Raw genomic sequence first — 57,671 nt, 5'->3', positions numbered from 1 at the left:
GGCGTATAACAGCTTACCTCGGCCCCATCGCGTCATGCTGGGGTCGCTTACCGTTGTGACATTGGCCGTTGCCGTTTGGCGGCCTTTTGTTTATCCCCACGTCGATGATGCCCCTGTCATCGTGAAAGATATCGATCTGGAAACCAGCCAGCTGCGTACGCTGACACCTGAAGCCAGTGAACCGATAGACCAACCCTCGCCGGATGATGAGATTCCACAAGATGAGCTGGATGATAAGGTTGCCGATGAAGGCGGCGTACATGAGTACGTGGTCTCTACGGGCGATACCTTAAGCAGCATTTTGACGCAGTACGGCATTGATATCGCGGATGTCACCCAGCTCGCCGAGCAGAATAAAGATTTGCGGAACCTGAAGATCGGTCAGCAAATTTCATGGGCTTTGGCAGAGAACGGCGACCTGCAAAGTTTGACCTGGCAGATGTCCCGCCGTGAAACACGCATTTATGAGCGTGTGGGTAACGATTTTAAAGAGCGTATTGAGACGCTGAAAGGCGAGTGGCGCAATAGCGTTCTGAATGGCCGTGTTAGTGGTAGCTTCGTTAGCAGTGCAAAAAATGCCGGTTTGACCAGCACCGAAGTGCGTGAAGTTATCAAAGCACTGCAATGGCAGCTGGATTTCCGTAAATTACGCAAAGACGATACCTTCTCTGTGCTGATGTCCCGCGAAATGCTCGATGGTAAAAGTGAGCAGAGCGAACTGGTCGGCGTCCGTCTGAATACCGGTGGCAAGGACTATTACGCGATTCGTGCAGAAGACGGTAAATTCTACGATCGTGAAGGTTCCGGTTTGACCCGTGGCTTTATGCGTTTCCCAACCATGAAACAATTTCGTATTTCCTCCAACTTTAACCCACGTCGTCTGAACCCGGTAACAGGGCGCGTCGCACCGCATAAAGGTGTCGATTTTGCCATGCCGGTCGGTTCGCCGGTTCTGGCCGTGGGGGATGGGGAAGTCGTGATTGCGAAACGCAGCGGTGCGGCAGGAAACTATGTTGCCATCCGTCATGGTCGTCAGTACACCACACGCTACATGCATATGCATCGCATCCTGGTTAAACCGGGACAGAAAGTGAAACGTGGCGATCGCATCGGATTGTCCGGTAACACGGGTCGTTCTACCGGCCCGCACCTGCACTACGAATTCTGGATCAACCAGCAGGCAGTCAACCCGTTAACGGCTAAACTGCCACGTTCTGAAGGGCTGGCGGGTAAAGAGCGTCGTGATTATCTGGCGCAGGTGAAAGAGGTCGTACCGCAGCTTAAGTTTGATTAATTCTACTGACTGCATGTTATGCCGGTGGCTTGCTGCCGGCATTTTCATTTATAGAACATTTGATAGAACACAGGTTCCTGATTTTTATTATCGAGCAAACGTGTTTTTGCGTAACTGTGGTCGGTGTTGCTAAACGCCGAGCGGCAATTATGATTATGTTTATTGATTGATCTGAAGAGTTTAGGCATGGAAAAAGAAAAAAAATCGAACGCTGAATTTGTTCCCCAGTTTCAACGCGCCTTTTTTCATCCGCGCTATTGGGGCGTTTGGTTAGGCGTTGGTGTGATGGCGCTCGCTGCCTATGTTCCCGCGCGATTAAGAAATCCGGTGCTGGGTGGGTTAGGGCGTTTTGTTGGGAGAATATCAAAAGGCGCACGCCGCCGTGCCCGCATTAATCTGCTGTATTGCATGCCGGAATTAACGGAAGCACAGCGCGAAGCTATCATCGATGACATGTTTGCGACGGCTCCTCAGTCGATGATCATGATGGTGGAAGTGGGAATTCGTAATCCGAAGAAAATCGAAAAATACGTTCGCTGGCATGGCGAAGACATTCTGGATCGTATTAAGGAACAAGATAAGAACGTGATTTTTCTGGTTCCGCACGGTTGGGGGGTTGATATCCCCGCGATGCTGCTGACCTCACGCGGCCAGCGTATGGCGGCCATGTTCCACAACCAGAAGAATGCGCTGGTGGACTACTGGTGGAATCGGTTACGTCGTCGTTTTGGTGGCCGCATCCATGCCCGTAATGATGGTATTAAACCGTTTATCAGCTCCGTGCGCTCTGGGTGTTGGGGCTATTATCTGCCCGATCAGGATCACGGCGCGGAGCACAGTGAATTCGTTGATTTCTTTGCGACCTATAAGGCAACGCTGCCTGCCGTTGGACGACTGATGAAAGTGTGTCGCGCTGACATCGTGCCGCTGTTCCCGGTGTATAACGCTAAAGACGGCTGCCTCGATGTGTTTATTCGCCCGCCGATGGACGACTTGGCGGACGCGGATGATGCATACATTGCACGGCGTATGAACGAAGAAGTTGAAATTCTGGTCAAACCGAATCCTGAGCAGTACACCTGGATTCTGAAACTGCTGAAAACCCGCAAGCCGGGTGAAATTGAACCGTACTGTCGGGATGATTTATACCGCGACTAGTCTATACGGTAGATAACAGTGGGCTGATAGGCCGCAGAGATAAAAAAGCCGGACGAGAAATCGTCCGGCTTTTTGCTATTACGTTTTTTTGGTCTCACGCTTCGCGCTATCACAACCGTCCGCTCACTCAGCCGCGGACGGTTGTGACAATGATTATTCCACGCGCAGGATGCGGATCGTGTTGGTGGTACCCACGGTACCCATGATGTCACCCTGTGTGACGATGACCAGATCCCCAGACATCAGGAACCCTTTATCGCGCAGCAGGATCACTGCATCATTGGCGGCAGCGACGCCGTCCGTGTAGCTGTCGAAATGCACGGGAGTAACGCCACGATACAGCGCGGTCAGGTTCAGCGTGTGCTCATGACGAGACATAGCGAAAATCGGCAGACCGGAACTGATACGGGACATCATCAGGGCGGTACGACCCGATTCCGTCATGGCGATCAGCGCCGTCACCCCTTTCAGGTGGTTGGCGGCGTACATGGAAGACATCGCGATGGATTCTTCGGTGTTATCAAACTGTACGTCAAGGCGGTGCTTGGAGACATTAATGCTTGGGATCTTCTCCGCGCCTAAACACACTTTCGCCATGGCGGCGACGGTTTCAGCCGGATATTGGCCCGCAGCGGTTTCCGCCGACAGCATCACGGCATCGGTGCCATCCAACACGGCGTTAGCGACGTCCATCACCTCTGCACGCGTTGGCATCGGGTTGGTGATCATCGATTCCATCATCTGCGTAGCGGTAATGACCGCACGGTTCAACTGACGGGCGCGACGGATCAATTTCTTCTGAATCCCCACCAGCTCTGGGTCGCCGATTTCAACGCCCAGATCGCCCCTCGCCACCATCACCACGTCGGAAGCCAGAATAATGTCATCCATTGCAGCATCTGAGCAGACGGCTTCAGCGCGTTCAACTTTTGATACGATCTTGGCGTGACAACCCGCATCACGCGCGAGGCGACGTGCGTAGTTGAGATCTTCACCGGTACGAGGGAAAGAGACGGCCAGATAGTCGACGCCAATTTTTGCGGCAGTAATAATGTCGGCTTTATCTTTTTCCGTCAGGGCTTCGGCAGACAGACCGCCGCCGAGTTTGTTGATGCCTTTATTGTTGGACAGCGGACCACCAACGGTGACTTCGGTATACACTTTCAGGCCTTCAACCTGAAGGACTTTCAACTGCACTCGGCCATCATCCAGTAACAGGATATCGCCAGGGACCACGTCGCTCGGCAAGCCTTTGTAATCGATTCCGACTTTTTCTTTATCGCCTTCGCCTTTCGCTAAGTTGGCATCCAGCAAGAATTTGTCGCCGATATTCAGGAAAATTTTACCTTCTTTGAAGGTAGAAACACGAATTTTTGGACCCTGTAGATCGCCAAGAATGGCAACATGGCGGCCTAATTTAGCCGCAATTTCACGAACTTTGTTGGCACGTAATAGATGATCTTCTGGCGTGCCGTGAGAAAAATTCATGCGTACTACGTTCGCGCCCGCACTGATAATCTTTTCGAGATTATTATCACGGTCGGTAGCGGGCCCCAGGGTGGTGACAATTTTGGTTCTTCTGAGCCGTCTGGACATGTATAACTCCGTTCACTTGTGAAGCTGTAGTGTTGCGATTAAGCGTCGAATAACGGTGCAAAATGTCACTTTACAACAAAACTATTTCACCTGCGTTATCCGAACATCGTGTTGAGTCTGATTATCATACTGTACAGGTAATCCCTGCCATCTTTCCATGCCTGTAGTCTGTGACCATATCAAGATGAAGGGGTAGATGATACCGCTCATTTTTCATAGGTATAACTCAAAAACAAAGCACAACATAAACTTATCTATCACCTGAAGGGATTAATCAATCGCTCGTCTTTATCAAAGCGAGATTCCCGCAGGGCCTCTTTGACCCGTTTCAGGTTATCACGAAATTTTTCCCCGCGGCGCAGCGTGAACCCGGTCGCCAGAACGTCGATCAACGTCAACTGAGCGATGCGGGACACCATCGGCATGTAGACATCGGTATCTTCAGGCACATCAAGTCGCAAGGCCAACGACGCCTCACGCGCCAGCGGTGTGCCGTCCGAGGTGATGGCGATAACGGTCGCGTCGTTCTCGCGTGCCAGCTGTGCCATTTCGACCAGACTTTTGGTTCTGCCCGTGTGGGAGATCAATACCACGACGTCGCCGTCGCTGGAATTCATACAGCTCATGCGCTGCATAACGATGTCATCGAAATAGACAACGGGGATATTGAAGCGGAAAAATTTGTTCATCGCATCATGTGCGACAGCGGCGGAAGCGCCCAGGCCAAAGAAAGAGATTTTCTTCGCCTGTGTCAGCAAATCCACGGCGCGGTTGACGGCGGTGACATCCAGACTGGACTTCACCTGCTCCAGGCCAGCCATGGCGGATTCAAAAATTTTACTGGTATAGGCATCAACGCTGTCATCTTCTTCAACGTTACGGTTCACATACGGTGTACCGTTTGCCAGACTTTGCGCCAGATGTAGTTTAAAATCGGGAAAACCTTTAGTTTCAAGGCGGCGACAGAAACGATTAACCGTTGGCTCGCTGACATCGGCCATTTTGGCTAAGGTCGCGATGCTGGAGTGAATGGCTGTTTGTGGCGTGCTCAGGATCACTTCAGCAACTTTTCTTTCTGATTTGCTCAGGAGTTCCAGGTGGCTCTGGATTTTTTCCAGCATATTCATACGACAAGGGCCATGTAAGTTTTTTCCAATTTCAACTAAAGGTACACTGGCATGCATTACGTGAAAAAATGTAAGTCGTGAAAATATACTACGACCCTGTAGTGGTTGGCAGAGGGCAACAGGCTAAGTTGGGTCCTTTTTTTGCCAGAACATGACATGTGTCTAACTTTCAGAAAAGTAATCGACTGTCAGAAACGACGAAAAATTTCGTTTTAGGGCGAATGCATAAGTGACTTCAGCCACTGCACAGACCGATTTATGCATGGTTTTCAGTCAATCCCGACCATTATTTGGCATTTTTATGATGGGTTTACTGGCTGTAGTCAAAAAGAGTACATTATCGCTGTAATAAAATTACAGCATCCTGCAACGAGGAGATGAACATGGCGGTAACTTCAACAGCCCAAGCGTGCGATCTGGTTATTTTCGGAGCTAAGGGCGATCTGGCACGCCGTAAATTGCTGCCTTCCCTTTACCAGTTGGAAAAAGCAGGTCACATCCATGCGGACACCCGAATTATCGGGGTGGGCCGTGCGGATTGGGATAAAGCGGAGTATACCCGCGTCGTGCGCGAAGCGCTTGACACCTTTATGAAAGAAGCCATCGACGATAAGTTGTGGGAAACGCTAAGCAGTCGGCTGGATTTCTGCAATCTTGATGTGGAAGACACCAAAGCCTTCAACAAGCTGGGCAAGATGCTTGACCAGAAAAATCGTACCACCATCAACTATTTTGCCATGCCGCCGAGTACATTCGGTGCGATCTGCAAAGGGTTGGGAACGGCAGGGCTGAATAAAGAGCCCGCGCGCGTGGTAATGGAAAAACCGCTGGGTACCGATCTGGCGTCTTCTCGCGTCATTAACGATCAGGTCGCGGAATTCTTTAACGAGTGTCAGGTTTACCGCATCGACCACTATTTGGGTAAAGAGACCGTTCTGAACCTGCTGGCGCTGCGTTTTGCCAACTCGCTGTTCTCCTCAAACTGGGACAACCGGACGATCGACCATGTGCAGATCACGGTAGCCGAGGAAGTCGGGATTGAAGGGCGCTGGGGCTATTTCGATAAAGCCGGCCAGATGCGCGATATGATCCAGAACCACCTGTTACAGATTCTGACGATGATTGCGATGTCGCCGCCGTCTGATTTGACGACCGACCGCATCCGTGATGAAAAAGTGAAAGTGCTGCGTTCACTGCGTCGTATCGATCGCTCCAACGTGCATGAAACCACCGTTCGCGGCCAATACACGTCTGGTTTTGTTCAGGGACATAAAGTACCGGGCTATCTGGAAGAAGAGGGTGCGAACAAAAGCAGCAGCACGGAAACCTTCGTCTCGATTCGCGTTGATATCGATGACTGGCGCTGGTCTGGTGTGCCGTTCTACCTGCGTACTGGTAAACGCCTGCCGACCAAATGTTCAGAAGTGGTGGTGTACTTTAAGAACCCTGCGCTGAACCTGTTCCATGATTCCTACCAACAACTGCCGCAGAACAAGCTGATCATTCGCTTGCAGCCGGATGAAGGTGTGGAAATCCAGATTCTGAACAAAATTCCGGGGCTAGAGCATAAGCACCGCCTGCAAACAGTGAAGCTGGATCTGAGCTTCTCGGAAACCTTTAATCAGCAGCATTTGGCCGATGCTTACGAGCGTCTGCTGCTGGAAACCATGCGTGGGATTCAGGCGCTGTTTGTCCGTCGTGATGAAGTTGAAGAAGCCTGGAAATGGGTGGACTCCATCATGGATGCGTGGGCGATGGACAACGATGCACCGAAACCGTATCAGGCAGGAAGCTGGGGGCCGGTGGCATCTGTGGCGATGATTACCCGCGATGGCCGTTCCTGGAATGAGTTTGAGTAATTTTTTGGTAATACGTCAGTAATGGGGGGCTGGCCGACAATGGTCGGCCTCCCACAGTTTTTAATGTATGGCTCACGGTGCGGTCGGACATCTGCGGCGACGCAGATCCCTGTGGCAGGGGCGCGCTATATAATTAATGATGCCCTCGGGCATGACTGGAGATAACTTTTGATGAAAAACTGGAAAACGAGCGCGGAACAGATTTTGACAACGGGTCCCGTTGTTCCTGTGATTGTGGTCAACAAACTGGAACACGCGGTGCCGATGGCAAAAGCGTTAGTCGCGGGCGGCGTTCGCGTTCTGGAACTGACATTGCGTACCGACTGTGCCATCGAAGCGATTCGCGCGATTGCCAAAGAAGTACCGGAAGCTATCGTGGGTGCGGGTACGGTAACAAACCCTGAGCAACTGGCTGCGGTGGTTGAGGCGGGTGCGCAGTTTGCCATCAGCCCAGGCCTGACCGAGCCGCTGCTGAAAGCCGCAACGGAAGGCAACATCCCGTTGATCCCGGGTATCAGCACCGTATCTGAACTGATGCTGGGTATGGATTACGGCCTGCGTGAGTTCAAATTCTTCCCCGCGGAAGCTAACGGCGGCGTGAAAGCGCTCCAGGCGATCGCAGGTCCGTTTGCTCAGATTCGTTTCTGCCCAACGGGTGGCATTACGCCGAATAACTACCGCGACTATCTGGCGCTGAAAAGCGTGCTGTGCGTGGGTGGTTCATGGCTGGTGCCGAACGACGCGCTGGAAAGCGGTGATTACGCACGTATTACTGAACTGGCGCGTGAAGCCGTTGCGGGTGCAAAAGCTTAAGTTTGCTCGTGACTGAATGACGAAGGCCACTCACTGCGAGTGGCCTTTTTTATGACGGACATCCTTGTCCGTCACCCTCCGGGCCGTCGCAAGCGACGTTGAAAAACGTTCCCTACGTTTTTTTATGGCGGACATCCCTGTCCGTCATCCTGCGATCAATGAATGTATCAGCCGCTGACTTTTACGCCCGCTGCAACGCGCTTGGCGATGGCGACAGCATCATCCGTGGTTTCCGCACTGGCTAACGCGACACCCATACGGCGTTTGCCGCTGATATCCGGTTTACCAAACAGGCGAATTTGCGTATGAGGCAACAGTGCGCCTTCCAGCCCCTGATAACGCACGTTGGTGCTATCCAGTTCCGGTAAAATCACGGCGGAAGCCGATGCGCCATACTGACGCACTGCGCCAATGGGCAGCCCCAGGAACGCGCGAACGTGCAGCGCAAACTCGGACAGATCCTGAGAAATCATCGTCACCATGCCGGTATCGTGCGGGCGAGGGGAGACTTCACTGAAAATAACCTCATCGCCGCAGACGAACAGCTCCACGCCGAACAGGCCATAGCCGCCGAGCGCTTTCACGACATCGCTGGCCATCTTCTGTGCGCGTTCCTGCGCCAGCGCGCTCATCTGCTGTGGTTGCCAGGATTCACGATAGTCGCCGTCTTCCTGTCGATGACCGATTGGCGCACAAAAATGAATGCCGTCAACCGCATGGATCGTCAGTAAGGTGATCTCAAAATCAAAATTAACCAGTCCTTCCACGATGACGCGTCCGCCGCCTGCTCGTCCACCCTGCTGGGCATAGTGCCACGCCTGATCTAACTGCTCAGCAGAGCGAATCAGGCTTTGCCCTTTACCAGAGGAACTCATGACCGGCTTAACAATACAAGGGTAGCCAATCGCCTCTACCGCCTGACGAAAGTTCTCTTCGCTGTCGGCAAAACGGTAGGTGGAAGTGGGAACGCCGAGTGTTTCAGCGGCCAGACGACGGATACCTTCGCGATTCATCGTCAGGCGCGTCGCTTCGGCACAAGGAACAACATGGTGACCCTGCTTTTCCAGCGTCACCAGCATGTCAGTTGCGATGGCTTCGATTTCCGGCACGATGTAATCAGGACGTTCGGCTTCAACCAACGCTTTTAATGCATCGCCATCCAACATATTGATGACGTGGCTGCGATGCGCAACCTGCATGGCGGGGGCATCGGCATAGCGATCGACCGCAATCACTTCGATTCCCAGACGCTGACACTCAATCGCCACTTCTTTGCCTAATTCACCGGAGCCAAGCAGCATCACTCGTGTGGCATCCGCACGCAGGGCGGTTCCAATTGTTAACATAACCTTATACCTGATCGGGTTGTGAAAAATGGCCGCAGTATAAACGAAAACGTTTGCGTGCGCATTAATGAGGGCGGGCGGTGGAATGCGATGCGCAAAAGCGCACCAAGAGATAAGGACGTGGCTTGGCATTGCCGGGCAATCGTGCCACTCTTCTTACAAAGCGAAAATTTTATGTCAAGACAACGAGATCCGACGCCATGAAGACACCGCAAGCTGAAAAAAGACCCCATGCACTAAGTACACATGGCGATACGCGTATCGACAATTATTACTGGCTGCGTGATGACCAGCGTACCGATCCACAGGTGTTGGACTATCTGAAGCAGGAAAACGCCTATAGCGAAGCCGTCATGGAACCTCATAACGCACGCAAGCGGGCACTGTATGACGAAATGGTTAAACGCATTCCGTCGACGGATATGTCTGTGCCGTATGTCAGAAAAGGCTATCGTTACCAAAGCCGCTATGAGCAGGGGAAAGAGTACGCCATCTATCTGCGTCAGCCTGAGCAGGCAACAGATGCGTGGGAAACGTTGCTGGATGGGAATCAACGTGCGGAAGGGCATGAATTTTACAGTCTCGGCACGCTTGAGGTTAGCCCTGACAACACGCTGCTGGCGCTCTCGGAGGACTTTTTATCCCGTCGGCAGTACACGCTTCGTTTTCGCGATCTAAACAGCGGCGAGTGGTTACCGGATGTGATCGAAAATGTGACCGCAGGGGCGGAATGGTCGGCGGATTCGACGGTTCTGTATTACGTGCGTAAACATGAGCAAACGCTGTTGCCATATCAGGTCTATCGCCACCGTCTGGGAAGCGATCCGGCGTTGGATGAGCTGATCTATGAAGAGAAAGACGACACCTATTACGTTAGCCTGAGTAAAACGACATCAGAGCACTACATCACCATTTATCTCAGTAGCACGACGACGAGCGAAGTGTTGTTGCTTGACGCGACGCGCCCGGATGCGTTGCCGCAGATAGGCATTCCACGTCGAAAAGATCATGAATATGGCATCGATCACTATCAGGATAAGTTTTATCTGCGCTCCAATCGGGAAGGGAAAAATTTTGGCCTCTACCGTTCGGATAGGCCCGATGAGCAAACGCTGGAAACGCTGATTGCACCACATGAACACCGTGTACTGGAAGGTTTTGAGCTGTTCCGTGACTGGCTGGTGGTTGAAGAACGTGAGCGCGGTTTGACCCGCTTGCGCCAGATTCACTGGCAGACGCAGGAAGAAAAAGCGATCACCTTTAATGATGCGAGCTATGTGACGTGGCTATCGTACAACCCTACGCCAGAAACGGCATTGATGCGGTATGGCTATTCATCAATGACAACGCCCAGCACGCTGTATGAATTGAATCTGGACACAGGCGAGCAGCAGTTACTTAAACAAGCCGAAGTGAAAGATTTCTCACCGGACAATTACCGGAGCGAGCGCTTGTGGATCACGGTTCGGGATGGCGTCGATGTTCCCGTTTCCCTCGTTTATCATCGCGATCATTTCAGCCCAGGCAAGAACCCGATACTGGTCTACGGCTATGGTGCTTATAGCCATAGCATGGATCCGGATTTTAGCGTTAGCCGTCTGAGTCTGCTGGACAGAGGGTTCGTCTTTGCCTTAACGCACATTCGCGGTGGCGGTGAGCTGGGTCAGCAGTGGTACGACGATGGCCGCCTGCTCAATAAAATGCATTCCTTCACTGACTTCATCGATGTGTCTCAGGCATTGATAGAAAAAGGTTATGGCGACAGGAACAACATGTTTGCTATGGGGGGCAGTGCGGGCGGGCTATTGATGGGCGCAGTAGTGAACATGGCTCCCGATCTATTCAAGGGCGTTGTTGCTCAGGTTCCCTTCGTTGATGTGCTGACGACAATGCTGGATGAGTCTATCCCATTAACGACCGGCGAGTATGACGAGTGGGGCGATCCGAATGAACAAATCTATTATGACTACATCAAGCAATATAGCCCCTATGACGGTATTACCGCGCAACGCTATCCGCATTTGCTGGTGACGACCGGGTTACACGACTCTCAGGTTCAGTATTGGGAACCTGCAAAGTGGGTGGCGAAATTACGTGAAGTTAAAACGGACGATCGTCTGGTGCTGCTATACACCGATATGGATGCCGGGCACGGCGGAAAATCCGGTCGTTTTAAACGTTACGATGATATTGCGTTGGAATATGCTTTTCTGCTGATGGTGCTTGAAATGGTTGAGGAAGCGCACGAATAACGCGTTGGTTATGAGGGTAAACCCGTTTTCGGGTTTACCCGATCGGCATGGCACATTACTTAGGTCATATCACGACTCAGGTAATATCAGCCTGCGGTTTCTTTGCCCTTTTATCGGCCCGTTTTTCAGCGGCCGTTTTCAGGGGCTTCTTCTTACTGTTCTTTTTGCTATCCAGACCTTTACTCATATCTTGCCTCGCGTGATAAAAGGGTAGGTTGCCACTCCATTAACCTCTTGTGCGGGCCGATATGCAAGCAGAAAATCGTTTTTGCTGTGTAAGAATGTAACCCGTGGAAAGGGATGTTTTCCACGGCAAGGTCGTCGTAGGTTGGAATGAAAGGATAAGCCTACTTAGACTTCGGTTCGTAGGGTAAGCGAGAGAACTGTAGTGAGCGCTGGCGATAAAACATCACGCGTTCGCGAAAATAGTCACGCAAGTACTCGGGTTGCTCTCTCTCAACGACCTCGGGAATGACCGGCATATTGTAACGTTCTTTGAAGGCCACGCCTGATGCCGCCAAGTCTACGTTAACTTTATCCATCTCTTCTTTGGACAATTCTGCCAGATTGTATCCCATACCGTTTTCTCCTGCCTATTGGCCACAGACTGATGCGTGCCACGGTAAAGTAGTGACAGGAAAATGGCAAGCGTTCACCTTATTATGTGGATGTTTATTATTCTCATTACGAAATGGGAATCATTTTTAATACAAATGTACCATACATAATATCGCTCGTAGTTGTTATTTTTGATAATAAAAATGATTCGCAATAATATATTTTCTCTAAGACTTAAGTGATAATAAATATCAATAACATGAATTTTAACTTGTTGTTTGTATGGTGTTTTTTGTTTATTGAATATCAATGTTAATAAAGTGTTTTTTATTTTATTTTTTCAGGCATAATGCCCTGAATAATTTCACCTGCCGGGAAAATAGGGAGTTAACATGTTAAAAAAAGAAATGATTCAGAAGCTGAATGAGCAACTTAATCTGGAGTTTTATTCCGCGAATTTGTATCTGCAAATGAGCGCATGGTGCGGTGACAAAGGTTTTGAAGGCGCATCCAGTTTCCTGAAGACGCATTCTCAGGAAGAAATGCAGCACATGCAGCGCCTGTTTGACTATCTGGACGACACAGGAAGCCTGCCTGTATTAGGCGCGATTGCTGCACCGCCGATTGATTTTGATTCACTGGCTGATGTCTTCAAGCTGACCTATGAACACGAACAGCTGATCACCGCAAAAATTAATGAGCTGGCGCATGAGGCGATGGCGCTGCAGGATTACTCTACATTCAACTTCCTGCAATGGTACGTTGCAGAGCAGCACGAAGAAGAGAAATTGTTCCGTTCTATTCTGGACAAATTGGCGTTAGTCAAAGCCAGCGAAGGCGGCCTGTTCTTCATCGATCAGGACCTGAAAAAAATGTCTGCGGCGGCCCCGTCAACCTAATGACAAGCGGCGCTTCTGTCGGCCAATGAGTCGTTGAATGATGCGGGATAATGTTCTCCTTATCCCGCCATTTTCCCCTCCCGAACCCCCTTTCTACCAGTACCAAACTACCGATATTATTCCTGAACACCACACTCGACTTCACCTTCCTCTGTCGCTATGATCGGATCAGTCGTGATATACAACATTCTGTTTTATAAGGGTTGAGGCTGTCTTTCTCTGATTCGGATAAGGCTGCAAAACTCACACACATCATTGTTTGAATACGCCATGTCGGGAATACCATGATGAAGAAATTTTTGCTATCTATCGTGCTTACTTCACTTTCTGTGAATGCCTTTGCTGCCGCTAAACTGGCAAATATAAGCCGGTTTGAATACGGCGATCGCTGGGCTTTCACGCGTGAAGAAGTTCAACTGATTTGCCGCCCCGGCAATGCGCTGTACGCCTTACATACCGGGACGCTGATGCAATATCCGCTAAACGATGTTGCCATTGCGCAAATGAAAGCCGGGCAGGTGAGTGCGCAGCCGATAGACGCGATCTGGCTGGACGACCCTAAGCATCCCGGACAGAAAAAAAGCCTTCAGCCATTTATTGAACGTGCAGAGCAGTTGTGTAAGCCAGACGCTAAACCATGAAGTGATTGATTTACCTATTGATGTTAAATAATTACTTCTTTATGGTTAAGATAAAGTGTGAAATCTGTTCCATTTGTGATGATTGCGAATAGGTTAAAGCTGGAAAACGCGAGGTAGTTGGCTAAGCTTAAGTCTACAGGGCTAGTACAGCTTGTATAAATGCCAACTTTTAGCGCACGGCTCTCCCAAGAGCCATTTCCCTAGACCGAATACAGGAATCGTGTTCGGTCTTTTTTTTGATGTATCGGTTGGCGATTTTTGCCAATTAAGATGTCGGCACGAGGTGAGTTTCGTCTCTGCGGGCCTTTTAAAGGTTTTTAAAAATAAACGCTTGCTAAAGATATTTATACATGCGTTAATGAGTGGTCGGTTTGATTCGCAGACCTAAAAAGCAGTTTAGTAAAGCAGTTCTCATTTCCAAGTGTTATCCATAGATATCCCTTCTTTTGAGCCTCCTTATCGTTGCTAATTAAATTCTGTGCACAGGCCCTATTTGCCGGAAGGCACTATACAAATTAAGGTAATATTTATGTCTAACAAAATGACTGGTTTAGTAAAATGGTTTGACGCTGGTAAAGGTTTTGGTTTCATTACTCCTGACAACGGCAGCAAAGATGTATTCGTACATTTCTCTGCTATTCAGAGCAACGATTTCAAAACGCTGGACGAAGGCCAAAAGGTTGAGTTCACCATCGAAAACGGCCAGAAAGGCCCAGCAGCTGGCAACGTTGTCGCGCTGTAATTGAATTAATGTTTCTCTTGCGATAGCGATGATGGTTTAATCCGGAGCAGTCAAGAAAACATTTAGAACCCCTAGCGTAAAGCTGGGGGTTTTTGTTTTTATATCTCATAGCCACTTACTGAATTTTATCTTCAGCACTCAGCAGCCTATATTGTTTTATTCTTCATCATCCGTAAGCGTTCAGTTTCATTAACTGCTGCATAGCGAACGGACATAATTTCTCTACCTTCATTATAAAATGCCTTTTATCACAATCTAATCGACAGGTTCATATCCCGTTTATATCCGTTATCGACTAAGTTTATAGAACACGACGTAATGGGAGGAAACAATGACTGAGAAAAATACGGGCACCAAACACAAGGATGAAAATGACCATCCGGCAAAAGATGCACCAAAAGATCAGGGAGAGATTCCGCGCAAACGTGATGACAGCAAGGATGATGTCGATGATCCGTTTGATGCGAATAAGGCTTAATAGGTTGGCGACGGGCTTCCGTCGCCAATATGCAGCGAAAAGTTAGTGCGCTTTATGCGCGGCGGTGACCGATGCATCGGGGGTGAAATAATCGCTCTCATCCACAATTGGAATATAAATCCGAACCCATTCAGTCCCTTCAACCATCTCCCAACTATGTCCTTCTCCCTGAGTGTCGGCGGCAATCAAGACGGTTCCAGGAGAAAGCAGAAAAGTGGAACCATCGCTAACTCGAAATTTCAATGTGCCTTTCAGCGTGATGACATATTGCTTGCGCGGGGCTGGGTGAACGTTCATCTCCCACGCTTCCGTGGAATTGCTGAGCCAGAATTTTTGTGCAGTGATTTTTTCCAGAGCGGGCACGCTGCCTGTTACGAAGGCCGAGTGATTATCTGGCGTATTGATGAGTTTGATGGCAGGTATCCGTGTTTCCTCTGCGTGAGGTGAGGGAGGCGCTGCGGAATAAGCAGTAACGGAAAACCATAATCCAGCAAGCGCCAGAAGAAAACGCGATGTCTTTTTCATTTAAATAAAATCCATATTATCTATGCCCGATAAGTAGGCAACCCTATATATGTCAGCCGTCTCTGCGTACGTCTTACAACGTCGGGGATGGTACTGCTGGGGGAGATCCTTCACCAGATGGTTAAAGCAATCGCACCGATTGGTATCTCGCTTGATTTGTTTATATTTTATTCATTCCAGTTCCGCAGTAGGATGAAATCGGTGAAGCATAAATCAGTCGATGAAGGGAAGGGATATGCAGATTTCAGCCAGCCGTCTGATGGCGACGACGCAAAGCGTATTGCAAAAAGCAGGATGTGAAGAAAACGAAGCTCGAATTGTCACCGAACACCTTGTAGCCGCGAACCTGAAAGGGCATGACAGCCACGGCGTGGGGATGTTGCCACATTATGTGGCGTTCATCGAGAAAGGCATCATGCACCCGAATACGCCAGCGCGTTTAGTGCGTGACAGTGGGGCGGTGCTGCAATTTACTGGCGATCGCGGTTTTGGTCAGCGTACGGGTAAAGAAGCGATGCAGGCGGCTATTGATCGAGTGAAAACGACGGGCGTGTGTTTAATGACGCTGTCGTCTACCTGCCATTTGGGACGCATCGGCACTTATGGGGAAATGGCGGCGGACGCCGGGCTCGTGTCGATACATTTCGTCAACGTTAACGATCTCGACCCGATTGTGGCTCCCTGGTGTGGCAGCGAAGCCCGTTTCGGGACGAACCCTATCTGCATTGTATTCCCGCCAACGGAGCATAATGCGGCCTTTGTTCTGGATTTCGCCACCAGCGTGGTTGCGCTGGGGAAAACCCGCGTCGCGTATCTGGCGGGCAAAACGTTTGATGAAGAGGTCATGCTGGATTGTCACGGTGTTTCCACGAACGATCCGAAAGTCATGTGGGAAGGCGAAAAGCACGGAGCCTTGAAACCCATTGCGAAGCATAAAGGCGGCGGGTTGATTTTAGCAGCGGAAATGCTGGCAGGGCTGTTGTCTGGTGGAGGAACCATTCAACCGGAGAACGCGCGTCAGGGGGCGATAGTGAATAACATGACGACGATTGTTATCGATCCCGCCAGTATGGTTTCTATGGCGTGGTTGCAGAAAGAATATGATGCGATGCTGGACTACGTTCGCTCTTCAACGGCTCCCGAACCGGCGCAACCTATTTTAATCGCTGGTGAACCGGAGCGTATTTCGCAGGCACAGCGTTGTGCAGACGGTATTGACTTGTCCGATCAGGAGTGGCAGAAAATCGTGGAGGCAGGGATCGCGTTGGGGATGAATCCTGCCGAGTTCACGTTAATAGCATAATATTATTCAGGAGAAGACAATCATCGGGAGACGAAACGGATGCGGGGATGGGTAATAGTAGTGGTAATACTTGGGGCGTTGGTGGCTCTGGCACCCTGGATCCAACGTCAACTCCCGCCCGGCTACGATCCTTTTTCTCCGCTGTCCGTTGATGACCCACCCACGTTTATTACTCGGCTGAAAATGAAGTCTGTCGCCAGCGATCCTGAGGCCTGTCTGGCGGTATTAAAGCAGGCGCAGGAAAATGGGCGACTGCGATTCTCCGAGGCCAATGATATCAGTGGGCAATGTCCGGTAGCATCGCCCGTCCGGATACAAGGTTTTGGTGCGGTCACACTCAGTTCCAGTTTTCTTGCCAGTTGCCCGCTGGCGCTGAGTAGCACCATGTTTGTGGCACAGGTCGCGGTGCCGCAGGCGCAGTCACTTGGCACGTCGTTGACGCGTATCGACCATATGGGTAGCTACGCCTGTCGTAATATCTACCATCGACCGGAAGGGCGTTTGAGCGAGCATGCAACGGCGGACGCGTGGGATATTGCCGCGTTTCGTCTCTCTGACGGTCGGCAGGTTAGCGTCCTGAATCAGTGGTCGGCAACGGACGAACGCGGCAGCTATTTGCGTACCACGTTCAGGGAAAGCTGTCGCTTTTTCGGTAACGCGCTGGGGCCGGAATATAACGCCGCACACGCTAATCACTTTCACTTTGGCATGCGCGGTTTTGGCGTGTGTCGATGAAAATACTCAGGTGAAAAAACTAGAAATCAGCGTATTCCTGAGCGGGGATCCAGAAGCCGTCAATATAGTCTTCGATGGGGAAGCAGCCCGCGCGGCGCAGGCGCTGTTCGTCCATCGCTTGCAGACACTGCGCTTCGGTGTTGTAGGCACCGACGACCAAATCGTCACAGCCATGCCCGAGATAACAAACAAATATCACTAATGCAAACATGCCGTTCTCCAGACATTACCGCGATTTTCTCTATCTGTCAGGATAATTGTAGATGAAAATCAGTGAGGAAAGGCAGAACGGGCGGTTCATCAGGTGGTTTTATCGCCACCTGATGCAGAAACCGCATTTATTCTTTAGAAAGAGGCTGAGCGGAGGTCGCGCCATCCCGCACGAGGTCGCGCGGCAGATTGTTTTTTATCCGGCTGTTGATACGTTTGGCCAGGCCGACGGGCGTGTTCTGGTAGGTTAAAATGAGCTCATCCGCAGCAGGAAGCGGTTCTGGATAGCTGTCTTTCCCCTGAAACCACTCACAAGCGATGCGATCGGTCAGCGCGTAGGCATTCTTCGCGTTCGGATCGGCCAGCGCAACAATGGCTTCATGTTGCCAGCGGAAACCTTTAGGGAAGCGTTCAGCGAGTTTAATGCCAATTCGTGAGAATTTGATATTGCCAAAAGCAGACGTCAGCGCCGCAGGGAAGAGCCAGATCTCGCTATCACGCTGCCACAGCTGAAGTAACGTCTCATCCCAGTTAAGACCCTGTTTGCCTGCTGCCTGTTTGAGTAATGCAGAATCTTTGGGCAGCATCGGAGAGAACGGGAATTTACCCACTTTATAGCCAGGTCGTGGCAGCGGCGGCACGCTGGCAGTTTTCCGCAAACGGGCAACAAAGAAGCCTTCGCTGTCATAAATCTGTGGGAAGACGTGCAGGAAGCCTTCTTCGGTTGTCGCGCGTTCGGCGTCGGTGAAGAGATCGTGTAACGATTCAAATTCGCACGCATCAGGAAACTGTGTCTGTAACCAATGGCAAACCTGCTGATTTTCGTGCTTATTTAGCGTACAGGTGGAGTAAATCATCACGCCGCCAGGCTTCAGCGCATGGAACGCGCTCAGAATCAGGTCACGCTGTGTGGCCGCAATATCGGTAATGCTCTCCTGCGACCAGTGGCTCATCGCCGCAGGATCCTTACGCACCACGCCTTCACCCGAGCACGGGGCATCCAGCAGAATCGCATCAAAATACTCCGGCAGTGCCGCGCCGAAAACCCGCCCATCGAAGTGTGTGATCGCGGTATTGCTGACGCCGCAGCGGCTGATGTTGGCATGCAACACTTTTACCCGGCTGGCTGAATACTCATTGGCGACGATAGCCCCTTCATTATTCAATCTGGCCGCGATCTGCGTTGTTTTAGAACCCGGAGCGGCCGCGACGTCCAAAACCGTTTCCAGCGCATCGTTGCGATGGAACAGGGCGCTGACGGGCAGCATCGAACTGGCTTCCTGAATATAAAACAGCCCGCTCAGGTGCTCCAGTGTATTGCCTAGCCGCGTGTTCTCTTCTTCCGCATTCAGCAGCCAGAAGCCTTCCTGACACCAGGGAATCGGCTCAAGCTGCCAGCCATAAGGCTGTACAAGCTCAAGAAAGGCATCGACGCTGATTTTTAACGTATTCACGCGGATGCTCCGACGCAGCGGACGCTGGCAGGCGGCAATAAAATCCTCCATCGAAAGGGATGAAGGCATGATGTCCCGCATAGTGTCGAGAAATTCAGCAGGCAGGCTGGCTGGGGTAAATTTTGCCACGGCGTGGTTCCGTACAAGTTATTCAGTAAAACGAGGGGAAGAAGCGGCGAAGTGTAGCACGGATCCTTCATACATCATGTGAAAACGACGAGACGGCGCGTGAAAACGACAGGGCGACGATAGGGTCGCCCTGTCCGGTGGTGAGTTTAATTATTGGGAGTTGGAATCGCTGTACCCCATTGCCGCCACTCTTTAGGCTCTTCGTTCCTCAGCAGAAAATGCTTTCCTTCCTGTGCTTTGGGAGCGAGAGGCGTACTGGGTGGCGTGGCAAACGCGATACCGCCGCGAATGAACTGCTGGAAGGTTCCGCTCTTGATGACGCCGCCCGTCAGGCCGAATTCCAGGTTGTAACCCGAAGCCAGCCAGAAGACGGAATTGTCGCGCACCAGATGCTGATAGCGTTTGCTGATACGCAGCGACACGGCGATACGGTCGGAAAGCGTGCCCAGCGACAGCCCGGTTACCGTACCGACTTCAATGCCGCGGAACAGCACTGGCGTACCAACCTGCAACGCGCCGGCTTCCGGTGCATCAACGCTGATATTCAAGCCGTCCTGATAGCGAGAATCAGAGATGGTAGCCTGCTGCAGCTCAAAACTCCGCGTTACGCTGCCGTTACCCGGTTCGACGTTGATATAAGGCTGGAATAGCGTCTCCAGATGATTCACTCCGGCAGCGGAAATTTCTGGCGTGACGACGGAAAAACGCGTCCCGGAACGAGCGAAATTACGCACGTATTCAGGGTAGAGGACAGCCTGCACCAGCACTTCATTACGCTGCTCGGACAGCTTCAGCGAATCCAACTGGCCGATATCGATTCCCAGATAGCGGATCGGCATGCCCGGCGCGAGTTTGCTGGCATCGTAGGTGCGCAGAATGATGCGGCTCCCCACGGCGCGTGCCGATGTTTCGTTGTTATACAGAACGCGTTTGCCACCTTTAATTTCCGGTGCGCCCTCCAGATTATCAAAACTGATCGCCCCTTTAAGCGCCCGGTTCAGCGGAGAAGCCTGCACGGTCAGGCCCGACGTATTCAACTGTACCCGGGCACCGCCTTCTGCCCAGAACACGCTGTTTTCCGTCAGTAGCTTGCGGTGTTCGGGACGAATATAAACGTCAACCTCGAAGGTGTCCGCCTTCGGTCGCACCCGCATGATTTCGCCTACCTGGAATTTACGGTACAGCACGATGGAACCGTCCTGAATATCCGGCAGGCTGTCAGTCACTAAGGTAAGAGTCGGGGACGGCGTGGCACCGCGAATGCCTTCTTCGGCTTTTTCGAGATCGCTGAACAGCGGGTAACGCGTCTGAACATCGCCTTTGCTGCCCGGTAAAACCTGAATACCACCGCTGACCCACTCTTGCGCGCTGGCACCCAGCACCTGAATTCCATCCAGCCCCATCTTCACATTCACACGGCTGTTCACGATGAATTTGCTGTCGCGGTGCAATAGCTGACGATATCGTGGCTCGATCACCAAAAGGAAGCTGACACCTTGTTCGTCCAGCGTGCGTTTCACCACCTGACCGACCTGCACACCGTGCAACAGCACGGGTTGGCCGCTATCAATGCCATAGCTTTGTGCAGCCGTGAGCTGAATAGAAAGCGCACCGGGCTGGGTGAGCTGCTGTTGTCCGCTATCCAGTACCTCAAAATGCTGGCGCGGTTCGCCTTCACCGGGGATGAGCGTCAGCGTTGGGCCGCTCAGCAGACGTGAAACATTCAGGTCGCTGAGTGAAAGCTGGGGCTTGCTGAGTTCGATACGCGTGCCTTCCCGCATCAGAGAAACCACGGAAGGATCGATGATGAGCTCTCCGCTGACTTTGCCGTTGTCTGGGTTCAACGTGATTTTATTGAGCGTGCCGACTTCCAATCCCTGATACATCAGCGGAGTGCGCCCTTCGGATAGGCTGTCGCCGGAAGGCAAATCCAACGTGATTTTCACACCGCGCTGGCTTTGTGCCAGGTCGGGATAGAGGCGATAGGATTGTTCGGCACCCGCATTCTCGCTCTCTTCCGGCGAATCGAATGCGATCGCGCCGTTAACCAGCGCCGCCAGATTCTCCATCTCAATTTTTGCGCCGCTGACGCTAATGTCCGCATTAAAGCCAGACACATTCCAGAAGCGGCTATTTTTCTTCACCAGATGGGTAAAGCGGCGTTCAACCAGCACGTCAATCATCACACCGTGGCTATCCTGGGAAACGGTGTAATCGTAGACTTTCCCCACCGGGATTTTTCGGTAGTAAACCAGCGAACCGGTATTCAGTGAGCCGAGATCGTCGGCATGGAGATGAATCAGCAGTTCCCCGGTATTCACGCGGTACTTGGGCTGCGTATCCAGCGCGGAAAAGTGCTCTTGCGGATCGCCGGAGCCGGGCATCATGCCGATGTAGTTACCGCCCACCAGCGCATCCAGCCCTGACACCCCAGCGAGAGAGGCTTTCGGGGTAACCAGCCAGAACTGCGTGCCGCTGCGCAACGCTTCCTTCATATCGCTTTTGATACTGGCTTCGACCTGAATGGTACGCAGGTCTTCACTCAGCTTGATATTTTGCACGGTGCCGACTTCGACCCCCTGGTAGCGCACGGGGGTACGTCCAGCGACAATACCGTCAGCAGAGACAAAATCGATGGTGACCGTTGCGCCGCGCTCCTGCTGATTGGTGTAAATCAGCCAGCCGGCAATCATCAACGCAATCAGCGGCAGCAGCCAAAACGGCGACAGGCGACGCTTGTTCTTCACGGTAGCTTCAGTTGGTGTCCCAGGCGTATTATCTTGCATTGTTATTCCACATCAGTGTTATCCCACATCAGTCGGCTATCCAGCCATTCAACGGCAAGGATAGTGAGAATCACCGCTGCGCCAAAGTAAAAGGCAGCAGGCCCCATGGTGAAAGCGAGTAATTGATCGCGGTTGACGAGCGACATCGTCAGAGCAATCACAAATAAATCGAGCATGGACCAGCGACCGATCCAGCGGATAACGCGCAGCATCTTCATGCGCATCATTATGTTGCCTTCTGAGCGAAGATGGATACTCACCAGCAGCCCGAACAGCACAATAACCTTAGTAAACGGCACCAGAATACTGGCGATAAAGACCACCAGCGCGATCGGAACATTGCCTGACGCAAGCGAAAGAATACCGGAAAAAATCGTGTCCTCCGTACGCGCACCGTTGACATAAATAATTGATATGGGCAACAGATTAGCGGGGAGCAGTAAAATTATAGAGGCAATGAGCGCTGCCCAAGATTTTTGCAGACTTTGCCGCTGGCGCAAGCGAAGCGGAATATGGCACCGGGGGCAACGACCCCGGTTGTCGGGCGAACTGGTGAAGTGGCAGGAAAGGCAGATTCGATAGCGATCCGGCGCAATCAACGGCCTCATGCGCGGATAAAACCGCTGCCAAAGCTGGTCGGTATTTAAGTGAATCAGCGTCAACAGGCTTAAGGTCATCAGTGCCAGAAAGGCGACCAGCCCGATTCCCGCCTGAACATCTGCAAATTCACGGACTTTGATTGCGGCAACGGCCATGCCGACCAGATAGATATCCAGCATCATCCACTCTTTTAGCCGTTGCAACATGAGGAGGATGGGCCGCAGATTCATCCCGATTCGGGGAGCAAAGAACAGGTATAACAGAGAAAAAACCAGCGTGAGCGGGGCGCCAACGGTACAGAAGGCGACCATACTTGCCGTGAGCGGGTGCCCTTGACGGGTGATTTGCCAAATGCCTTCAAACAGGCTGGCATTGATGGTGACGCCCAGCAGTCGAATACTGATCAACGGCTCAGTGAAGGCGAACGGCATCAGTACCAGCATGGCGACGGCCATCGCAGCAAGACGAGAAATACTCCAGTCTCGGCCTGAACTGACTTTGGCATCGCAGCGTGGACAATTCGCCGTCTGAGTTCGTTTCAACTGCGGCAACGCAAAAAAGGCATCGCATTCAGGGCAGCGGTGATAGCGATCGATCGCAGGTACGGCACTTTTCGCCCCCTCGGTTAACGGCGGTCGGGGAGACGGAAACGGTGCAGGGCTGGTTATACTCTGTATTTTCATCTTTCCTGCGATCCGATAGAAGGTGTTAAGTCCCGTTATATTCACGATAGATAACGTATTCACAGCTATTTAGTGTAACTGAAGGCTCACTGAATGATAAATTCATAATAAGGCTCTGATCTCTGCCCGATATTATTTTACAGGTGGAAATAGCATGATATGCACGACAGCGGTACAGTAAAGTGGATGATTCTTCGCGCGAAGGCGCTAATCTTATGGCATTCTGTAACCGATGCTAATGCAGTTTGTGTGGAAACGGTTCGCACTGTTTTGAAAAGACAACGATATACTTTATGAATAAGCAAGTATGAACAAACAAGAATTTTATCAGGATCTCATTCGCGACATGTCATCGCTTATCGCGGATGAAAACCGTTTTATTACGATTTTATCAAACAGTAGTGCGCTGCTGTTTGAGCGTTTGGATGGGGTTAACTGGGCAGGGTTTTACCTGTTGGATAACGACACGCTGTTCCTGGGACCGTTTCAGGGCAAGGTTGCTTGTGTGCGTATTCCGGTTGGCAAAGGTGTATGCGGTGCGGCGATAGCTGAAAATCGCATTCAGCGCGTGGATGATGTCCATGCGTTCCCTGGTCATATCGCCTGTGATGCCGCGAGTAATGCTGAAATTGTGCTACCGCTTGTCGTTAACGGGCAACCGATTGGCGTTCTGGATATTGACAGTACCCTTTATCAGCGTTTTGACGCAGATGATGAAGAAGGGCTGAAGGCCGTGGTGAGCGTACTTTGTGCTCAACTGGAAGCGAGTGATGTGATGACATTCATCAATTCTCTCACGTTGAGACAAGGTTAACGTGGCAATTGCCGATGGCGTCATTATAATGACGCCTGTTCATGCCTGCGCCGGTTGGCAAACCCGTTGTAATCAGGAAATTTCATGGAAAATCAACCTAAGTTGAACAGTAGTAAAGAAGTCATTGCCTTTTTGGCAGAGCGGTTCCCGCTTTGTTTCACCACTGAAGGTGAAACTCGTCCGTTAAAGATCGGTATTTTTCAGGATCTTGTTGAGCGTGTTCCGGAGTCCGATAACGTCAGTAAGACGCAATTACGCTCTGCGCTGCGTCTTTACACCTCAAGCTGGCGGTATCTGTACGGTGTAAAATTGGGTGCCCAACGTGTGGATCTGGATGGTAACCCATGCGGTGAGTTGGAACAGCAGCATGTCGATCATGCTCGTAAGCAATTGGAAGAAGCGAAAGCGCGAGTTCAGGCTCAGCGTGCTGAGCAACAGGCGAAAAAACGTGAAGCAGCCGGAGAATCGGCAGAAGCAGCGCGTACTCCTCGTCCTGCTCAGAAACGTGCGCCGCGCCGTGATGCTTCAAACAATGCATCTCAAAACCGTGCACCGCGTAATCCACGTCAGCCTTCTTCCGGCCAATCGCAGCCCTCTTCTCAGCAATCCGCGAATGCTCAATCTCGTCAGGCAAAACCTGCCAGCAATGAGCGTCAACGGGTAGCGGTTACGGATGTTTCCAAACTGCAAATCGGTCAGGAAATCAAAGTCAGAGCCGGCAAAGACGCCATGGATGCCACCGTGCTTGAAATTGCCAAAGGCGAAGTCAGAGTACAATTGGCTTCTGGACTGGCAATGATTGTACGCGCAGAACACTTGCAGTTCTGATACGGAGGCCAACCTGGGCATGAACAACTTAGTCAAAATAACCGCCATCGCAGGTTTACTGCTGGCGGGCTCCAGTTTTGCAAATGAAAACATTACGCGTGTTGAACAGATTCCTCAGCTACATCAGGAGCCTCAGCACGCTACCGTTAGCGACAGGGTGGCCTCACGTTTCCTGCGTTCGCACTATCGCCAGTTTATGCTGGATGCGCAGTTCTCTGAGAAAATTTTTAACCGCTACCTCAATATGCTGGACTACAGCCACAACGTGCTGTTGGCCTCTGATGTGGCACAATTTTCCGGGCAAAAAGCCCAGTTGGGCGACGCGCTGAAATCCGGTCAACTGGATGTTCCGTACGCGTTGTACAATCTGGCGCAGAAGCGTCGGTTTGAGCGTTTTCAATATGCACTGTCGCTGCTGGATAAACCAGTCGATCTGACGGGCAATGAGACGTTTGAGCTCGACCGCAGCAAAGCCCCTTGGCCGCAGAACGTGGGTGAACTTAACCGCCTGTGGGATGCCAAGGTAAAATATGACTGGCTCAGCCTGAAGCTGACCGGTAAAGATGATAAAGACATCAAAGAGACGCTGACCAAGCGTTACCAGTTTGCGATTCGCCGTCTGGCGCAAAGCAACAGCGAAGATGTTTTCCAACTCGTCATGAACGCCTTTGCGCGTGAAATTGACCCGCATACCAGCTACCTGTCACCGCGTAACACCGAGCAATTCAATACCGAAATGAGCCTGTCGCTCGAAGGGATTGGCGCGGTGCTGCAGATGGATGACGACTACACCATGATTAATTCTATGGTGCCAGGCGGTCCGGCAGCGAAAAGCAAAAACATTACCGTCGGTGACCGCGTGGTTGGCGTAGGCCAAAGCGGTAAGCCAATGGTCGATGTTATCGGCTGGCGTCTGGATGATGTCGTTGCGCTGATTAAAGGGCCGAAAGGCAGTAAGGTGCGTCTGGAGATTCTGCCTGCTGGCAAGGGGACGAAAACCCGCATTGTTACGCTGACGCGTGAACGCATTCGCCTTGAAGACCGCGCGGTTAAAATGTCCGTCAAGACGGTCGGCAAGGATAAAGTCGGCGTGCTGGACATCCCCGGTTTCTATGTCGGCTTGACGGATGACGTGAAAGTTCAGCTCCAGAAGCTGGAAAAACAGAACGTCAGCAGCATTGTGATTGACTTACGTACTAACGGCGGCGGTGCGCTGACGGAAGCGGTAGGGCTTTCTGGTCTGTTTATCCCAGGCGGCCCTGTGGTTCAGGTACGCGATAATAACGGCAAAGTGCGCGAAGACAGCGACACCGACGGCATTGTGTATTACAAAGGCCCGCTGGTGGTGCTGGTAGACCGCTTCAGTGCTTCTGCTTCCGAGATCTTCGCAGCGGCAATGCAGGATTATGGTCGTGCCTTGATCGTCGGTGAACCGACGTTTGGTAAAGGCACCGTACAGCAGTATCGCTCTCTGAATCGGATTTACGATCAGATGCTGCGTCCTGACTGGCCAGCGCTGGGTTCTGTGCAATATACGATTCAGAAGTTCTATCGTATTGACGGTGGCAGTACTCAGATGAAAGGCGTGACGCCTGACGTGATGATGCCAACCGGCACGGAAACGGTAGATACCGGTGAGAAGTTTGAAGATAACGCGCTACCGTGGGACAGCATCAAAGCGGCGAACTACACGAAGAGCGGCGATCTGAAGGCACTGATCAGCAAACTGAATGAACATCATCAGGAGCGTATCGCCAAAGATCCTGAGTTCCAGTATGTCGCGCAAGATATTGCTCGCTACAACGCGCTGAAGGATAAGCGCAACATCGTGTCGCTCAACCTTGCCCAGCGCGAGAAAGAGAATGACGATGATGAAGCGATGCGTCTGAAGCGGATTAACGATCGACTGGCGAGAGAAGGTAAAAAACCGCTCAAATCGCTGGAAGATCTGCCGAAAGACTATCAGGCACCCGATCCTTATCTGGATGAAACAGTGAAAATCGCTAACGATTTGGCACAGGAACAGAAAGAGTAAAGAACAAATAGTAAGTCGCTAAAATCGTGCCGATAATTAAACGCCCTGTCTGGTTTATCCAACAGGGCGTTTTTTTAACTTACGTTGAGCGCTTTGGGATGAAAGCGCGGAGCTGTTGATGACGATTAACGAATCTTGGTTGGCGAACAGCCAAAACGGGTTTTAAACCGTTCGGAAAAACGCGCCGAGGATTTATACCCGCAGGCTTCGGCCAGACGTTGCATACTCCATGATGTCGTCTGTACCAGCATCATCGCGTGTTGCATTCGCGTCTCCAGCAACAGCACTTCAAAGCGTGTCTGCTCGGCGGATAGCCTCCGGCGCAGCGTAGCCTCGCTCATCGCCAGAAGGCGACCCGCAGACTGTGCGGTCCAGTGTCGTTCCGGCTCTTCACTGATAAGCGCACGCAACTGTGCCGTAACGCCGGGCTGTGGCGGTGCGCCAAAACGATATCCCCGTTCCGACAGCGCCAGCAGCATATCCATTAGCCGCAGTTCGAGACGCAATTCATTCAGTGCGTTGCCCGTAATCCCCTCAACCAGATACTGCAATGTGTGGGTGAGATCGTCATCCAGCGTGAGGGTAGTGAAAGGACGCGGATGATGCGCAGGGGCTAATATTTCAGGGTAGCGTTGATAAAACCGTGCCAGAAGCGTGGATGAAAACGTCAGAAATATCGACCGGAAAGCGGAGTCATGACCGCCGGGTGTTTTCGCCAGATCGGCGCTTGCGTCAGGCGTAATCAGACAAAGCTGAGATGGCGTGTCGACAACCGTCGTTTCGTTCTGCTCAAGAAGGGTTAATCGGCCAGAGAGAACCAGCAGAAGCGTGGCCTCATAAAAATGAAAACGCGTTGTCTGCTGTGGCGTGCGTAAGTGAGGCTGAGCTAGCGCACACAGGCCATACCGCTGTAGCGGCTGGCCTGATGGCAATCGCCAGTCCGTCTCTGGACTAAGAGGCGGGGCGGCGGGGCGTAAAGCGGTCACGCTCATGGCCGGCCATTCTTATAACGAGGCATGATCATAACGTATTACTATCACAACAGTGCGGGATTCAGCGTATACAGCCCGGTGAGTGTCGCTTCTGCCAGTACTGGCGCGTTAGCTAGCGCAGCGCGGACATTCGCTCCGTTAAGTTCACCTTCTATCGTTAAAGCCGGCGTCGCGAGAGCGTAGAGTGTGAAGATGTAATGATGGACGATCGCATCGTTCCACGGTGGGCAAGGACCATCATAACCATAGTAGGTGCCTTTCATCTGTTCGTCCGTGGCGAACCAGCCCGTGTAATCATTGATGCCGTGTCGGAGTCCGGTCGGTGCATTCGGGCCTGCTTTCCCACGCGGTGTGATGCCAGTGGAATGCGAGGCGGCAGGAATTTCATTGATGCTGGCTGGAATGTCCAGCAATAGCCAATGGTAGAAATCGACACGCGGCAGAGAAGCGCTAACCTCGCGGCCTTCCTGATTCACATCGTCACCGCGGCTGGGTACATCTGGGTCGTGGCAGACCAACACGAAAGATTGTGTCCCTTCGGGCGCGCCGTGCCAGGCAAGGTGGGGATTGTGGTTAGAAGACAGCGCAATGTGGCTAGTTGCATCGGGTACGGCAAACGCAAATTCGCCTGGGATAGTGTCGCCGTCTTGAAAACTGTGGCTGGAGAGTTGCAGCATGGTGGTGCTCCTTATCGTGATTCCAGTGGGTGTGGAATCATTATAGAAGAAGCGGAGCGCAATTATTTTCCTAATGCCGTCAGGATAATGCTTTTAACTGTCAATTTGAGGGCTTTAGGCACGGAAATTCGCTAGATGATGTTAAAGAAATGAAGTCAGATAGGGAAAAGCAGGGGGCTGACAAACCCGTAGAGTGGTGATTCGGATACGCTAAACGAGCGTTCAAGCCACCAGCAAGTGTTAGCACGTGGACTGCGTCACTCATCATGAATGTCAGACAACCCTGAAAAGCATGAAGGAGTCTGGCCCGTCACTGTGCGAAATGCGGCAATGAAGGAAGAGGGGCATGAAAATCCCAGTTTGTAGGCCACATTTTTGACCGGCATACCGTTAGAAAGCAGGTCCATGGATACAAAAATCCGCGCCCGTTGCTTCCAGGTCCGAAAACTGCACCCGGTATCTTCTGTGAAATAGCGTGAAAAAGTGCGTTCGGACATTGCAACCCGCTCCGCGAATTCACTCAAGGATACGTTCCATCTATTGTTGACGAGTATATCTTGAGCCACTTTGTGCAACTTATCATCACATGGCATGGCCAGATCTACAGGAAGCGCTTCGGTTTCATTCACGATTCTGAGCAATAATTGGGCGATTAACTTTTGTGTCGAGTGGTTGAAAGATTGCTCAAACAAACTGGATATCAGGTGTTGTGCGAAAGGCGTCATGCCGATGACATGAATGTGATCCAGCGTTTTCATACCGCAGGTTTCCGCCATAAACGAAGGTGTGAAGTACAACGTTCTTAATTCAGTATGAGAAAGCAGGGTGAAGGAATGCCACTGCTCCGCTGGTAGCCAAAGTGATCTTTGAGGAGGTATTACCCACTGTCGACTATCTGTTTGGACTAACATCACACCTTTCACAGCATAAAGCAGTTGCCCCCGTTTATGCCTGTGTGACGGATTTAATTCACCCCGCTCGTACGATCGGGCGAGACATCCCCAGTCGGAATTGTTCATTTCTATTGTCATCTCATCTGTATCGATTGGCGTATTAAATTCAGTCGATGCCATTATCATAATTTTTTCCGCAAATATGTACGAATGAAACGACATTGTTTCTGTGAAATAGTCGATGTTAGGCACCGGCCTGCAAGGGTTTATGGTGAAAACTGGCATGCAGATAATGTTGTTTTTCACCTGCCAATGAGAAACATAAGATATGTCTTCTACTGAAGTTAGCGAACAAGTACCAACACAAGCAAATGTTGGGAGTGACACTGGAAAATTTTTGGTTAACATCGTCGGAGCAATCGCGTTAACTCATGCATGCAATGATGTTATTCAGGCAACGCTGCCATCAATTTACCCGATGCTGAAAGAAAATTTCACGCTGTCGTACGCACAAATTGGCATGATTGCGCTGGTTTACCAAATTACGGCCTCCCTTCTTCAACCCTGGGTTGGTTTGTATACCGACAAACGTCCTAAGCCCTATCTTCTACCCGCAGGGATGGCTGTTACGTTTTTGGGTATCGGTGTGTTGGCAATAGCTGACAGCTTTACCCTGTTGCTCATATCTGCAGCGTTAGTTGGAGTAGGGTCGTCCACATTTCACCCTGAGGCCTCACGGGTTGCCCGAATGGCTTCCGGCGGGAAGTTTGGCACCGCTCAGTCGGTTTTTCAGGTCGGGGGAAATGCGGGTACCGCATTCGGTCCTTTGATCGCCGCACTTTTGATACTTCCCCACGGGCAAATGTCAGTCGCGTGGTTAATGATCATCGCGTTTATTGCGATTGTTATTTTGACTCGTATAAGCCGTTGGACTATCACTCACGGGCATGCGCAGAGCAAAAAGCATGATAGCGTCGGTGGTGAAAAATTACCCCGAAGCAAAGTGATTATTGCCGTTGCAATTGTCAGTGTTTTGATGCTGACGAAGTTCACCTACATCGCCTCCATCAGCAATTACTATACGTTTTACCTGATTCAACGTTTTGATATTACCTTACGCGATGCACAGTTCTGCCTGTTTGCTTTCCTTGCAGCAGTAGCGATTGGAACGTTTGCTGGTGGGCCGGTTGGCGATCGTATCGGCCGCAAGGCGGTGATCTGGATATCATTTTTAGGGGTTATTCCCTTCGCTCCGATCCTGCCGCATGCAAATTTTTTCTGGACCGTCACGTTGACACTCATCATTGGTTTTGTACTGTCTTCGGCGTTTGCTGCACTCGTGGTATATGCACAAGAAGTTGTGCCAGGAAGAACGGGGATGGTTGCCGGAATTATGTTCGGTACCATGTTTGGTGTGGGGGGAATTGCCGCCGCAGGTTTAGGTAAGTTGGCTGATATCTATGGAATAGTGTCGGTCTATGATGCCTGCGGTTACCTTCCGTTGCTTGGGCTAGCCACTTTGCTGATGCCGGATACGCGTAAAAAATCAAGATAACTACCGCTGAACAGCCTGTCTTGATATTGATAAGTCATTTATTGTAAGGGTGATCCGCCCTTACATGATTGGTGAATGCGTAAGTGTTGTTAGATTAACCCAACGAAAGGGGACACCCTATGTTTTTCAGCCAGTATGATTCTCCAATGGGAGAAATTACGGTCGCAGCCGATGGGAGAAACTTGACCGGACTCTGGTTCGTAGGTCAAAAGTATTATGCGGAGTCCCTTCACGTCGAACTGTCGATAAGCCCCGAACTGCCGATTTTTTCTGTCACTAAACGATGGTTAGATGCTTATTTCTCAGGCAAGAATCCCTCCCTCGATACTCTGCCATTGGCGCCAAGCGGCAGTGATTTTAGGCTGGCTGTTTGGCAACGCTTATGTCAGATCCCGTATGGTGAATATGTCACATACGGAACGGTAGCCAGAGATGTTGCAGCTGTTATGGGTAAAACCAGCATGTCAGCTCAGGCTACCGGTGGGGCGGTGGGTCACAACCCAATATCTATTATCATTCCCTGCCATCGGGTAATCGGTACCAATAACAGTTTGACTGGGTATGCTGGCGGTATCGCAAAAAAAATTAAGTTACTTGAACTGGAAGGGGTTAATACCGCGAATATGAGCGTCCCTATCAAAGGGACGGCTCTATGATAATGCTCGTCTCTACCCGATCGACATTGCTATCGTGTGACACGATATCTCGCGATTAACGACCCGCTTTTAGCTGCTGGAAGTAGGTTTCATACAGCGTGCTGGCGCTGCCAACGTCGTTCTGCCATTCGCCTTTCGCGATGGTTTCATCATCCGGGTACAGCGTTTTGTCCCCTGAAACCTCCGGTGGCAGTAACTTTTTCGCCGCCAGGTTCGGCGTTGGATAACCGATCGTTTCCGCAACCTGTGCCGCCACTTCCGGGCGCAGCAGGAAGTCGATCAGCTTCATCGCGCCGTCAACGTTTTTGGCATTGGCCGGAATCGCCAGACTGTCCATCCAGAAGATGCCGCCTTCTTTGGGCCAGATGACATCCAGCGGAGTACCTGCCTGACGCGCCACGTAGGCAGAACCATTCCACACCATACCCAGATTGACTTCACCTTCGATGAACGGGTTGCCGGGGTTGTCTGAGTTGAACGTCAGCACGTTCGGCATCAGAGCCTGCAATTCTTTATAGGCCGCTTCAATCTCTTTGGGATCGGTGGTATTTGCGGAGTAACCCAGTTTACGCAGAGCGATTTGGAACACCTCACGCGCGTCATCGGTCAGCAGCAGGCTGTTTTTGTACTTTGTATTCCACAGATCGGCCCAACTGGTGACGCTGGCGGGGTCAATCATTTCATGATTAATACCAATCGCCGTGGCACCCCAGATATAAGGAATGGAGTAATCGTTGTTTGGATCGAAAGATTTGTGCAGCAGATTCGGATCGAGATTGTGGAAGTTGCTGAGCTTGCTGGTATCAATCTTTTGCAGCATGCCTTCTTTGCTCATCTTGGAGATGAAATACGTTGAAGGCACGACCAAATCGTAAGCGCCGTCCTTATAGGTCTTCAACTTGGCATACATACTCTCGTTGGATTCATAGGTGGAGTAAATCACCTTGATGCCCGTCTCTTTCGTGAACTGTTCCAACAGGCCCGGCGGCACGTATTCGGTCCAGTTATAGAAATAGAGTGTCTTGCTGTCGCTGGCATTGGCGGTGCTGATGCCGAACGCCATTGCGCAGGCTGCCAGTAGGTGTGGCCACTTTTTCATTATGTTTACCTCCTTACAGGTCCCAAAGGAAATACCCGCCTGGAATAGGTTCTTACAGGCAGATATGAAAAAAACGATATTCATCGTGCTTGCCGCCACCTTATTTTCCGGTGCGGTCGCGTAAAATCAGCTGGCTACTGAGCACCAGCACCAGCGATAGAATGAGCAAAATCGTTGCCAGCGCGTTAACTTCCGGGGAAACGCCGACCTTCACCATCGAGTAAATCTTCAACGGCAGAATCTCATACGCGGGCCCGGTGACAAACGAGGACACCACCACGTCATCCATCGACAGCGTAAAGCTGAGCAGCCAACTGGCGGCTACGGCCGGCATCGCCAGCGGCAGAATGATTTTGCGTAGAATAATCACTTCGCTGGCACCTAAATCGCGCGCGGCTTCCAACATCCGCACGTCAAAGCCTTTCAGGCGCGAATAGACGGTCACTACCACAAACGGCAGGCAGAACGTGATATGGGAAAACAGCAGCGACCAGAATCCGAGCGAGATGCCCAGCAGCATGAAGAGCACCAGCAGTGAAATCGCCATCACGATATCCGGCGACATCATCACCACGAACAGCATGCCGCCGACAAAAGGCTTACCGCGAAAGCGGTAGCGATACAGTGCCACCGCCGTCAGGGAGCCAATCAACGTAGCGAACGTCGCCGAGAAAACGGCCATCGTCAGTGAGTGCTGCGCGGCCTGGAGCAGGCTGTCGTTGTTGGTCAGCAGTCGATACCAGTCCAGCGTAAATCCCTGCCAGTTGATGCCGAAACGCGCCTGATTAAATGAATTCACGATCAGAATGATGATCGGGATGTACAGGTAAGCGTAAATGATGGACATAAATCCACCGCGGATTAAGCGTCCGGTCATTCCAGCTCTCCCTTTTTATTCAGCAGGCGGGCCGTGCGGTAGTAGATAAACAGCAGCACGCCCATGACCAGCGTCAGGCAGATGCTGGTGGCCGCACCAAACGGCCAGTCGCGGATATTAAGGAACTGGCTTTTAATGACGTTACCGATCAGCAAATTCTTGGCGCCGCCCATCAGATCGGCAACGAAGAACAAGCCCATGGCAGGCAGCAGCACCAGCAGGCAGCCGGCGATAATCCCCGGCATGGTCAGCGGGATCACCACGCGAATGAAGGTTTGCCATTTATTGGCCCCCAGATCGCGGGCGGCCTCAAGGTAGGATTTATCGAGCTTCTCAATGCTGGAGTAGAGCGGTAGCACCATGAACGGCAGCAGGATATAAATCAGGCCGAGAATCACTGCTTCGGAGGTGTACATAATCCGCAGCGGCGTATCGATAAGACCCGTCCAGAGCAGAAATTCATTCAGATGGCCGCGTGTACTCAGAAAGATTTTCAGCCCGTAAATGCGGATCAGCGAGTTGGTCCAAAACGGCACAATCAGCAGAAACAGCATCAGTGGCTGAATTTTTTTCGGTAAGCGCGCCAGAATAAAAGCAAACGGATAGCCCAGCAGCAGACAGCAAAGCGTGGCGATAACCGCCATGTTCAGCGAATGCAGCAGCACAGAGGCATAAAGCGGATCGGCCAGTCGCGTATAGTTTTCCAGTGTAAAGACCAGGCTGACGAAATGGGTGTCATCGCGCGTCAGAAAACTGGTTCCGATAATCATCAGGTTGGGCAGGAAAACAAACAGCACAAGCCAGGCAACGATGAGTGTGATAATGATGTTTTGAAAGCGTTTACGCGACTTCTTCATCGTGCAGGACTACCTCCCAACTTTCCACCCAGGTGACGTCTACTTTCTGGTTGAGTGAATGGTCGAAGTCGGGATCGTCTTCGTTAAAGAACTCGCTGACCATGACCATCTTGCCGTTTTCCAGCTCAATGTTGGATTCCAGCGTCATGCCTTTATAGTTGCGCTCGCGCACGTAGCCAACCATGCCTTCGGCCTGCATGCCGTCGCCCAGCTCTTCGACGCGTAAATCTTCCGGTCGCAGCAGTACGTTAAGATGTTGGCCGACGCTGACCGGAAAGCTGACGGTGATAACGCATTCATGGCCTTCGACCTGAGCGCGTACCCGCTGTTCGTCCAACTGCTCCAGCACCACGGCATCAAAGATATTGATTTCACCGATAAAGCTGGCGACGAACAAATTTTTCGGCTCTTCGTAGATTTCACGCGGCGTGCCGTCTTGCTCGATGCGTCCATCGCGCATCACGACGATGCGGTCAGACATGGTCAGTGCTTCTTCCTGATCGTGCGTGACGAAAATAAAGGTGATGCCCAGCTTACGTTGCAGTGCCTTCAGTTCGTTCTGCATCTGCTTACGCAGCTTATAATCGAGCGCGGACAGGGATTCATCCAGCAACAGAACCTTCGGCTGATTGACGACGGCGCGGGCGATGGCAACGCGCTGCTGCTGGCCGCCGGACATCTGGTGCGGGCGACGCTGTGCCAGCTCCTCCAACTGCACCATTTTCAGCGCGTCAATCACGCGTGGCGCAATCTCCGCGGCAGGCGTTTTCTGCATGCGCAGGCCGAATGCCACGTTCTCAAACACGCTGAGATGAGGAAACAGGGCGTAACTTTGAAATACGGTATTAACGTGTCGTTGCTCGGCGGGCTGGTGGGTGATGTCTTGCTTTTCCAGCATGACGTTGCCGCTATCGACCGTTTCCAGGCCGGCAATGAGACGTAGTACGGTGGTTTTGCCGCAGCCGGATGGCCCGAGGATCGTCAGAAACTCACCGTTATTAATGGTGAGATTAAAATGTGAAATGATGTCTTTGCCATCAAAGCCTTTATGGACGTTGAGCAATTCAACGACCGGCACAGTCAGGGAGTTTTCTTTCATTAAGGTCTAGCTCTATGTCCTGATTTGGCCGATTAACGGTATGTCCGTTGCGATCGTACCAAGGGTTATCACCTTTCAGCCAGCGTGCGCAGTTAAGGGCGGCATTTTACGGGAAACGTTGCCTGACGCCAACTTGTGTGACCCACTTACTGCGGATTGATGGCGATTAAGCTAATGAATGAGGGAGTTTGTTTCCTGATTGTTACCTGATTTGGGCATTCTTCGTGACGTGGTCGCCGCTTTTTGGCCTGAATTCTGGTCTGCCGGTTTGTTAAATCGGAAAAAAACTGACCTGACGCAATATTTACCGTGGTAGCCCTATCCATAATGCCTTTCAGGGTTCAGGGGGCATAAATAAGATGGATAAATTACTCGACAGATTTTTGAATTACGTTTCGTTTGATACACAGTCTAAGTCCGGCGTTCGGCAGGTGCCGAGCACTGACGGTCAGTTGAAACTGGCGCGTGCGTTGCAGCAGGAACTGCTCGAACTGGGGTTTGAGCAAGTCGCGCTGAGCAAGCAGGGCTGCCTGATGGCGACACTCCCTGCAAACGTTGCATGGCCCGTTCCGGCCATCGGCTTTATTTCACATATGGATACGTCACCGGACTTTAGCGGCAAGAATGTTAATCCGCAGATTCTGGAAAACTACCGCGGCGGCGATATTGCCTTGGGCGTGGGGGATGAAGTGCTGTCACCTGTGATGTTCCCGGTATTACACCAATTACTGGGGCACACGCTGATTACCACAGACGGCAAAACGCTGCTGGGGGCGGATGATAAAGCGGGGATCGCGGAAATTATTACCGCGCTGGTGCGTCTGAAGACAAGCCAGTTACCGCACGGCGATATTCGTATTGCCTTTACGCCGGATGAAGAAATTGGCAAGGGCGCGCAATTTTTTGATGTTAAAGCGTTTAACGCACAGTGGGCCTATACCGTGGACGGCGGTGGTGTCGGCGAGTTGGAGTATGAGAATTTTAATGCCGCATCGGTTCAGGTGAAAATCGTGGGCAACAATGTGCATCCCGGCAGCGCCAAAGGCGTGATGGTGAATGCGCTGACGTTGGCTTCTCGCTATCACCAGCAGGTGCCAGAGAGTCAATCACCGGAGCAGACGGACGGCTATCAGGGGTTCTATCATCTTCACACCATGAAAGGCTCTGTGGAGCGCGCAGACTTGCATTACATCGTCCGCGATTTTGACCGCAACGGCTTTGAACAGCGCAAACAGACGATGCTGGATATTGCGGAAAAGGTCGGCGCGGGGCTGCACCCGGATTGCTACATTGAAGTCACGATTACCGATACCTATTACAACATGCGTGAGCAGGTTGAGCAGCATCCGCACATTATTGCGTTGGCGCAGCAGGCGATGCGGGATTGTGACATTGAGCCGAATATGAAGCCGATTCGCGGCGGCACCGACGGCGCACACCTGTCATTTCAAGGGCTACCGTGCCCGAATCTGTTTACCGGCGGCTACAACTATCACGGCAAACATGAATTTGTCACGCTGGAAGGCATGGAAAAGGCGGTGTCTGTGATTATGCGCATTGCCGAACTGACGGCGCTGCGCGCGAAGCCGTAAGCGTTGCCATTTTGCAGAGATAAAGAAGGCGGGATATTCCCGCCTTATCTTTGTACTACCCCGTATTCAAGATGGGTCTTAATCCGCGAAGTACCAGTAACCGCTGTTAATCAGAACGGTAAGCTGTGCGAGGAAAGAGGGATCTTCCAGCGCATCGCCGAGCAGTTCTGCACCAATAGCAGAATGCTCAGCCAGCGCAAACAGCGCCGCCTTGTGCGTACTGTTCACTTTTTCCCCGTTAACGAAGCAGCTATCGCCAACGCAGATGACCCGCAGGCCGCCTAAACGACGCAGCGGTTCACCCTGTTGCAGATATTCATACACTTCGCCTGCCTGATAAGGTGGCTCCGGTGGTGAGAGATCGAGCTCGTGACGGGACTGGGAAATAAATTCGCCAAACCAGTTCTGGAAATGCTCAGGCTGCTGCACCAGCTCCAGCATCATTTTTTGCAGCGCATCCAGCTCTTGCGGCAGTACGCTGGCGATATGATCGCGGGGTGGAACATCAGGGTCGCTGTAGCGATAGCTGCCGAGTTCACGGGAAAGGACATAATCCGCAAAGCCGCTGACCAGCTCGCGAGCATTCGGCGCACGGAAACCCACCGAGTAGTTCAGCGAGTTTTCCAGCGAATAGCCTTCGTGCGGGAAACCCGGTGGAATATAGATGATATCGCCGGGTTCCAGCTCCTCATCAATAATGGCGTCAAACGGATCGACCTGAAGCAGATCAGGATGCGGACAGTGCTGCTTCATCGGTATTTTTTCACCGATGCGCCAGCGACGACGTCCCGTTCCCTGAATAATGAAAACATCATACTGATCCAGATGTGGCCCTACGCCACCGCCGGGAACAGAAAATGAAATCATCAAATCATCGGTGCGCCAGTCCGGCAGTTGTCGAAAGGGCTGCATTAAGGCAGAAGAGGGCTCATGCCAGTGATCGACGGCCTGTACCAACAGCGACCAGTTACTTTCCCCCAGATGATCGTAGCTCTCGAAGGGACCGTGGCTGACCTGCCAGCGTCCGTTCTGATGGCTCACCAGACGGCTATCTACCTCGTTTTCTAACGCCAGGCCGGCGAGCTCGTCGGGCGAAATTGGGTCGATAAAATGCGTGAAACCGCCTTTAATCAGGAGCGGACGTTTTTGCCAGTAGTTCGCTAAAAAATCCTGCCAGTCGAGATTGAGCTGATAGTCCATACTGTTTTCCAGAAACTTGTTTTTTTGAGGAAATGACTGTTCTTGAAGATATGATTTTCCGTGAAATAATCAGTATTTTAAAACAATCAGTATTTTGGCGATAAGTATAGCGGAAGCATCGCGCGCTGTACTGTCTTTCACCCCTCATTCTGGCTCAGGTTCTGGCGGGAGAAAATAGCTTCGACTCGGGCACCGCCCAGTGCGCTGTCGCTGATGAGGATCTCACCCTGATACTGTTCGATAATTTCGACCGCAACGGCAAGGCCGATACCTTGTCCGGGACGCATACGGTCGGCGCGTTGCCCACGCAGGAAAATCATTTCGCGTTTGCTTTCGTGGATGCCGGGGCCGTCGTCATCAATAATCAGATGTAACTTGTGGTCGGAGTATTGCACGCTAATTTCGACAAATTCCAAACAGTACTTACAGGCGTTATCAAGAATATTGCCCAGCACTTCCATGAAATCATTTTTCTCACCGACGAAGGTCAGCTCGGGCGGAATATCGAGCGTCAACACCACGCCCTTGCGCTGATACACCTTATTTAACGCGGAACACAGGCCATCCAGCAGTGCCGGAACCGAGTGTACTTCACGTATCAGCAGATTATGTTCAGAGCGCACGCTGGCCCGATGCAGGTAATAGCCAATCTGCTGCGAGATACGGCTGATCTGCGACAGCATAATAGGTTCAGCCTGATCGATAGTGATTTCTTTGCCGGTTCGCAACGCACGTAACGTGGTCTGTAAAACCGCCAGCGGTGTTTTCAAACTATGGGTAAGGTCAGTAAGCGTTGTACGGTACTTGTGGTAGCGCTGACGTTCGTTATTCAGCAGGATATTCAGGTTTTTCACCAGACTGAACAATTCGCGCGGCGGATTTTCATCCAACTGATCGCGTGTGCCTTTTTCCAGCTCGGCGATCTGTTTTACCAAATGCTGAATAGGGCGCAGACTCCAGTGAGCGCCTAGCCAAAGCAGGGGAAGCACCAGCAGAAGGTTGGCGATCAACACATAGCTGAACCATTCCCACACCACGTCTTCCTGCTGGAGTTCCTGCGGGATGCGATCAACCACGACAATGGTGATGGAAGGGAGATGTTCGGTCTTGGGGTAAACGTTCACGGCAATGGAGTGCGTTAACGCATTGCTGTGCGCCCCGTTCAGCGCCCGCAAGCTGCTCAGCAGCAAGGTGTTGCCCGTTAATACCGCGCTGCTGGTATCGGTGTCGGTATCCAGCTCGTGATAGGCCGTCTTGCTTAACCATTCTGGATTGATTAGCGCTTCCAGCTCGGGAACGTGTTTTTCGCGCCAGAGCATGTTGCCATGTTCGTCGTATATCAACACCAGCGTGGGGAAATTGATATCAACGTCGGGTGGCGTGACGATATTCAGCTGGTTATCGCGCCACTGCGCAAGGCTGTAGTAGAGGTTACTTTCGCCGCGCAGCAAACGGAATGAGGTTTTATCAAAGTTGACGCTGTAACCGATAATGGCGACGACGCCATAGGCGAGCGACAGCGCTAGTACGATGGCTGCTGTCGCGAGTAAAAAACGAATACGAAGCGAGAAGGGCAGCTTCTTATCGCTCATGCTGAGCCTGAAGGGGTATCATCAATATCAAAGCGATATCCTTGTCCGCGTACGGTGGTGATCACATCCGGCGCCTCTGCCTGCTGGATTTTCTTGCGTAGCCGTCCCATTAATACGTCGATGGTGTGGCTTTCCCGCAGTTCTGCATCGGGGTACAGCTGCAACATCAGTGACTCTTTGCTGACGACTTTGCCTTTATTGCGAATCAACGTCTCGATAATCGTGTATTCAAACGCGGTGAGCTTGATCGGACTGCCGTGGATCAGCAGCTCGCGGCGCGATAAGTCGATCTCAAAGGGTGGCAGGCTGATGATTTGAGAGGCTAGCCCGCTGTTGCGTCGCATCAGCGCCTGCAAGCGCGCCACAACTTCTTCCATATGGAACGGCTTGGTTACGTAGTCATCCGCACCTGCCCCCAGCACCGCAACTTTGTCCTGCCAGCCTTCACGGGCGGTCAGCACCAAAATCGGGAGCTTGACCTGATGGGCACGCCAGCGGCGGATCATACTCATGCCGTCTTCATCGGGTAGCCCGAGGTCGACAATGGCGATATCCGGCATATTTTCATGCAGAAAATAATCCGCTTCTTTGGCGTCAGACGCCGCGTCAACCTGATGCCCCATTTCGTTCATCTGAACGGTTAAATGGTGGCGCAATAATACATTATCTTCAACGACCAGAATTCGCATCGCTATATCCTCTGTCGAATAGATAGAATGATATTTATCAAAATACCTTTATGCACCCTATCTTTCACGTATGTCGCCCCCGCGTATCAACATTATACGCAGAGAACGTTATTTATTTTATTTGTTAAATTATCCACAGGGAGAATAAACCGGGTATAAACAGGCTGGAAATGGTTATACTCGTCATACTTCGAGTTGCATGTGTGTTGGCTACGTTCAGTCACCCGAATCACTTACTTGAGTAAGCTCATCGGGATTCCTTCGCTTGCCGCCTACCTGAAACTCGAATTATTTAGAGTATGGTTAATTAGAGATCTGGCGGGCAGGGTGCCCGCCAGAGATAGGTCACGTTCGGGTTTGAGAACGGTTATTTCAGGTCATCAACCATTGCGATAGCGCGGCCGATATAGTTGGCTGGTGTCATCGCCTTCAGGCGCGTTTTTTCCGCTTCTGGCAACGCCAGGCCATCGATAAATTCCTGAATGCCGGCAGCATCAACGCGTTTGCCACGTGTCAGCTCTTTCAGCTTCTCGTATGGCTTTTCAATGCCGTAGCGACGCATCACGGTTTGGATTGGCTCTGCCAACACTTCCCAGTTGTGATCCAGTTCGTCAGCCAGACGATCGCGGTTCACTTCCAGTTTGCTGATGCCTTTCATCGTGGCCTGATACGCAATCAGTGCATAGCCCACGCCGACGCCCAGATTACGTAGCACGGTAGAGTCAGTGAGGTCACGCTGCCAACGGGAAACCGGCAGCTTGCTAGCCAGATGCCCCAGAACGGCATTCGCCAGACCCAGGTTGCCTTCCGAGTTTTCGAAGTCAATTGGATTAACTTTATGCGGCATGGTGGAGGAACCGATTTCGCCAGCAATAGTCTTCTGCTTGAAGTGATTCAGGGCAATGTAGCCCCAAATATCACGGTCAAAGTCGATCAAAATCGTGTTGAAACGCGCGATGCAGTCAAACAGCTCGGCGATGTAATCGTGCGGTTCGATCTGCGTGGTGTACGGGTTCCAATTGATACCCAGTGAGGTAACAAAACTTTCGCTGAACTGGTGCCAATCCACTTCCGGGTAGGCTGCCAGATGGGCGTTATAGTTACCGACAGCACCATTAATCTTGCCCAGAATCTCAACCTGTTGCAGCTGGCGATACTGGCGGTCCATACGGTAAGCCACGTTAGCAAACTCTTTACCGATAGTGGACGGCGTAGCGGGCTGGCCGTGTGTACGGGAAAGCAGCGGGATATCGCGGTATTCCTGTGCCAGCGTTTTCAGCGCATCAATGATTTGACGCCAGTGCGGTAGGATGACATCGCGGCGAGCGGTATCCAGCATCAGCGCATGAGACAGGTTGTTGATGTCTTCTGAAGTACAGGCGAAGTGGATGAATTCGTTGACGGCGTGCAGCGCCGGAATAGCGGCAACTTTCTCTTTCAGAAAGTACTCAACGGCTTTCACGTCGTGGTTGGTCGTACGCTCGATCGTTTTAATGCGCGCTGCATCTTCTTCACTGAATTCGGCGACAATTTTATCAAGGAAAGCGTTTGCGTCAGCGTCAAATGCAGGAACTTCCTGGATCTCTGCACAGGCTGCCAGTTTTTGCAGCCAACGTACTTCAACCTGCACACGGAATTTCAGCAAACCGAATTCGCTGAAAATAGTGCGCAACGTGCTGACTTTATCGCCGTAGCGTCCATCAATAGGGGAAACGGCGGTCAGTGAGGATAATTCCATCGCAAGCAACTCCTGAGATTGGTTTCAATAACGATTAATTTCAATAAAAACGATTAATTTCAGTAAGGACAAATAGTTTTAACAACAATCAATTTCGCGACGCCGGCGTTAATCACATCAGCGCCGCTCATCGCGGCAAGAATACCATCAAACGGATGGGCAACGCGCCAATATCTGTTTTGCTTCTTTAACCAACTTGCCGCGTGAAAGCATCAGCTGTAAGCGTCCACCGCCAATTTGTTGCCAGAGTACCGCAGAGCGGATACCGGTCAGCAGCGCCGCGCGCACTTTAGCCTGCACCTGGCTGTTTTTCAGCACTTCCGGTGAACCGGTAACCTGAATACGCGGCCCCAACGTACTGATGACATCCACGTAAATCGCCGCCAGCGCGCTCACAATCGTTTCGGAGAGCAGGTCAAAATGCTCCAGTTGGCGCTCCAACTGCCCGATGCGTTTGCCCAATTCGTCAAGCGCGGCAGACTTCGCATTCAGTTTGCGCTCTAACGCAATCAGGCTGAAAGCGTAGCGTGAGAGTTCCGCGCCCGCACCTTTGTTGCTGCTGGTATTCAGAATCCCTAACAGCGTTTCCAGCCCAACTTTCAGGTTTTGCTCGTCATTGCCGTAAACGGCCAACGTGGACGCCGGATTGAGATTCAACACGCTGTTCAGCGAAGTATGCAGCACATCGTTATTACAGCTACCGGTATGTGCCAGTTGCTGGACTACATACGCCGATTGGCAAATGCCCGCTAGCGCCAACGTAATTTCATAATAGTTCTTAGCCACGGTTACTCCTGTAAGCGTTCTTCAATGATACCGCCGCCAAGGCAAACGTCGTCCAGATAAAAGACGGCGGATTGGCCCGGAGTCACGGCTGCGACAGGCTCATCAAAACGCACGGTAATGCGATCGTCGCCCAGTGGCGTGACGGTACAGGGGATATCCGCCTGACGATAACGGTTTTTCACCGTACAACGTAATTCAGCGGTGAGCGGCTCACGATCTACCCAGTGTAACTGCTGTGCGATTAAACCGTACGACATCAGGCGAGGGTGTTCGTGACCCTGCGCGACATACAGAATATTGTTGGCGACATCTTTATCTACCACGTACCAAGGGTCTTCGCCGCCGTCTTTAACGCCGCCAATACCCAGACCTTTGCGTTGTCCCAGCGTGTGGTACATCAGCCCTTGATGCTGTCCCATCGGTTTGTTGTCGTCGACGGACAGAATCGGACCCGGCTGTGCGGGCAGGTAGCGCGCCAGAAAATCGGTGAATTTACGCTCACCGATGAAGCAAATACCGGTCGAGTCTTTTTTCTTCGCGGTTGCCAGTTCCAGCTCTTCGGCAATTTTACGTACCTGCGGTTTTTCCAGCTCGCCGACTGGGAACAGGCTCTGTGCGATCTGTTCGTGGCTCAGCGTATAAAGAAAATAGCTCTGGTCTTTGTTACCGTCCATGCCGCGCAGCAAACGGCTCTTGCCGTCAACGTCGTGACGACGGACATAGTGGCCTGTCGCGATGTAGTCTGCCCCGAGATCCTCGGCGGCGAATTCCAGGAAGGCTTTGAATTTGATTTCTTTATTGCACAGGATATCGGGGTTGGGGGTACGGCCCGCTTTGTATTCTTCAAGGAAGAGTTCAAACACGTTGTCCCAATATTCAGCGGCAAAGTTGACGGTATGTAATTCGATACCCAGTTTGTCGCAAACGGCCTGCGCATCGGCAAGATCGGTGGCCGCTGAGCAATACTCTGTGTCGTCATCCTCTTCCCAGTTCTTCATGAACAGGCCTTCAACATGATAGCCCTGTTGCTGTAACAGGTAAGCGGAAACGGAGGAATCAACACCGCCGGACATACCGACAATCACTTTTTTCTGGCTGTTATCTGACATGGAAGTCTCACGAACTGAAATTTACTGACGCATTGATGCGAAAAACAAGCGGCATATTTTAGCATGTTGAGCCGAGGGCTGCATCGCTATTCCTGCCGCGTAGTGGTCAGGCCATTCACGGCAGGGTTATAAACAGACCTCTGTCTAAAAAGGCCAGTTGAACGCGCCTAGTACGGATAACGGATAGCGTTCTTGCTGCTGATAGCAGCGAATACTTTCGGCCACCAGTGGTGAACGAAGCTGGCGCGAATGCAGAATTTCCTCGGCGGTCAGCCAGCGGCAGCATTCGATATCGCTGTCGTGCGGCTGGGTGTCGACCCGCGCAGGCAGATCGAGCGCGAAGCAAAAGCGTAAAAACGGCGTGTTGTCTGGGGCGATCCATTGGTGCAGACGCAAGAAACTCTGCGGTGTGGCCTGAATGCCCGTTTCTTCCCACAGCTCACGGCTTGCGGCCTGAATCAGCGTCTCGTCGGCTTCCAGATGGCCCGCGGGCTGGTTCCACAATAATTTATCGTTAATTAACTCTTCGACGACCAGAAAATGGTTTTCGGCCTGTACAACACAGGCGACTGTCACATGGGGTTTAAACATCCATTATCTCCTTCCATTCTCCGGGTAACAGGTTTTCTACGGTCTGATTGGCCATGCCGTATCGAATCAGACGCAAGGTAGGATACCCGATATTTGCCGTCATACGACGGACTTGCCGATTACGGCCTTCATGTAGCGTGATTTTTAACCAGCAGTCGGGAATGCTTTTACGCTCGCGAATAGGGGGATTACGCGGCCACAACCAGCTGGGTTCCGGTACGATCTCCGCACCGGCGGGCAGTGTTTTGCCGTCATTCAGATCTAAACCCGTACGAAAGCGCGTCAGTGCGGCGTCGTCAGGAATACCTTCGACCTGAACATAGTAAATTTTGGCCGTTTTTTGCGTCGGTTGGGTCAGTCGAGCCTGAAGTTTGCCGTCATTGGTGAGAATCATCAGGCCTTCGCTGTCGCGATCCAGACGCCCGGCGGCATAAATACCGCTAATCGGAATATAATCTTTCAGAGTGCGGCGCCCGGCTTCATCAGTGAATTGCGGCAAGACATCGAAGGGTTTATTGAACAAAACGATGCGGCGCGGCGCGTTGTCAGGCTGCCTTTTTCTTGCCAGCTGTGAGCTGAATCGTTTAACTTTGTGATTTTTAACAGAGAATTTATTCATCATCTTTATAGTCGCGGGTAACAAAAGCATTATACTCAAATGGTTTGCGATTGGCGCGGGCTAAATATTCAAGTAGTATTGACACGCATCTTACAAGTCATTAACAAAATTGCGCTCGAAGGAGAGGTTAATGGAAAGCAAAGTAGTTGTACCGACAGAAGGTCAGAAAATCACGGTTGACGCTCAAGGCAAACTGGTTGTTCCAAACAATCCGGTCATTCCGTTTATCGAAGGCGACGGCATCGGTATCGATGTCACGCCAGCCATGATCAACGTCGTTGACGCCGCCGTGAAGAAAGCCTATCAGGGCAAGCGCGCGATTTCCTGGATGGAAATCTATACGGGTGAAAAATCCACGCAAGTCTACGGTAAAGATGTTTGGCTGCCGGAAGAAACACTGGATTTGATCCGTGAATACCGTGTGGCAATTAAGGGCCCGCTGACAACGCCAGTCGGTGGTGGTATTCGTTCTCTGAACGTTGCACTGCGCCAACAGTTGGATCTGTATGTTTGCCTGCGTCCGGTACGCTACTACGAAGGTACACCTAGCCCGGTTAAACAGCCTGAGCTGACCGACATGGTGATCTTCCGTGAAAACGCCGAAGACATCTATGCAGGTATCGAGTGGAAAGCGGGTTCTGCTGAAGCGGACAAAGTGATCAAATTCCTGCGTGAAGAAATGGGCGTTAACAAAATCCGTTTCCCTGAGCAGTGTGGTATCGGCGTGAAGCCGTGTTCCGAAGAAGGTACCAAACGTCTGGTTCGCGCTGCTATCGAATACGCGATCACCAACGACCGTGATTCCGTCACGCTGGTGCACAAAGGCAACATCATGAAATTCACCGAAGGCGCGTTCAAAGACTGGGGATACCAGTTGGCGCGTGAAGAATTCGGCGGTGAACTGATCGATGGCGGCCCATGGGTGAAAATCAAGAACCCGAATACCGGCAAAGAGATCGTGGTAAAAGACGTGATCGCCGATGCGTTCCTGCAACAAATCCTGCTGCGTCCTGCTGAATATGATGTCATCGCCTGTATGAACCTGAACGGTGACTACATTTCTGATGCCCTGGCTGCACAAGTTGGCGGTATCGGTATTGCTCCGGGCGCGAACATCGGTGACGAATGTGCACTGTTTGAAGCCACGCACGGTACTGCACCGAAATATGCGGGTCAGGACAAAGTGAACCCAGGTTCCGTTATTCTGTCTGCTGAAATGATGCTGCGTCACCTGCAATGGTTCGAAGCTGCTGACCTGATTGTTAAGGGCGTTGAAGGCGCGATCAAGAACAAGACCGTGACTTACGATTTCGAACGTCTGATGGAAGGCGCTAAGCTGCGTAAATGTAGCGAGTTCGCGCAAGACATCATCGACAATATGTAATCTGCTATTCAGCGCAGATGAAAATCAGGGGCCAATTTGGCCCCTTTTTCTTTATGGTTTAAAATATTAATATCTTCCTCAAACCATTAACTAAAAATTTTACTTCTTCTATTTATTACTGTGTTTGTAAACTATTATCAAAGGTGTTAATTTTTTGTTTTATTAAATAGATGAGTATTGGTGGTTTTTTAGGTTGAAAATATATGGGTTCAGTGAGTGTTAAATGATATAAATTTTTATGTATAAGACTGTTTTGAATTTATTAGTATATGTGTTAGATGCAAAGTGTGATTTTATCTTCCGAACTTTCGTTGGTGTGTTGTTGATGATTTTCTATATAATAGGATTGTAGAGAGGTAATTTTTATATGTTTAAAATATTCTATTTTTCGCTCTAAACTACTTTTCATTCTTGAGAGGTTTCGTATGGATGGAGAAATAAAAAAATCAGATTTTAATGTTGATGTTTATAAAGAACTTATTGATCTTTTTGATGCTACAGCATGTGAGTCTATTGCGATTAATCAGTTCACTGCGGGTAGGTTAGTTGATCCACACATAGGGTATGGTTCATACATTTTTACAAGATTATGTATACATTCTGAGAGTTTGTTACGTGCTGCACCAATGTCTAGGTGGAGTAAGTCAGATTTTCAGTTTTGGGATCTCAGCTGTATCGCAAGCCATGTCAGAGCTATTATGGAAGGATTTCTGTTTTATATGTATATATCAGAATCGCCGGCTAGTGACGATGAGTGGAAGGCTCGATTGTGGACCATGCATATGAATGACTGTATGAAAAGATTGAAATTTATGCAGTTATCTAATAATTTAGAACGCGTAAATTTTTTCGATACTGAAAAAGAAAAAATTAAAAACAACTTGAATGAAAATCCTTACTTTTCTTTATTGCCTTCATCAATCAAGAAAGGGTGTTTGAATGGGAAGTTTTTAATGATTAACACTAGAGATGAATTAATTGATAAATATGGGATAGATAAAAACTCTTTTGATATATTATTCGATATCTTATCACACTATACTCACATATTACCTATTTCATATTACAGCCATGAGCAGGAAAGAAGAGGTTCTGGGCTCTTTAATGAAACTGACTTGGGGTATTTGTGTATGTGCTTGGGCGTCGTTCATACCTTAATGGAAAAATGCAATGAGAGAATTATAGGTTTCTTTCCTGATGCTGAGAGTTGTAGACGAGGGGTAAAATCAATTTTTTCTCCAGGGCCAAAAGGAAACCTACCCCAACTAGAGATAGAAAGGCAGAATCGCAATAATAAAAAGAGGAAGAAAAAATGAATTTTTAAATTAACTTATTGATTAGAAAGGATTCTTATGGTTAATTAAAGGCTTTAACAAAATTATTTTAATTCTCATGATGTGTGATTATTTGAGTTTTATTTTTTTTAGAAAAAATTTACCAATTAATATAAATATACTATCCGTAATAAAATTTTGACTTACGATTTCGAACGTCTGATGGAAGGCGCTAAGCTGCGTAAATGTAGCGAGTTTGCGCAGGACATCATCGACAATATGTAATCTGCTATTCAGCGCAGATGAAAATCAGGGGCCAATTTGGCCCCTTTTTCTTTATGAATGACCAATGTTCTGTGCATTGGGGATGAGCCGGAAATACATGTGTTCGGGAATCGGGCTGTCCCAGCCGCCGATGTACATCGCAAAGCCGATCATGCCGAAAAGGATGCCGAGCACCAGTAGCGTCATCGTGATACCGGACAATGCAGTTTGTCGCCATAACGGTTTGGTTGTTTCGCTGCTTTTTTCCTGTGAACCCGAGGGTTTCGTCAGTGAGAAATAAAGCGTTGATGATACCGGGCAGGATTCGACGCAGGTCATACAGGCCGTGCATTCCGCGGTTCTCACCTGAATCAGCTTATCCACCGGAATGTTAGATGGGCAGGCCTTGGCGCACTTACCGCAATCAATACAGCTGGTGGCGTTGCGACGGATCTTGAAGGGCGACAGCAGCGAAAATACCCCCAAGAGTGCACCGTAGGGACAAAGGTAGCGGCACCAAAAATGGCGGACGAACAGGCTGACAAACGTAAAAAGAAAGACGCAGACTAACGTGATGGTGCCAATATTGCGGAAGAAGCCGAGCATTTTGACGTCGGCGATCAAACCATAGGGCGACATCAGGAACATATAAATGCCCTGTGCTGGCATTGATAAGGCGATATAGAGGAAAAAGCCTAATAGCAAATATTTCAGGCTACGCAGTGGAATATCCAGCCACTTAGGAAGAATGAAATGGCGGCCAAATATTTTTTTCCCCAAAGCTCCGACCCACTCGGAAATTGTGCCGATAGGGCACAGCCAGGAGCAGAACGATTTCTTCAGCAACAGGCTGGTGAGGACAAATGCGATAAGTAATAGCATTGACGCAAGGTGGATAGGGGGAAAATTACCCGTTTCCCACGTGAACTTCACGTTCATCAATCCGGCAATTGGCAGCCAACCTTCTATGCCGCCTGGCCTCGACATATAAAGGCTCGTGCCGCCAGTTTCAAAGTAGCGTACCCAAAAATAGAAGGTGATGCCGATATAAACGTTGATTGCCAATAGCAGAATTTGCGTTGCTCTGCGCCAGGTCAGGGCGTTGCGCCAGTCATTCCAAGGAAGTTTACCGCCAGTGGTTCCGGGGCGGCGTTGCCACCGCTTTCTTGCTTTCTCACTCATTGCTTTCAATTGCCCCCATTTATTTTTTTCACTCGGCGCTTTCAATACGCCGAAGGGATCGTGGGGCAACGTTATCACGCTCGGAATGGGTAAAAATTGATTTATGCATTGTAAATGCATGTTTGTGGGTTTTTTAGCTGATTGATTTGAATAAGAAGAGAGGCAAGAGTGCAGAAGGGCGATTTTTTCTAAGAGAAAAATGAGAGATATAAAAAAGAATGGATACGTAAACGTACCCATTCTATTAATTACCACACGGTATTATCTTTGAATATCTCTGTCATGTTTCAAACTACGTGTGTGGTCCTGCGCCAGCGTATAGGAATACCTTGCTACATTTGCACAATTCTCATGAATTAGGTTATTTTTTTATTAAAAGCAAAATTATAGTTGTTATTAAATGATCTATTTTATTGTTTTCTTTTAATTATCACCTGGCTTTTTAATTCATGGCTTTTGCATTATGCCTGAGTGTGCTGTTTTGCCTGTAGTTCCTCTTTTCGCATCGTTCTGACAATTTTATAAATCCATTGCAGCGAGACATTATATTTTTTAGCCAGAGCGCTGTGATTGCGCCCGTCAAACTCTTCATAGATTTGAAGATCGCGTTGAGACGCGCGCCAGGAGATTCCCATCGGGAAATAAACGTTTTGCCCGCCCCATACGGTCATCATATGTTTGGCAACGGCATTACCGACTAGTTCGGCGGTTTGTGGATCTAACTCCGTGACGGTTTTGACCGTATCGGCAACGTGTTGAGAAAGCTCGACCAGAAGCTCAGGACCTTTACTGCGAAATTGTGGCTCAGTCATAAATCACCCTATTGTTATGTGTGTTGTTGCTGACGTGAAAACTGGGTTGTTACCTTTGCAGAGACTTCCCTGCTGCTATGTGTCTATTTAAAACTATAGTTGTTTTCATGTCAACATCTTTAGTTTTAATTTAGGTTGTTTTTGGTTGTAAAAAGAAATGACAACGGAAGGGGCTACACACAAAAGAGGCCGATGAGGGACAAAAAAAATCCCGCCACAGGGCGGGAAAGGAACAATATAGACAGGGTGAATAACACAATATCAACAAGGGTTGGTGAAACAATAGCACGGGGATTGTATAAAACTGTTGCGCGTAGGTAAGGTTACTTGGGCGGGGGTAAACGTTTTTTAGCGCTGAAACGTTTGTTGATAAAGCGGTTACTCACAACCTTTTTATAGGCATAAAACAAACCGGTGTCCGTATCGGTCCACCGGCTTTGATGAGAAGAAAAGAGAGGGATACCGCGAGTATCGGGCTATAGCAGCACCGAATACCAGAACACGCGGCCAATGATCTCGACGTCAGATTCGTAGGCTTCTTCGTCAGTCTCGCGATTGAAGCTATGGATGACGAGAAGGCCGCCCGGCTTGCGGTAAAGTTGTTTGATTCGTTTTAGTTTTTCGTTGCCGCCGCCTTCCTGAGCGATGGCGTAGAGCTTTCCATCAATGATGCGTTTGTTGTTAGTATCAACCGCAACGGTGGTTCCATCAGGAATGATGGGTTCCATACTGTCGCCCGCTGCCGGGAAACAAAGAACGCCTGAACCGTCCGTATTTGCACCCACTTTACGCAGTGTCGCTTTGGAGAAACGGAGCTTAAAGCCGTTGTAATCCTCACTTTGAATGCGTCCGTCGCCGCAAGCAAACTCAATATCCTTTAAAAAGGGCACTTCCACCTCGTCCTCTGATAGTTCTGTTGTGCTGTCCCAAGCTGATACGGTGCCCCATTCGGATTTTGGCGGAATGCTGGGTTCCTGGAGTGAGCGAGTGACTTCGCTGCTACGCATTGGGTCTTCGCCGTTTGCCAGCCATTCAGGGCGAACATGTAGTGCATTGGAAAGCTCAACAATCTTGGTTGTCTGCGACGCTTTCCCCACCTCGATCTTCTGTATGGCGGCCTGAGATACGCCAATCATGTCGCCAAGTGCTTTTTGGCTAAGCCCTTGTGCAGTTCTGGCGGTCTTTAATCGTTCTGCAAGTGTCGTTTTCATCCGTTCAATGTACAACCTAGGTTGTCATTTATCAAGTGGGTATTAATCTTGTTTAAAAAAAACCACCGCCGTGTGTCATTCGTACGTGTAATAATTGCGCATAAATACAACTTGAGATACGACTTAAGTTGTTAGTTTATGGTGCTAATCCTGCATGACTGGATGAGATAACGTCGGCATCCCTAAGCGCTATCGCTCGATTATCAAAAACCCTAATAAGTATCAGTCAGTCATAGTATCGTCTTATTCCACCCCCTGATTTGCTTTAAACGTGTGAGTCACTTGATCTAAATCACAATCTGGCCGTATGCATTTTGCTTTTATGGAAATCCCGCTGTGGGAAATATAACCAATAAATTCGTTTCATTAAGCATACGCATGACTGCGTGTCGCGGAGGATGTATGTCTGTAATTCGCACGTGTTTAAGTCTGTTTGGTGGTGATACGGTAATTGTTCGGTGTACAAATACATTTGAAGTGCAAATGAGCAGTAGTGAACAGGAAACCATGACTGAAGAGAATAGTGCTACGCAGGATTCTATTTGCCGTCATGCGGAAGGCGAAGTGTATTTAACGGTGCCTTATACCGGGATTTGGGATGTCGTGATCCGAGCAAAAAACGACACGCCTGAGCATTCAATAACCTATTTTCCTGCCTGATGACACTCTGGTTGGTTATATTCTGTTAATAACTTGATAATACGTTGTCGTTATCCGGTCATGAGTACTTGAATATACCAACCTTTCCCTTCCTTTTCTTCCCTCATTGCTCAACGTTGTGAGTGCGTCGGTATCTTTCTATTTCGCTTTTCATCTATTATCTTAATTGATGCTTCCACTTGTTATTATTAATGATTCGCAGGGGTGATAGAGTCTGGATCTTTTGCCATACTCATACTCAGCCACCATGCATCTTGACTCTTGGCAAGATAGGGTACTTTGTTTGCTAACGTTTGGCTTGCTGTTCTTATCGTGCTCATTGCTGCAACATTTTGGATTTATAGCTAAATTTTTGTCTAATCTGAACATTAATACGATGGGAGGGGGGAACCCATGAGTCGTGCCCCAATAAGCAAAGATGAAGACAAACGTCTTGCTGCTCTTCGTGAGTATGGAATTAAGAACGTATTATTCGACCCGGGTCTGAGTAACCTGATTAGTCTGGCCGCTAACATCTTCAGCGTGCCTATCGTTTTGGTGTCGTTGGTCGAGGCTGAACGTCAACTGTTTGCCGCTAGCGTAGGCGTTCCTTTTTGCGAAACGCCTCGCGATATCTCTTTTTGCGCGCATACGATCCTAAAGAAAAAGATCATGGTAGTGCCCGATGCCCTTAAGGATGCGCGTTTTAAAAATAACCCGCTGGTTGTGGGCGTTCCCTACATTCGTTTTTATGCCGGGATTCCATTAATTACGCCGTCCGGGCATGCCATCGGCACCTTGTGCATTATCGATTTGAAACCCAGAACGACATTCACCAAACGTGATGAGCATAATTTGCAGGATCTGGCTTCATTAGTCATGGACAAGCTGGAAATGCGACGCCTGGAACTGGCGCGTAAAGCCAGTCAGGTGCGTTTTGAAAATATTGCCAATACCTCGCCTGATACCATTTTGTGCGTTAATGAGAAGGGGATGATCACCTTCTGGAATACCGCAGCGGAACACATGCTGGAATATACTGACGAGGAAATTATTGGCCGCAGTATTAATACCATCGTACCTGATGCCTTTGTCGTGCAGCTCAATCATCTGGTCACCGATCGGGATTCGCTGATGAAAGGCGTGACGCTGGAACTGAACGTGCAAGCCAAAAGCGGTTGTATGGTTCCAGTCGAATTGTCGGTTTCGATGTGGGAAGACAACGACAATGTTAGCTATGGCGCGATATTGCGTGACATTACAGAACGGCGACGCAATGAAGAGCGGCTGTTCTTACTCGCGCATCTGGATCCACTAACCGGATTGGCAAACCGCACGCTGCTGACATCCAATCTGGAAACTGCACTAAAGAATGAACCTGCGGTTTGTATCATGATGGTCGATCTGGACGGGTTTAAAGATGTGAATGACAGTCTGGGGCATTCCAGTGGCGATAATATTCTGGTGCATGTCGCCAAAAAAATAAAAGCTACGGTTCGCTCCGGTGATGTTGTCGCGCGAATGGGCGGTGATGAGTTTGCGCTACTGTTTCCCGGACTGAGTGACAAAAAGGTCGCGGGCAAAATTGCTGAGCAAATCATCCATGAAATTTCTCAGGCGATGATTATTGACGATCATCAAATCAATATTAGTGCCAGTATCGGTGCGGTGTTGTATCCAGAATACGGACTGACCGTGCAGGACCTGTTGACCAGCGCGGATCTCGCGCTGTATCAGGCGAAATCAGAAGGTCGAAACTGCTACCGCTTTTTTACGCGCGAGCTGCTTGAGGTCTTTCAGGCTAAGCATGCCTTCCAGTTAGAATTTGTGCGCGCTTACGAGCAGCATGAGTTTGAGATGTTCTACCAGCCACAGGTCAAACTGGCGACGAATGAGATTGTTGGTGCGGAGGCGCTGCTGCGCTGGCGTCATCCGGAAAGAGGGCTGCTTAGCCCTGCGGCATTTCTTACCGCACTGGAAAACGGCCCGTGGGCAGAACGCGTTGGGGATTGGATCGTCGAAACGGCATGCAGGCAGGCGGCGGAATGGAGCCAGGCGAGCGACAGCTATTTTCGTATCAGCATTAATCTTTTCAGCGCACAGTTTCGTACCGGTATGTTGGCGCAAAAGATTATGGATATTCTTGCACGTACCGGGTTACAGCCCAGTTCGCTGGAGCTGGAAATCACGGAAAATATCATCCTGCGTTACGATGAAAGCATGCTACAGCCGTTAAATACGCTGCGTGAAGCGGGAATCGGTATTGCCTTTGATGATTATGGAACGGGCTATGCGTCGCTCAGTATGCTTAAAAACTACCCGGTGACTCGGCTGAAAATCGATCAAACTTTTGTTCGAACCATGTGCGAGTCTCCGCCGGATGCGGCGATTGTTCGAGCGATCCTGTATCTCGGGAAAAGTTTCGGTCTGGGTGTGATTGCTGAGGGTGTGGAAACATTAGAGCAGAGTGAGCGTTTGCGGGGTAAAGGGTGTGAGGAAGCGCAGGGATATCTGTTTGGGCATCCAATGCCTGCCGAGGAGTTCACCCAGTTGCTGAAACTGAATAAGCCAATAGACGTTTAAGCAAGGATAGACGAACAGCGTTTTTACCATCCTGCCTTACCAGAAAGCCAGCGTTCGCTGGCTTTCATACTTTGCATTCTCCGCGCGCTTCACAGACTAAAAAGTGGAATCTGGATCACATTTTTTCTATAGTGCTGGCTCGTAACCCAGTACCGGATGTCCCGTGCACGAAATATTTGAGATGCTCCTTGCGGTCTTCGACCGCGCCGCGCTGATGCTGATTTGTCTGTTTTTCCTGACAAGAACGCGTCAGTTCCGGCAATTACTGCAAAAAGAGCAGCACTCGCCAGGAGAGCGGGTGACGGTGACGGCCATCTTTTCGCTGTTTGCGCTGTTTGGTACGTATTCCGGCATTAATGTTGAAGGGTCGCTCGTCAACGTGCGCGTGATTGCCGTGATGTCCGGCGGTATTCTCTTCGGTCCTTGGGTAGGCATTGCGACCGGTATCATTGCGGGAGCGCATCGTTACCTCATTGATATCGATGGCATCACCTCCGTCCCTTGCCTGATTACCAGCATCATCGCGGGTATCACTTCCGGCTACATCAATAAGAAAGTCAAAAAAGAACAGCAGTGGAGCATCGGGATTCTGGGCGGCATGCTGTGTGAGTCGTTAACCATGTTGCTGGTTGTGGCATGGGCGACGCCGATTGAATTAGGGCTGGATATTGTTTCAAAGATTGCGGTGCCGATGATTCTTGGTTCCGTCTGTATTGGCCTGATCGTCCTGCTGGTGCAAAGTGTGGCGAATGAAAAAGAGGTCATTGCCGCCAGGCAGGCCAAACTCGCGCTGGATATTGCACACAAGACATTGCCGTATTTCCGCAATATCAACAGCGATTCATTGACGGCTATTTGTAGGATCATTCGGACTGAAATTAATGCAGATGCGGTGGCAATAACGAACACGCAGCACATTCAGGCGTATGTGGGAATTGGGGAAGAAAAGTATAATATCGGCCACGACATTATCAGCCCAATGACGCAGCAGGCGATTCATGACGGGAAAATCATCATTAAGAATAATGATGAACAGCACCTGACGCCGGAAATCCATTCGATGATCGTCATCCCGCTGTGGGAACACGGGCAGGTAACCGGTACGCTGAAAATCTATTATCGCCATGCGCATAAAATTACCTATTCATTACGCGTGATGGCTGTCGGTTTGTCGCAAATCATGTCAACGCAAATTGAAGTGTCCCGCACAGAGCAACTGCGTGATATGGCAAATAAAGCAGAACTGAGAGCGCTGCAAAGTAAGATCAATCCGCACTTTCTTTTTAATGCGCTGAATGCGATTTCCTCATCTATTCGTATTAATCCCGATACCGCGCGCCAACTGGTGATCAATCTGTCTCGCTATTTGCGTTATAACCTCGAACTTAACGACGATGCGCTGATCGATATAAAGAAAGAGCTGTACCAAATTCAGGATTATATCGCGATTGAGCAGGCGCGGTTCGGTGCCAAGCTAACGGTGATTTACGATATCGACGACGATTTAGCGTACAAAATCCCCAGCTTGTTAATTCAGCCGCTGGTCGAAAACGCGATTGTGCACGGTATTCAACCTTGCAGAGGCAAAGGAACTGTGGTGCTGTCCGTGAAGGAGCAGGGCGATAAGCTACTGGTCGCGGTAAAAGATACGGGTAATGGTATTAGTCAGGAAACGATGGATCGCGTCGCGCGTAATGAATTGCCAGGGAATAGAATTGGTCTTTTGAATGTCCATCACCGGGTCCGCTTGCTCTATGGTGATGGGCTGCATATTCGCCGCCTGGAACCGGGGACCGAAATTTATTTCTACATTCCACGAGAAGATAAAACCCCGTCGGCGTTGCCGGATACCGTTCAGGTGCCACAACCGGGATATTCTGCTGCTGAACAAACAGGAGGCAACCCATGAAAGCCATTATTGTTGAAGATGAGTTCCTCGCGCAGCAAGAGCTGAGTTACCTCATCAAACAGCACAGTGATATTACGATTGAGGCGACATTTGATGACGGGCTGGATGTACTGAAATATCTGCAACATAACGACGTCGATGCGATCTTTTTGGATATCAATATCCCCTCGTTAGATGGCGTCTGGCTGGCGCAAAATATCAGCAAATTCGCGCATAAGCCTTACATCATTTTTATTACGGCGTACAAAGAACATGCGGTTGAGGCGTTTGAAGTCGAAGCCTTCGATTACATTCTCAAGCCGTATCATGAATCGCGTATCGTCACGATGCTGCGTAAGCTGGAAACGACCTGGCAACAGCGACAAATGGCACCTGCTGTTGAAACGGGCATGCCTTCTGGTGCCCCGAGAAGTGCGCAGCACACCATTAACCTGATGAAAGACGAACGGATTATCGTCACGGATATTAACAATATCTACTATGCGGCCGCGCAGGAAAAGGTCACGCTGGTTTATACCCGGCGTGAGGAATTCATCATGCCGATGAATATTACGGAGTTTTGCAGCCGCTTGCCGGAAGAGTACTTCTTCCGCTGCCATCGTTCTTACTGCGTCAACCTGACGAAAATCCGTGAAATTGTGCCGTGGTTTAACAATACCTATATTCTGCGATTGAACGATCTGGATTTTGAAGTCCCGGTAAGCCGAAGCAAGATAAAGGCGTTCAGGTCATTGATGCGTCTTTAACGGCATTTCATTCCGCGTTTCAGGCATCTCATTCCCCATTCGATCAACCACTGTCAGCCCGCTTGTATACTGGCCTCAGCCCATAAGCTGACAGTGTTTTGATGAAATTTCTCTTCTCCACATCAGCTTATATTTTTTAGCGTACCGAGTGAATCGGACCAATTTTTGATGTAGGGGAAAG

The 57,671-nt window shown here is 50.4% G+C and carries 50 protein-coding genes and 1 pseudogene (1 of these 51 cut by a window edge); 24 read left to right on the top strand and 27 right to left on the bottom strand.

Translation table 11 applies throughout. From position 1 onward, the window contains the following. On the top strand, positions 1–1,294 hold the 3' portion of the coding sequence (gene mepM, locus MYB54_RS12430) for a murein DD-endopeptidase MepM (protein ID WP_014915162.1). It extends 29 nt beyond the left edge of the window; the window shows 1,294 of its 1,323 coding nt (coding positions 30–1,323); its start codon lies off the left edge, out of view; its stop codon occupies positions 1,292–1,294. A gap of 186 nt (positions 1,295–1,480) precedes the next feature. Beyond that, positions 1,481–2,452 (top strand): lauroyl-Kdo(2)-lipid IV(A) myristoyltransferase, encoded by a 972-nt coding sequence (gene lpxM / locus MYB54_RS12425; RefSeq protein WP_206555609.1) that lies wholly within the window; start codon positions 1,481–1,483, stop codon positions 2,450–2,452. Positions 2,453–2,605: 153 nt separating this feature from the next. Here lpxM and pyk read toward each other — a convergent pair whose 3' ends face one another. Then, entirely contained in the window at positions 2,606–4,048 is a 1,443-nt protein-coding gene (gene pyk / locus MYB54_RS12420) for a pyruvate kinase (RefSeq protein ID WP_014915164.1), read from the bottom strand. Between the two features lie 257 nt (positions 4,049–4,305). After that, the gene (locus MYB54_RS12415; RefSeq protein WP_010275858.1) at positions 4,306–5,175 is read right to left on the bottom strand and encodes a MurR/RpiR family transcriptional regulator; all 870 of its coding nucleotides are present in this window, start codon (positions 5,173–5,175) and stop codon (positions 4,306–4,308) included. A gap of 383 nt (positions 5,176–5,558) precedes the next feature. On the opposite strand from MYB54_RS12415, the gene zwf reads away from it, so the two are divergent. Next, positions 5,559–7,034, top strand: coding sequence for a glucose-6-phosphate dehydrogenase (gene zwf, locus MYB54_RS12410; protein ID WP_014915165.1), 1,476 nt, complete (start codon positions 5,559–5,561; stop codon positions 7,032–7,034). Positions 7,035–7,205: 171 nt separating this feature from the next. Continuing rightward, entirely contained in the window at positions 7,206–7,847 is a 642-nt protein-coding gene (locus MYB54_RS12405) for a bifunctional 4-hydroxy-2-oxoglutarate aldolase/2-dehydro-3-deoxy-phosphogluconate aldolase (protein ID WP_010275853.1), read from the top strand. Positions 7,848–8,014: 167 nt separating this feature from the next. Here the strand turns inward: MYB54_RS12405 and purT are convergent, their stop codons facing one another. Then, entirely contained in the window at positions 8,015–9,193 is a 1,179-nt protein-coding gene (gene purT, locus MYB54_RS12400) for a formate-dependent phosphoribosylglycinamide formyltransferase (RefSeq protein ID WP_014915166.1), read from the bottom strand. 200 nt (positions 9,194–9,393) lie between these two features. Here purT and MYB54_RS12395 point away from each other — a divergent pair, with 200 nt between their 5' ends. Then, a complete protein-coding gene (locus tag MYB54_RS12395) occupies positions 9,394–11,445 on the top strand; it encodes a S9 family peptidase (RefSeq protein WP_248720824.1) in 2,052 nt (683 codons plus the stop codon). 347 nt (positions 11,446–11,792) lie between these two features. Here the strand turns inward: MYB54_RS12395 and MYB54_RS12390 are convergent, their stop codons facing one another. Further along, the gene (locus MYB54_RS12390) at positions 11,793–12,023 is read right to left on the bottom strand and encodes a DNA polymerase III subunit theta (protein WP_010275841.1); all 231 of its coding nucleotides are present in this window, start codon (positions 12,021–12,023) and stop codon (positions 11,793–11,795) included. Positions 12,024–12,395: 372 nt separating this feature from the next. On the opposite strand from MYB54_RS12390, the gene ftnA reads away from it, so the two are divergent. The 4 genes from ftnA to MYB54_RS12370 all read left to right on the top strand — a co-directional run bounded on the left by ftnA (position 12,396) and on the right by MYB54_RS12370 (position 14,763). After that, positions 12,396–12,902 (top strand): non-heme ferritin, encoded by a 507-nt coding sequence (gene ftnA, locus MYB54_RS12385; protein WP_010275837.1) that lies wholly within the window; start codon positions 12,396–12,398, stop codon positions 12,900–12,902. A gap of 284 nt (positions 12,903–13,186) precedes the next feature. Next, positions 13,187–13,543, top strand: a complete 357-nt coding sequence (locus MYB54_RS12380) for a YebY family protein (protein ID WP_080163711.1) — start codon at positions 13,187–13,189, stop codon at positions 13,541–13,543. Between the two features lie 529 nt (positions 13,544–14,072). Then, on the top strand, positions 14,073–14,285 hold the full coding sequence (cspG, locus tag MYB54_RS12375) for a cold shock protein CspG (protein ID WP_010275831.1): 213 nt from the start codon (positions 14,073–14,075) through the stop codon (positions 14,283–14,285). 331 nt (positions 14,286–14,616) lie between these two features. Then, on the top strand, positions 14,617–14,763 hold the full coding sequence (locus tag MYB54_RS12370) for a hypothetical protein (RefSeq protein WP_010275828.1): 147 nt from the start codon (positions 14,617–14,619) through the stop codon (positions 14,761–14,763). 42 nt (positions 14,764–14,805) lie between these two features. Here the strand turns inward: MYB54_RS12370 and MYB54_RS12365 are convergent, their stop codons facing one another. Further along, positions 14,806–15,288: a cupin domain-containing protein gene (locus tag MYB54_RS12365; protein WP_014915225.1), complete on the bottom strand. Its 483-nt coding sequence runs from the start codon at positions 15,286–15,288 to the stop codon at positions 14,806–14,808. Between the two features lie 235 nt (positions 15,289–15,523). On the opposite strand from MYB54_RS12365, the gene MYB54_RS12360 reads away from it, so the two are divergent. Together MYB54_RS12360 and MYB54_RS12355 are read left to right on the top strand one after the other, a co-directional pair. Next, entirely contained in the window at positions 15,524–16,591 is a 1,068-nt protein-coding gene (locus tag MYB54_RS12360) for a malate/lactate/ureidoglycolate dehydrogenase (RefSeq protein WP_014915226.1), read from the top strand. Between the two features lie 39 nt (positions 16,592–16,630). After that, positions 16,631–17,326, top strand: a complete 696-nt coding sequence (locus tag MYB54_RS12355; RefSeq protein ID WP_039496047.1) for an extensin-like domain-containing protein — start codon at positions 16,631–16,633, stop codon at positions 17,324–17,326. 19 nt (positions 17,327–17,345) lie between these two features. Here MYB54_RS12355 and MYB54_RS12350 read toward each other — a convergent pair whose 3' ends face one another. The 4 genes from MYB54_RS12350 to yebS form a co-directional block, all read right to left on the bottom strand. Beyond that, entirely contained in the window at positions 17,346–17,537 is a 192-nt protein-coding gene (locus MYB54_RS12350) for a YdfD/YebW family protein (RefSeq protein WP_014915228.1), read from the bottom strand. 127 nt (positions 17,538–17,664) lie between these two features. Next, positions 17,665–19,119 carry a 16S rRNA (cytosine(1407)-C(5))-methyltransferase RsmF gene (gene rsmF / locus MYB54_RS12345; RefSeq protein WP_248720823.1) on the bottom strand — a complete coding sequence of 485 codons (1,455 nt, stop codon included), beginning with the start codon at positions 19,117–19,119 and terminating at the stop codon, positions 17,665–17,667. 146 nt (positions 19,120–19,265) lie between these two features. Beyond that, entirely contained in the window at positions 19,266–21,905 is a 2,640-nt protein-coding gene (locus tag MYB54_RS12340) for a PqiB family protein (RefSeq protein WP_039554913.1), read from the bottom strand. Between the two features lie 2 nt (positions 21,906–21,907). Continuing rightward, positions 21,908–23,188 (bottom strand): membrane integrity lipid transport subunit YebS, encoded by a 1,281-nt coding sequence (yebS, locus tag MYB54_RS12335; RefSeq protein WP_014915231.1) that lies wholly within the window; start codon positions 23,186–23,188, stop codon positions 21,908–21,910. Positions 23,189–23,495: 307 nt separating this feature from the next. Between yebS and msrC the strand changes: the two genes are divergently transcribed. The 3 genes from msrC to prc all read left to right on the top strand — a co-directional run bounded on the left by msrC (position 23,496) and on the right by prc (position 26,865). After that, positions 23,496–24,002 (top strand): free L-methionine (R)-S-oxide reductase MsrC, encoded by a 507-nt coding sequence (gene msrC, locus MYB54_RS12330; protein WP_010275800.1) that lies wholly within the window; start codon positions 23,496–23,498, stop codon positions 24,000–24,002. A gap of 84 nt (positions 24,003–24,086) precedes the next feature. After that, on the top strand, positions 24,087–24,830 hold the full coding sequence (gene proQ / locus MYB54_RS12325) for an RNA chaperone ProQ (protein WP_014915232.1): 744 nt from the start codon (positions 24,087–24,089) through the stop codon (positions 24,828–24,830). Between the two features lie 19 nt (positions 24,831–24,849). Then, complete coding sequence (gene prc, locus MYB54_RS12320; protein WP_010275794.1) at positions 24,850–26,865, top strand: carboxy terminal-processing peptidase; 2,016 nt, start codon at positions 24,850–24,852, stop codon at positions 26,863–26,865. Positions 26,866–26,990: 125 nt separating this feature from the next. On the opposite strand, the gene MYB54_RS12315 is transcribed toward prc, so the two are convergent. The 3 genes from MYB54_RS12315 to MYB54_RS12305 all read right to left on the bottom strand — a co-directional run bounded on the left by MYB54_RS12315 (position 26,991) and on the right by MYB54_RS12305 (position 29,613). Continuing rightward, on the bottom strand, positions 26,991–27,857 hold the full coding sequence (locus tag MYB54_RS12315) for a helix-turn-helix transcriptional regulator (RefSeq protein WP_248720822.1): 867 nt from the start codon (positions 27,855–27,857) through the stop codon (positions 26,991–26,993). 44 nt (positions 27,858–27,901) lie between these two features. Then, positions 27,902–28,534, bottom strand: a complete 633-nt coding sequence (locus tag MYB54_RS12310) for a YbhB/YbcL family Raf kinase inhibitor-like protein (protein WP_180774093.1) — start codon at positions 28,532–28,534, stop codon at positions 27,902–27,904. Positions 28,535–28,791: 257 nt separating this feature from the next. Beyond that, positions 28,792–29,613 (bottom strand): AraC family transcriptional regulator, encoded by an 822-nt coding sequence (locus tag MYB54_RS12305; RefSeq protein WP_240357450.1) that lies wholly within the window; start codon positions 29,611–29,613, stop codon positions 28,792–28,794. A gap of 142 nt (positions 29,614–29,755) precedes the next feature. Between MYB54_RS12305 and MYB54_RS12300 the strand changes: the two genes are divergently transcribed. After that, positions 29,756–30,982, top strand: a complete 1,227-nt coding sequence (locus tag MYB54_RS12300; RefSeq protein ID WP_248720821.1) for an MFS transporter — start codon at positions 29,756–29,758, stop codon at positions 30,980–30,982. A gap of 119 nt (positions 30,983–31,101) precedes the next feature. Next, complete coding sequence (locus tag MYB54_RS12295) at positions 31,102–31,638, top strand: methylated-DNA--[protein]-cysteine S-methyltransferase (RefSeq protein ID WP_014915238.1); 537 nt, start codon at positions 31,102–31,104, stop codon at positions 31,636–31,638. A 55-nt stretch (positions 31,639–31,693) separates the two neighbouring features. On the opposite strand, the gene potD is transcribed toward MYB54_RS12295, so the two are convergent. From potD to potA, 4 genes are all read right to left on the bottom strand, one after another. After that, positions 31,694–32,737, bottom strand: a complete 1,044-nt coding sequence (gene potD / locus MYB54_RS12290; protein WP_014915239.1) for a spermidine/putrescine ABC transporter substrate-binding protein PotD — start codon at positions 32,735–32,737, stop codon at positions 31,694–31,696. 100 nt (positions 32,738–32,837) lie between these two features. Then, a complete protein-coding gene (gene potC / locus MYB54_RS12285) occupies positions 32,838–33,614 on the bottom strand; it encodes a spermidine/putrescine ABC transporter permease PotC (protein WP_014915240.1) in 777 nt (258 codons plus the stop codon). Continuing rightward, positions 33,611–34,471, bottom strand: a complete 861-nt coding sequence (gene potB, locus MYB54_RS12280) for a spermidine/putrescine ABC transporter permease PotB (RefSeq protein WP_014915241.1) — start codon at positions 34,469–34,471, stop codon at positions 33,611–33,613. The genes potC and potB overlap by 4 nt, the downstream gene beginning before the upstream one ends. Beyond that, positions 34,455–35,570 carry a spermidine/putrescine ABC transporter ATP-binding protein PotA gene (gene potA / locus MYB54_RS12275; protein ID WP_014915242.1) on the bottom strand — a complete coding sequence of 372 codons (1,116 nt, stop codon included), beginning with the start codon at positions 35,568–35,570 and terminating at the stop codon, positions 34,455–34,457. Before potA ends, potB begins: the two co-directional genes overlap by 17 nt. Before the next feature lie 359 nt (positions 35,571–35,929). Between potA and pepT the strand changes: the two genes are divergently transcribed. Further along, on the top strand, positions 35,930–37,162 hold the full coding sequence (gene pepT, locus MYB54_RS12270) for a peptidase T (protein ID WP_014915243.1): 1,233 nt from the start codon (positions 35,930–35,932) through the stop codon (positions 37,160–37,162). Positions 37,163–37,240: 78 nt separating this feature from the next. Here pepT and MYB54_RS12265 read toward each other — a convergent pair whose 3' ends face one another. The 8 genes from MYB54_RS12265 to rluE all read right to left on the bottom strand — a co-directional run bounded on the left by MYB54_RS12265 (position 37,241) and on the right by rluE (position 45,486). Then, on the bottom strand, positions 37,241–38,362 hold the full coding sequence (locus tag MYB54_RS12265; protein WP_014915244.1) for a ribosomal protein uL16 3-hydroxylase: 1,122 nt from the start codon (positions 38,360–38,362) through the stop codon (positions 37,241–37,243). A 137-nt stretch (positions 38,363–38,499) separates the two neighbouring features. Further along, entirely contained in the window at positions 38,500–39,954 is a 1,455-nt protein-coding gene (phoQ, locus tag MYB54_RS12260; protein WP_014915245.1) for a two-component system sensor histidine kinase PhoQ, read from the bottom strand. Continuing rightward, on the bottom strand, positions 39,951–40,643 hold the full coding sequence (gene phoP / locus MYB54_RS12255) for a two-component system response regulator PhoP (RefSeq protein WP_014915246.1): 693 nt from the start codon (positions 40,641–40,643) through the stop codon (positions 39,951–39,953). The genes phoQ and phoP overlap by 4 nt, the downstream gene beginning before the upstream one ends. A gap of 367 nt (positions 40,644–41,010) precedes the next feature. Beyond that, positions 41,011–42,381 (bottom strand): adenylosuccinate lyase, encoded by a 1,371-nt coding sequence (purB, locus tag MYB54_RS12250; RefSeq protein ID WP_010275755.1) that lies wholly within the window; start codon positions 42,379–42,381, stop codon positions 41,011–41,013. A 147-nt stretch (positions 42,382–42,528) separates the two neighbouring features. After that, positions 42,529–43,167: a high frequency lysogenization protein HflD gene (gene hflD / locus MYB54_RS12245; RefSeq protein WP_014915247.1), complete on the bottom strand. Its 639-nt coding sequence runs from the start codon at positions 43,165–43,167 to the stop codon at positions 42,529–42,531. Positions 43,168–43,169: 2 nt separating this feature from the next. Then, the gene (gene mnmA / locus MYB54_RS12240; protein WP_248720820.1) at positions 43,170–44,276 is read right to left on the bottom strand and encodes a tRNA 2-thiouridine(34) synthase MnmA; all 1,107 of its coding nucleotides are present in this window, start codon (positions 44,274–44,276) and stop codon (positions 43,170–43,172) included. A gap of 144 nt (positions 44,277–44,420) precedes the next feature. Then, positions 44,421–44,867: an NUDIX hydrolase gene (locus MYB54_RS12235; protein WP_014915249.1), complete on the bottom strand. Its 447-nt coding sequence runs from the start codon at positions 44,865–44,867 to the stop codon at positions 44,421–44,423. After that, positions 44,860–45,486 carry a 23S rRNA pseudouridine(2457) synthase RluE gene (gene rluE / locus MYB54_RS12230; RefSeq protein ID WP_248721968.1) on the bottom strand — a complete coding sequence of 209 codons (627 nt, stop codon included), beginning with the start codon at positions 45,484–45,486 and terminating at the stop codon, positions 44,860–44,862. Before rluE ends, MYB54_RS12235 begins: the two co-directional genes overlap by 8 nt. 130 nt (positions 45,487–45,616) lie before the next feature. On the opposite strand from rluE, the gene icd reads away from it, so the two are divergent. The 3 genes and pseudogenes from icd to MYB54_RS12215 form a co-directional block, all read left to right on the top strand. Further along, complete coding sequence (gene icd / locus MYB54_RS12225) at positions 45,617–46,870, top strand: NADP-dependent isocitrate dehydrogenase (RefSeq protein WP_039286734.1); 1,254 nt, start codon at positions 45,617–45,619, stop codon at positions 46,868–46,870. A gap of 425 nt (positions 46,871–47,295) precedes the next feature. Further along, positions 47,296–48,186: a DUF5677 domain-containing protein gene (locus MYB54_RS12220; protein ID WP_248720819.1), complete on the top strand. Its 891-nt coding sequence runs from the start codon at positions 47,296–47,298 to the stop codon at positions 48,184–48,186. Between the two features lie 141 nt (positions 48,187–48,327). After that, positions 48,328–48,429: pseudogene (locus tag MYB54_RS12215) on the top strand (hypothetical protein); the annotation flags it as partial. A 51-nt stretch (positions 48,430–48,480) separates the two neighbouring features. Here MYB54_RS12215 and MYB54_RS12210 read toward each other — a convergent pair. The 3 genes from MYB54_RS12210 to MYB54_RS12200 form a co-directional block, all read right to left on the bottom strand. Next, positions 48,481–49,590, bottom strand: coding sequence for a 4Fe-4S binding protein (locus MYB54_RS12210; protein ID WP_248721967.1), 1,110 nt, complete (start codon positions 49,588–49,590; stop codon positions 48,481–48,483). Between the two features lie 461 nt (positions 49,591–50,051). Continuing rightward, a complete protein-coding gene (locus MYB54_RS12205) occupies positions 50,052–50,402 on the bottom strand; it encodes a Mor transcription activator family protein (RefSeq protein WP_010275738.1) in 351 nt (116 codons plus the stop codon). 476 nt (positions 50,403–50,878) lie between these two features. Next, positions 50,879–51,613: an XRE family transcriptional regulator gene (locus MYB54_RS12200; protein WP_039273354.1), complete on the bottom strand. Its 735-nt coding sequence runs from the start codon at positions 51,611–51,613 to the stop codon at positions 50,879–50,881. 402 nt (positions 51,614–52,015) lie between these two features. On the opposite strand from MYB54_RS12200, the gene MYB54_RS12195 reads away from it, so the two are divergent. From MYB54_RS12195 to MYB54_RS12180, 4 genes are all read left to right on the top strand, one after another. Further along, on the top strand, positions 52,016–52,273 hold the full coding sequence (locus MYB54_RS12195; protein WP_039514724.1) for a hypothetical protein: 258 nt from the start codon (positions 52,016–52,018) through the stop codon (positions 52,271–52,273). 393 nt (positions 52,274–52,666) lie between these two features. After that, positions 52,667–54,835 carry a sensor domain-containing phosphodiesterase gene (locus MYB54_RS12190; RefSeq protein ID WP_248720818.1) on the top strand — a complete coding sequence of 723 codons (2,169 nt, stop codon included), beginning with the start codon at positions 52,667–52,669 and terminating at the stop codon, positions 54,833–54,835. Between the two features lie 163 nt (positions 54,836–54,998). Next, positions 54,999–56,744, top strand: a complete 1,746-nt coding sequence (locus tag MYB54_RS12185; protein WP_205592781.1) for a sensor histidine kinase — start codon at positions 54,999–55,001, stop codon at positions 56,742–56,744. Then, positions 56,741–57,490: a LytR/AlgR family response regulator transcription factor gene (locus tag MYB54_RS12180; RefSeq protein WP_119873058.1), complete on the top strand. Its 750-nt coding sequence runs from the start codon at positions 56,741–56,743 to the stop codon at positions 57,488–57,490. The genes MYB54_RS12185 and MYB54_RS12180 overlap by 4 nt, the downstream gene beginning before the upstream one ends. Positions 57,491–57,671: the final 181 nt, after the last annotated feature.

This window comes from Pectobacterium nicotianae, from assembly GCF_023272715.1.
In the GTDB taxonomy this organism is placed as follows: Bacteria; Pseudomonadota; Gammaproteobacteria; order Enterobacterales; family Enterobacteriaceae; genus Pectobacterium; species Pectobacterium brasiliense.
The sequence above is the reverse complement of the archived record's forward strand: the minus strand, read 5'-3'. Positions and strand labels throughout refer to the sequence as shown.

Coding starts and splice junctions, on each gene's coding strand:
- lpxM (WP_206555609.1), top strand. CDS start 1,481: ATGGAAAAAGAAAAAAAATCGAACGCTGAATTTGTTCCCCAGTTTCAA.
- pyk (WP_014915164.1), bottom strand. CDS start 4,048: ATGTCCAGACGGCTCAGAAGAACCAAAATTGTCACCACCCTGGGGCCC.
- MYB54_RS12415 (WP_010275858.1), bottom strand. CDS start 5,175: ATGAATATGCTGGAAAAAATCCAGAGCCACCTGGAACTCCTGAGCAAA.
- zwf (WP_014915165.1), top strand. CDS start 5,559: ATGGCGGTAACTTCAACAGCCCAAGCGTGCGATCTGGTTATTTTCGGA.
- MYB54_RS12405 (WP_010275853.1), top strand. CDS start 7,206: ATGAAAAACTGGAAAACGAGCGCGGAACAGATTTTGACAACGGGTCCC.
- purT (WP_014915166.1), bottom strand. CDS start 9,193: ATGTTAACAATTGGAACCGCCCTGCGTGCGGATGCCACACGAGTGATG.
- MYB54_RS12395 (WP_248720824.1), top strand. CDS start 9,394: ATGAAGACACCGCAAGCTGAAAAAAGACCCCATGCACTAAGTACACAT.
- MYB54_RS12390 (WP_010275841.1), bottom strand. CDS start 12,023: ATGGGATACAATCTGGCAGAATTGTCCAAAGAAGAGATGGATAAAGTT.
- ftnA (WP_010275837.1), top strand. CDS start 12,396: ATGTTAAAAAAAGAAATGATTCAGAAGCTGAATGAGCAACTTAATCTG.
- MYB54_RS12380 (WP_080163711.1), top strand. CDS start 13,187: ATGATGAAGAAATTTTTGCTATCTATCGTGCTTACTTCACTTTCTGTG.
- cspG (WP_010275831.1), top strand. CDS start 14,073: ATGTCTAACAAAATGACTGGTTTAGTAAAATGGTTTGACGCTGGTAAA.
- MYB54_RS12370 (WP_010275828.1), top strand. CDS start 14,617: ATGACTGAGAAAAATACGGGCACCAAACACAAGGATGAAAATGACCAT.
- MYB54_RS12365 (WP_014915225.1), bottom strand. CDS start 15,288: ATGAAAAAGACATCGCGTTTTCTTCTGGCGCTTGCTGGATTATGGTTT.
- MYB54_RS12360 (WP_014915226.1), top strand. CDS start 15,524: ATGCAGATTTCAGCCAGCCGTCTGATGGCGACGACGCAAAGCGTATTG.
- MYB54_RS12355 (WP_039496047.1), top strand. CDS start 16,631: ATGCGGGGATGGGTAATAGTAGTGGTAATACTTGGGGCGTTGGTGGCT.
- MYB54_RS12350 (WP_014915228.1), bottom strand. CDS start 17,537: ATGTTTGCATTAGTGATATTTGTTTGTTATCTCGGGCATGGCTGTGAC.
- MYB54_RS12340 (WP_039554913.1), bottom strand. CDS start 21,905: ATGCAAGATAATACGCCTGGGACACCAACTGAAGCTACCGTGAAGAAC.
- yebS (WP_014915231.1), bottom strand. CDS start 23,188: ATGAAAATACAGAGTATAACCAGCCCTGCACCGTTTCCGTCTCCCCGA.
- msrC (WP_010275800.1), top strand. CDS start 23,496: ATGAACAAACAAGAATTTTATCAGGATCTCATTCGCGACATGTCATCG.
- proQ (WP_014915232.1), top strand. CDS start 24,087: ATGGAAAATCAACCTAAGTTGAACAGTAGTAAAGAAGTCATTGCCTTT.
- prc (WP_010275794.1), top strand. CDS start 24,850: ATGAACAACTTAGTCAAAATAACCGCCATCGCAGGTTTACTGCTGGCG.
- MYB54_RS12315 (WP_248720822.1), bottom strand. CDS start 27,857: ATGAGCGTGACCGCTTTACGCCCCGCCGCCCCGCCTCTTAGTCCAGAG.
- MYB54_RS12310 (WP_180774093.1), bottom strand. CDS start 28,534: ATGCTGCAACTCTCCAGCCACAGTTTTCAAGACGGCGACACTATCCCA.
- MYB54_RS12305 (WP_240357450.1), bottom strand. CDS start 29,613: ATGATAATGGCATCGACTGAATTTAATACGCCAATCGATACAGATGAG.
- MYB54_RS12300 (WP_248720821.1), top strand. CDS start 29,756: ATGTCTTCTACTGAAGTTAGCGAACAAGTACCAACACAAGCAAATGTT.
- MYB54_RS12295 (WP_014915238.1), top strand. CDS start 31,102: ATGTTTTTCAGCCAGTATGATTCTCCAATGGGAGAAATTACGGTCGCA.
- potD (WP_014915239.1), bottom strand. CDS start 32,737: ATGAAAAAGTGGCCACACCTACTGGCAGCCTGCGCAATGGCGTTCGGC.
- potC (WP_014915240.1), bottom strand. CDS start 33,614: ATGACCGGACGCTTAATCCGCGGTGGATTTATGTCCATCATTTACGCT.
- potB (WP_014915241.1), bottom strand. CDS start 34,471: ATGAAGAAGTCGCGTAAACGCTTTCAAAACATCATTATCACACTCATC.
- potA (WP_014915242.1), bottom strand. CDS start 35,570: ATGAAAGAAAACTCCCTGACTGTGCCGGTCGTTGAATTGCTCAACGTC.
- pepT (WP_014915243.1), top strand. CDS start 35,930: ATGGATAAATTACTCGACAGATTTTTGAATTACGTTTCGTTTGATACA.
- MYB54_RS12265 (WP_014915244.1), bottom strand. CDS start 38,362: ATGGACTATCAGCTCAATCTCGACTGGCAGGATTTTTTAGCGAACTAC.
- phoQ (WP_014915245.1), bottom strand. CDS start 39,954: ATGAGCGATAAGAAGCTGCCCTTCTCGCTTCGTATTCGTTTTTTACTC.
- phoP (WP_014915246.1), bottom strand. CDS start 40,643: ATGCGAATTCTGGTCGTTGAAGATAATGTATTATTGCGCCACCATTTA.
- purB (WP_010275755.1), bottom strand. CDS start 42,381: ATGGAATTATCCTCACTGACCGCCGTTTCCCCTATTGATGGACGCTAC.
- mnmA (WP_248720820.1), bottom strand. CDS start 44,276: ATGTCAGATAACAGCCAGAAAAAAGTGATTGTCGGTATGTCCGGCGGT.
- MYB54_RS12235 (WP_014915249.1), bottom strand. CDS start 44,867: ATGTTTAAACCCCATGTGACAGTCGCCTGTGTTGTACAGGCCGAAAAC.
- rluE (WP_248721968.1), bottom strand. CDS start 45,486: ATGAATAAATTCTCTGTTAAAAATCACAAAGTTAAACGATTCAGCTCA.
- icd (WP_039286734.1), top strand. CDS start 45,617: ATGGAAAGCAAAGTAGTTGTACCGACAGAAGGTCAGAAAATCACGGTT.
- MYB54_RS12220 (WP_248720819.1), top strand. CDS start 47,296: ATGGATGGAGAAATAAAAAAATCAGATTTTAATGTTGATGTTTATAAA.
- MYB54_RS12210 (WP_248721967.1), bottom strand. CDS start 49,590: ATGAGTGAGAAAGCAAGAAAGCGGTGGCAACGCCGCCCCGGAACCACT.
- MYB54_RS12205 (WP_010275738.1), bottom strand. CDS start 50,402: ATGACTGAGCCACAATTTCGCAGTAAAGGTCCTGAGCTTCTGGTCGAG.
- MYB54_RS12200 (WP_039273354.1), bottom strand. CDS start 51,613: ATGAAAACGACACTTGCAGAACGATTAAAGACCGCCAGAACTGCACAA.
- MYB54_RS12195 (WP_039514724.1), top strand. CDS start 52,016: ATGTCTGTAATTCGCACGTGTTTAAGTCTGTTTGGTGGTGATACGGTA.
- MYB54_RS12190 (WP_248720818.1), top strand. CDS start 52,667: ATGAGTCGTGCCCCAATAAGCAAAGATGAAGACAAACGTCTTGCTGCT.
- MYB54_RS12180 (WP_119873058.1), top strand. CDS start 56,741: ATGAAAGCCATTATTGTTGAAGATGAGTTCCTCGCGCAGCAAGAGCTG.